Source organism: Stenotrophomonas sp. GD04145, assembly GCF_029835135.1.
Classification (GTDB): Bacteria; Pseudomonadota; Gammaproteobacteria; order Xanthomonadales; family Xanthomonadaceae; genus Stenotrophomonas; species Stenotrophomonas maltophilia_P.
Window position 1 is genome coordinate 1 of record NZ_JAODZG010000030.1, and the last position, 43,145, is coordinate 43,145.

Sequence of the window (43,145 nt, forward strand, 5' to 3'; positions counted from 1 at the left end):
CGAGGGCGCGCATAACGATAAGTTTACGCTTTTGTCGTGCAGGTGCCGTGACTTCCGGCAGGGCACCGGTACCGCCTGCCACGGATCGGCGGCGCTGTCATGCAGCCCCGCAGCGTGCTTCCAGCCCGCAGGTTCCGGTAACCTTGCGGCTTTCGCTTTGCAGGAATGCCTTACAGGATGAGCCACGACGCAGTCGCCCCCATCGCCGGCCAGGGAAAGATGCCGCGCCAGATCCCGTACATCATCGGCAATGAGGCCTGCGAACGGTTCAGCTTCTACGGGATGCGCAACATCCTGGTGCAGTTCCTGATCACCTCGCTTCTGCTGCAGGAAATCACTGCGGAAGGCCGTGCCGGTGAAGCCAAGGACATCATGCACAGCTTCATGATCGGCGTGTACTTCTTCCCGCTGCTGGGCGGCTGGCTGGCCGACAGGTTCTTCGGCAAGTACCACACGATCCTCTGGTTCAGCCTGGTCTACTGCGCCGGCCACCTGTGCCTGGCGCTGTTCGAGAACAGCCGCCAGGGCTTCTTCCTCGGCCTGGGCCTGATCGCGCTGGGTGCCGGTGGCATCAAGCCGCTGGTGGCCTCGTTCATGGGTGACCAGTTCGACCAGAGCAACAAGCACCTGGCCAAGCTGGTGTTCGATGCCTTCTACTGGATCATCAACTTCGGCTCGCTGTTTGCGTCGCTGCTGATTCCGCTGGTGCTGAAGAACTGGGGCCCGCAGTGGGCGTTCGGCATTCCGGGCATCCTGATGTTCGTGGCGACCTTCGTGTTCTGGCTTGGCCGCAAGCGCTACGTACTGGTGCCGCTGCCGCCGAAGGACCCGCATTCGTTCGCCAACGTGGCGCGCACGGCGCTGACCGCGCGGGTGGCGGGCCAGGGCCGTCCGGGCCTGGCGATCGCCGTGGCCGGCCTGGTGCTGGCGGTGGCATCGTTCGGCCTGGTCGGCTCGTTGGGCATCGTGATCTGCCTGTGCCTTGCGCTGGTGGCGATTCTGGCCGGTGTCGGTGGCGGCACATGGCTGCAGCTGGACCGCGCCCGCGCGCACCATCCGGCCGAAGCCGTGGAGGGCGTGCGTTCGGTGCTGCGCGTGCTGGTGATCTTCGCGTTGACCACGCCGTTCTTCTCGCTGTTCGACCAGAAGGCCTCGACCTGGGTGCTGCAGGGACAGCAGATGCAGATGCCGAGCTGGTTCACCGCCTCGCAGATGCAGGCGCTGAACCCGCTGCTGGTGATGATCCTCATCCCGTTCAACAACCTGGTGCTGTACCCGGCCCTGCGCCGCTTCGGCTTCGAGCCGACCGCGCTGCGCCGGATGACCGCCGGCATCGCCTTCAGCGGCTTGGCCTGGATCGTCGTCGGCAGCATCCAGGTGGTGATGGATGGCGGCAATGCCATGTCGATCTTCTGGCAGATCCTGCCGTACGCGCTGCTGACCTTCGGTGAGGTCCTGGTGTCCGCGACCGGCCTGGAGTTCGCCTACAGCCAGGCGCCCCAGGCGATGAAGGGGGTGGTGATGAGCTTCTGGAACCTGACCACCACCATCGGCAACCTGTGGGTGCTGCTGTCCAATGCGGCCGTACGCAACGAAACGGTGACCCACCAGATCGCCGGCACCGGCTTGAGCGAGGCGGCGTTCCTGATGTTCTTCTTCGCCGGCTTCGCCTTCGTCGCGGCGTTGGCCTTCGGTTGGTACGCGAAACGCTATCGTATGGTCGACAACTACCGCGCTGCCTGAGCCTGACATGACCCCCGTCAATCTGCTGTTGATCGCCATCACCGCCATCCTGTCATGGAGGGCGTTCAACCACCGCGCGCTGGCCGACCGCCTGATCCTGTGGCCACCGGCCATCGACCGCCACCGCCAGTACGACCGGCTGGTGACCTATGGATTCATCCACGCGGACTGGTCGCACCTGATCTTCAACATGATCACCCTGTTCTTCTTCGGGGGATTCATCGAGAGCGTGATGGTGCAGCTGACCGGCAGCTACCTGACCTATCCGGCGTTCTACATCGGCGCGCTGGTGGTCTCGATCCTGCCGAGCTACCTGAAGAACCAGAAGAATCCGAACTACCTCAGCCTGGGGGCTTCGGGTGCGGTGTCGGCGGTGCTGTTCGCCTTCATCCTGATCAAGCCGTGGTCGATCATCCTGGTGTTCTTCATCCCCGCACCGGCCATCGTGTACGCCGCGTTCTATGTCGGCTACAGCATCTGGATGGACAAGCGCGGCGGCGACCGCATCAACCACAGCGCGCACCTGGCCGGCGCGGCATTCGGCGTGATCTTCATGCTGGCCATGCAGCCGAGCATCTTCACCCACTTCCTGCGCGAACTGTCCAACCCGACCTTCCGCCTGGGCGGCGGTTGAGGGGTTGGGGTCAGATCCGCTGGATCCGACCCCGGGGCAGGGCCCCCGCTCGTGGTCAGGCCCGGGTCTGCTGGCCGTAGGTGTCCAGCAGGCGGGCAAAGACTTCCTCGCCGATACGCTGGAAGGCCTGCTCGTCGGTCTGGCCTTCCACGGCGAGCTGGAGCAGGCCCTCCAGCAGGGCGCGGTCGGTATCGGAATGGGAATCGCTGGGGTGCATCGGGGGCCTCCACGGCAGTCGCACGGTCTACGGTCGCAAGGGCCGTGCCAGCGTGGCCGGACCCCTCCGCAGGCGATAGCGGCCGCGGGCGCTCCAGCTTTAGGGTCGCAAACTGACGTGGAGGGCCTGGACTTGCCCCTGTTCAGGCTTCACGCGATCATGGCGCCCGGCTGCGCACCATCCACGCAGTCGCCGCAGGAGACAGTCCCATGGCTTCGGTCACGCCCCCCGGTCTGGCCTACGAGGTCGATCACGACCAGGCCAACCATCGCTTCACTGCCCGTGTGCGTGGACAGGTGGCGGTGCTCGATTACCAGATCAAGCGCAGACGCATGGTCATCACCCACACCGAGGTGCCCGAGCCGATCGCCGGCCGGGGCATCGCCGGCGAGTTGACCCGCGTGGCGCTGCGGTTCGCGCGGGAGCAGAAGTACAAGGTCGTGCCGGCGTGTGCCTACGCCGAGGCATTCCTGCAGCGGCATGAGGAGTATCACGACCTTCTGGCGGGATGACGCCAGCGGGCTACGCTTAAGCCAGGGCGGGCGATGATGGATGAACATGAACAGGGGATCCCGATGAAGATTGGAAACAACCGGCTGCTGCGCGGAAGCGTGCTGGCCGGTGTGGCAGGCGTGCTGTTGCTGGCGGGCTGCCAGCGTGAAGCCGAAACCCCGGCACCGGTGGCCGACGCGGCGCCGGCGGTCGATGCCTCCGCCACGGGCGAGGCGCCCGCTGCGGAAGCACCGCTCGACCTGCGCGACGTGATCGAGAACAACGAACGCGAGGTGGTGGGCATCAGCTATCCGGCAGGCATCGACCGTTATCCGGGCCTGGCGCGTGCGCTCCAGGACTACGCCACCACGGCCCGCAGCGAGCTGCAGCAGGCGCTCGATGGGCTGGGCAACGACAAGCCGACCATGCCCTACGAACTCTCGCTGAGCTTCGAGAAGGTGCTGGAGACGCCGCAGCTGGTGGTGGTGAGTGCCGATGGCAGCCGTTACACCGGCGGCGCCCACGGCGAACCCCTGGTGGCACGTTTCGTCTGGCTGCCGGAGCAACAGCAGATGCTCAGCGCCGACAAGCTTGTGACCGACAGCAAGGGCTGGAAGGCGATCAGCGATTTCGTCGCGGACCAGCTGCGCGAGCGCGTGGCGACACGCCTCAGCGGCGAGGACATGGAGCCGGCCGAGCTGCAGGAGTCGCTGCGCAATGCATCGCGCATGATCGCCGATGGCACCGGCCCGCAGCCCGACAATTTCAGCCAGTTCCAGCCGCTGACCGACGACAAGGGGCAGATCACCGCGCTGCGCTTTGTTTTCCCGCCCTACCAGGTGGGTCCATACTCGGATGGAACGCAGACCGCCGATGTGCCGGCGGCGGTGCTGTTGCCGCACGTGGCCAAGGATTACGTGGAGCTGTTCGCACGCGGTTGAGCGCAGACGAGGAGGGGGCGTGGATACAGGGTTGCAGGAGCGGGTCAGCGGCCTGCTCCACGAAGCCGGGGTCCGCATTGGCGGCTCCCGGCCACAGGACATCCAGGTACATGATCCGAGGTTCTTCGCACGGGTCATGGCGCACGGTTCGCTCGGCCTGGGCGAGAGCTACATGGATGGTTGGTGGGACGCCAACGTCCTGGACGAATTCCTGGTCCACCTCATGCAGGCGCATCTGGACGAACGGGTGCACGGCTGGCGGGAAGTGGCCGACGCGCTGAAGGCGCGCCTGTTCAACCTGCAGGCCGGGCAGGGAAGCTACGAAGTCGGCCGTCGCCACTACGATCTGGGCAACGATCTGTACCAGGCGATGCTGGGCCGGCGCCTGGTGTACAGCTGTGGCTACTGGCGGCAGGCCGATGATCTGGACGCCGCACAGGAGGCCAAGCTGGACCTGGTCTGCCGCAAGCTGGGGCTGCGCCCCGGCCAGCGGGTGCTGGATATCGGCTGTGGCTGGGGTGAGGCCCTGAAGTTCGCTGCCGAACGCTATGGAGTCAGCGGGGTCGGTGTAACGATCTCGCAGGAGCAGGCGGAATTCGCGCGCGAGCTGTGCGCCGGTCTGCCGATCGAGATCCGCCTGCAGGACTACCGCGCGCTGGACGAACCCTTCGATGCGATCTTCTCGATCGGCATGTTCGAGCACGTCGGTGACAAGAACTACCGCAGTTTCTTCGAGGTGGCGCGGCGCTGCCTGTCGCCACGTGGCCTGCTGCTGCTGCACAGCATCGGGACCAACGTGTCGCGGCATCGTACCGATCCGTGGATCGCGCGCTACATCTTTCCCAACTCGATGCTGCCCTCGGCGGCGCAGATCAGCAGGGCATTCGAGGGGCGGTTCGTGCTGGAGGACTGGCACAATTTCGGCACCGACTACGACCTGACCCTGCAGGCGTGGCGGCGCAACGTGGAGGCGGCCTGGCCGCGGCTGGATGCGCGCTATGACGAGCATTTCCGGCGGATGTGGCGCTTCTATCTGGCCGGTTCGATGGCGACCTTCCGTTGCCGGCACGCGCAGTTGTGGCAGCTGGTGCTGTCGCCGGAAGGTGTGCCGGGAGGCTATGTGGCGCCGCGATGAAGCCAGAGCGGGATCAGATCCCTTTCGCAGAAAAGGGCTCTGACCCCAACCACAACGAAAAAACCGCCCGGTTTCCCGGGCGGTTCTGTTTTCAGTTCAGCGTACCGGCGATCAGTTGCCGGTGCCGGTCAGGCCACGCTTCTCCAGCAGCGGTTCGATCTGCGGCTCGTGGCCGGCGAAATCGCGGAACAGCTGCATCGCGTCGACGCTGCCGCCACGCGACAGCAAGGTGGCGCGGAAGTGGTCGCCGTTCTTGCGGCTCAGGCCACCGTTCTCGCGGAACCACTTCTGGGTGTTGGCGTCCAGCACTTCCGACCAGATGTAGGCGTAGTAGCCGGCCGAGTAGCCGCCCATGATGTGGCTGAAGTACGGGGTCTTGTAACGCGGCGGAACCGGTGCGTAGTAGATGCCGTCCTTCTCCAGCGCGGCGCGCTCGAAGGCCATCACGTCCTTGGCGGCCGGCACCTGGTCCGGGCCGATCTGGTGCCAGCGCTGGTCCAGCATGGCCGCACCCAGGTACTCGGTGGTGGCGAAGCCCTGGTTGAACTTGGCCGCGGCGATCACCTTGTCCAGCAGTGCCTGCGGCATCGCCGTGCCGTTCTGGTAGTGCTTGGCGTAGTTCTTCAGGATGGCGCTGTCATCGGCCCACATCTCGTTGACCTGCGAGGGGAACTCGACGAAGTCACGCGGCACCGAGGTGCCCGAGAAGTACGGGTACTTCACGTTCGAGAACATGCCGTGCAGGGCGTGGCCGAATTCGTGGAAGGTGGTCGTCACCTCATCCCAGGTCAGCAGGGTCGGCTGGCCGGCCGGCGGCTTGGGGATGTTGAGGTGGTTGGCCACCACCGGCTTGAAGCCGGTCAGCTTCGACTGCGAGACATACGAGTTCATCCATGCGCCGCCGCGCTTGGAGGCACGGGCGTACGGGTCGAACAGGAAAATCGCCAGCTGGCTGCCGTCGGCGTCGAACACGTCGTAGACGGTGACATCATCGTGATAGACCGGCAGGTCGGTGCGCTGCTTGAAGGTGAGGCCGAATTCCTGGTTGGCGGCGAAGAACACGCCGTTCTCCAGCACGTTCTTCAGTTCGAAGTACGGCTTCAGCTGCGACTCGTCGAAGTTGTACTTGGCCTGGCGCACCTTCTCGCTGTAGAAGGCCCAGTCCCACGGCTCCAGCGCGAACGTCGGCTTGCCCGCGGCCTTCTGCTCCTGGTCGATCATTGCCTGCAGGTCGGCCGCTTCGCGCTTGGCGTTGGCCACTGCGGCCGGGGCCAGCTTGCCCAGCATTGCGTTGACCGCCTCAGGGGTCTTGGCGGTCTGGTTGGTCAGGTTGTACGCAGCGAAGTTGGCAAAACCCATCAGCTTGGCCTTGTCGGCACGCAGCTGCATGATGCGCGAGACGATGGCGGTGTTGTCGAACTCGCCGCCGCGGCTGCCACGGCTGACCGATGCTTCGTAGATCTTCTGGCGCAGGGCGCGGTTGGCCAGGTTGGTCAGGGGCGGCTGGCCGGTGGTGTTGAGCAGGGTGATCACATACTTGCCATCCAGGCCACGGGCCTTGGCGGCTTCGGCGGCGGCGGCGATCTGCTCCCTGGACAGACCATCCAGTTCCTTCACGTCATCAACGGTGATCGCCGAAGCGTTCACTTCCGACTGCACGTTCTGGCTGAAGCGGGTACCGAGGTTGGCCAGCTCGGCGTTCATTTCCTTCAGCTTCGCCTTGTCCGCGTCAGACAGCTTGGCGCCGGCGCGCACGTAGTTGTCATAGTACTTCTCGACCAGGCGCACGCCTTCGGCGTCCAGACCCAGCTGCGTGCGGGTGTCATACAGCGCCTGGATGCGCGCGAACAGCTTGCTGTTCAGGGCGATCGCATCGCTGTGCGCGGCGAACCTGGCCGAGTAGTCGGCCTGCAGCTTCTTGCGGGTGTCGTTGGTGTCCGCGCCGACCAGGGCGAAGAACACGGTGGTCGCGCGGTCAAGGATGTCACCGCTCTTTTCCAGGGCGATGATGGTGTTGTCGAAGGTCGGCTTGGCCTTGTTGTTGGCGATGGCCTCGATTTCCTTCAGCTGCTGCGCCATGCCGGCGTCGAAGGCCGGAGCGAAGTCGCTGTCCTTGATCTTGTCGAACTGCGGATAGTGCAGTGCCAGCGGGCTTTCGGCGAAGAACGGGTTGGCCTGCTGTGCGGTGGTGCTGGCAGCCGGGGTGGCGGCGCCGGCGGAATAGGCGGGCAGGGCAAGGCCGAGGGTCATGGCCACGGCAAGGGCAAGGCGGGTGGTCAAGGCGGTACTCCGGTAAGGCAGACAAGTGCCCGAGGTTAACCCGGGGTAATGGGATCGGGCTTGTGTCGAAAGGCATGGGCGGGGATACCATCGGAACCCCCCATTGCGGAGATCTGCCATGACCACTGCGTTCGATTTCGGTTTCACCGACCTGGACGGCCAGCCGCAGGCCCTGGAGCAGTACCGCGGCAAGGCGCTGCTGCTGGTCAACGTGGCCAGCAAGTGCGGTTTCACCCCGCAGTACGAGGGACTGGAGGCGCTGTGGCGCGAGTACGGCCCGAAGGGCCTGGTGGTGATCGGCTTCCCCTGCGACCAGTTCGGCCACCAGGAACCGGGCAATGCCGAGGAGATCCGCAGCTTCTGTGCGCTGACCTATGCAGTGGACTTCCCGCTGTCGGAGAAGATCCAGGTCAACGGCGACGGTGCACACCCGCTGTGGAAGTGGCTGAAGTCCGAGAAGACCGGCCTGCTGGGGCTGAGCGCGATCAAATGGAACTTCAGCAAGTTCCTGGTCGGACGCGACGGGCAGGTGCTGAAACGCTACGCGCCGACCGACAAGCCGGAAAGCCTTCGCGGGGACATCGAGAAAGCGTTGCAGTCCCGGCAGTAAGGGCTGCCGCTTCCCGCAGCAGGGCCGGACGCAGGCCCGGCGCTACGGGTCACTTCTCGACGAAGGCGCGCTCGAACACGTAGTGACCCGGCTGGCCGATGCGCGGGGAGACCTGGAAGCCACGGGCGTCGAGCACCGTGCGCAGGTCGGCCAGCATCTGCGGGCTGCCGCAGATCATCGCGCGGTCATTCTCCGGGCTCAGTTCCGGCAGGCCCAGGGTGCGCTGCATTTCCCCGCTTTCCATCAGCGAGGTCAGGCGCCCCTGGTTGGCGAACGGTTCGCGGGTGACGGCCGGGTAGTACAACAGCTTGTCGCCGATCATCTCGCCGAGGAACTCGTGCTCACGCAGGTCCTTCTCGAAATAGTCGCGGTACGCAAGGTCCTTTTCGTAGCGCACGCCGTGGCACAGGATCACCTTCTCGAAACGCTCGTAGGTCTCCGGGTCCTTGATGATCGACAGCCAGGGCGCCAGGCCGGTGCCCGTGCCCAGCAGGTACAGGTTCCTGCCGGGATGCAGATCGCTGATCAGCAGGGTGCCGGTGGGCTTCTTGCCTACCAGAACCTTGTCGCCGGGCTTGATGTGCTGCAGGCGCGAGGTCAGCGGGCCGTCCTGCACCTTGATGCTGAAGAACTCCAGCTGCTCTTCCCAGTTCGCGCTGGCGATGGAGTAGGCGCGCAGCAGCGGCCGGGCGTCGGTTTCCAGGCCGATCATCACGAACTGGCCGTTCTCGAAGCGGAAACCGCTGTCGCGGGTGAGGGTGAAGCTGAAGTAGGCATCGGTCCAGTGGCGGACCTCAAGCACCGTTTCGGCGCCGAAAGCGGAAGACATGGGCGTATCTGTTGGAAGTCGTCGGGGTAATTCTATCTCAAATGAGACAGGTTCTCATTAGGCGGAACGAGAGGCGTTCTCAGCGGTAGCCGGCGGCCTGCAGCTCGAACAGCTCGGCGTAGCGGCCGCCCTGGGCCATCAGCTGCTCGTGGGTGCCGCTGGCCTCGATCCGGCCATCGGCCAGCACCAGGATGCGGTCGGCCATGCGCACCGACGAGAAGCGATGGGAGATGAGTACGGCAGTGCGATTGTCCGCCAGTTCCCTGAACCGCTGGAATACCTCGAACTCGCTGCGCGCATCCAGCGCTGCGGTCGGCTCGTCCAGGATCATCACCTGCGCATTGCGCATCCACGCGCGGGCGATGGCGATCTTCTGCCACTGCCCGCCGGAGAGGTCCACGCCCTCCTTGAAGCGACGCCCGATCAGCTGGTCGTAGCCGCGTGGCAGCGACTCGATCACTTCCTGGGCCATGCCCCGGCGCGTGGCATCGGCAACCCGTTCCCGGTCCGCCATCGCCTCGACCTGGCCAACGCCGATGTTCTCCCCGGCGCTCAGGTTGTAGCGCACGAAGTCCTGGAAGATCACCCCGAGATTGGCGCGCAGGTCATCCAGGTCATAGTCGCGCAGGTCCCGGCCGTCGAGCAGGATGCGCCCCTCGTCAGGCTCGTACAGCCGTGCCAGCAGTTTGACCAGCGTGGTCTTGCCGGCACCGTTCTCGCCGACCAGTGCCAGCACTTCGCCGGCATGCAGCTGGAAATCGAGGTGGCGGACGGCCCATTGCTCGGCATCGGGATAGCGGAAGCCGACGTTCTCGAACACGAAGCCCTGGCGGATGGGCTGCGGCACGGCTACGGCGCCCTCGCGCGAATGGATCTCCGGCTGGATCTGGAAAAACGAGAACAGATCGTCCAGGTACAGGGCCTGGCTGGCCACCTGCGAGAAGCCGATCAGCAGGCCCTCCAGGAGCTGGCGCAGGCGCAGGAAGCTGCCGGCGAGGAAGGTCAGGTCGCCGATCGAGAAATCGCCGCGCACCGTGCGCCAGGCGATGTAGGCGTAGGCGGTGTAATAACCCAGCGTGCCCAGCGCGGCCAGCAGGGTGCCCCACAAGGCACGGCGCCGGGCCAACGCCCGGTTGGCCTTGAACAGCGCCACCGACAGGCTCCTGTAACGCTCCACCAGGAAGCGGTGCAGGTTGTAGATCTTCACTTCCTTGGCCGTCTCCACGCTGGCGCCGAGCTGGCGCAGGTAGTCGAGCTGGCGGCGCTCGGGCGTCCATTGGAAATTCAGGCTGTAGCCGGCGGCGTTGAAGTGCGATTCGCCGATGAAGGCAGGCACCAGGGCCAGCGCCAGCAGCAGGATCAGCCACGGCGCGTAGACCAGCAGGCCCACCGCCAGGCTGACCACCGTGATGGCGTCCTGCACCTGGCCGAACAGCTGGCTCATCAGGTTCATCCGGCCCATCGTCTGGCGTCGTGCGCGGTCCAGCTTGTCCTGCAGGTCCGGATCCTCGAAGTCCTCCAGATCCAGCGTTGCGGCGTGCTCCATCAGCCGGATGCTGGTGGCGTTGGCGAACAGCTCCGACAGCAGGGCATCGGCGTAGGCCACCATCCGGCCCAGCAGGTCGGAGACGATGGCCAGACCCAGCTCCAGGGCCAGCAACCCGAGCAGCGGATTGAGCAGGCCGCTGGCCAGGGCCTCGCCCAGCGGCGGAAAGCCGGCGTCGTGCCGGCTCAGCTGCAGCGCGCTGTCGATGATCAGCTTGCCCACATACAGCATGGCGACCGGCAGCAGGGCACGGATCAGGCGCAGCCCCAGGCTGACCAGGGTCAGTGCGGGGCTGGTCTTCCACACCAGCCGCAGGAACGGTGGCACGTTGCGCATCGCATTGAAGCGCTGGCGCAGGCTGGGTTTCTTTTCGGCTGAAGGCATGTCGCCATTGTGCGCGCCGGAGCCGTGGCGAAGGCATGAATGCGACGCCCGCAGGGAGCGTGCGCGTCAGCGCGCCACCGGTGCGGAGCCGCGCTGCGCGAGGCCCCGCATTCTTGTGGATCAGGGCAGCGGCGGCAGCAGGCCGGCGCCGAGGCGGTTCCAGGCGTTGATCACCGCGATGCCCATGCTCAGGTCGCTGATGCCCTTCTCATCGAAGTGCGGTGCCAGCGCATCGAACGCTGCCTGCGATGGCGCGGCGTCGGTGAGCCGGGTCAGGGCCTCGGCCCAGCCCAGCGCAGCGCGCTCACGCGCATCGAAGAAGCGGCTTTCGTGCCAGGCGGGCAGGGTGTCCAGCTTGCGCGGCTCGATGCCACTCTTGCGCAGCGCCGTCCCGTGCATGTCCATGCAGTAGCCGCAGCCGTTGAGCTGCGACACGCGCAGGAACACCAGTTCCATCAGGGTCGGATCGATCGAACTGTCATGCACTGCCTGGCTGGTATCGAGCAGGCCCTTGAAAGCCTTGGCGGCCAAGCGGGTATAGGGAACGCGGGGTGAGGCGGGGTTGGACATCGTGGGCTCCACGGCGGCCCCGATGGCCGCCTTCTCTTACCAGGACGCCGCCGCGTCTGCGTGCGTGACAACCGCGGGCAGTTTTTCCGGATTGAGCACGCTGTACAGGCGCGCGATGCGGCCATCGATCACCTCGATGGTGGTGACCGAATGCAGGCGATCGCCGTCGAAGCCCAGGATCGCCGGCTCGCCGTTGACGTAGCCCAGCCGGGCCGGGTGCGTGCCGCCGCGGCGGGCAATGGCCCAGAACAGGCGGCCGATGCGTTCGGCACCCCGCAGCGGGCGCACCGCTGCGGTGACCACGCCGCCTCCATCGGAGACCATCAGCGCGTTGGCATGCAGCAGGGCCTGGATCGCCTCGCTGTCGCCACGCTGCGACGCATCCATGAAGCGTGCCAGCAACTGCCGGTGCTGGCCGGCGTCGGCATTGAAGCGCGGCCGGCCGGCCTGCAGCCGCTGCCGGGCCCGGTGCACCAGTTGCCGGCAGTTGGCCTCGCTATGGCCGATCAGGTCGGCGATCTCGCGATAGTCGTGGTCGAACGCTTCCTTCAGCAGGAACGCGGCGCGCTCCTCCGGGCCGAGCTGTTCAAGCAGGGTCAGGAAGGCCACCGATACATCATCGGCCAGGGCATGCAACTGGGCCGGGCCGGGCGCCGGGTCGGGCTCCAGGGTGACCGCCATCGGTTCAGCCAGCCACGGGCCCACGTAATGCGCGCGCTCGCGCTTGGCCGCACGCAGACGGTCCAGTCCCAGGCGTGTGGTGGTGGTGACCAGCCATGCCTCGGCATCGCGGACGCTGGCCGGGTCGGCGCCGGACCAGCGCAGCCAGGCGTCCTGGACGACGTCCTCGGCGTCGGCGCGGCTGCCCAGCAGGCGGTAGGCGAGGGCCATCAGGCGGGGACGGTGGGTCTGGAAGGCGGTTTCGGCGTTCATGCGGGCAAGGACGCCGCAGCGGGCAGGGGCGTGACAAGGGCTTGGGGTCAGAACCCTTTCCCCGGGAAAGGGTTCTGACCCCACAGACTCTACCCGCAGCTGGGGAGGGGGTAAAATGGGCGGATTACCCCCGCCAGCCTCGAGCAAGCGAGCAAGCCGTGACATCGATCAAGCAGGAAGACCTCATCCAGTCCATCGCCGACGCGCTGCAGTACATCTCGTACTACCACCCGGTCGACTACATCAAGAATCTCGCCGCTGCCTACGAGCGCGAGGAGTCGCCGGCCGCGAAGGAGGCGATGGCCCAGATCCTGATCAATTCGCGGATGTGCGCCGAAGGCCATCGTCCGATCTGCCAGGACACCGGCATCGTCACCGTGTTCCTGGAAATCGGCATGGATGTGCGCTGGGACGACGCCACCATGGGCGTGGAAGACATGGCCAATGAAGGCGTGCGCCGCGCCTATCTGCATCCGGACAACAAGCTGCGTGCTTCGGTGCTGGCGGATCCGGCCGGCAAGCGCATCAACACGAAGGACAACACCCCGGGCGTGGTCAACGTCAAAGTCGTGCCGGGCAACAAGGTGGATGTGATCGTGGCCGCAAAGGGTGGCGGCTCGGAAGCCAAGACCAAGTTCGCCATGCTCAATCCGTCCGACTCCATCGTCGACTGGGTGCTCAAGACCGTGCCGACCATGGGGGCCGGCTGGTGCCCGCCGGGCATGCTGGGCATCGGCATCGGCGGCACTGCGGAGAAGGCCATGCTGCTGGCCAAGGAAGCGCTGATGGAGCCGATCGACATCACCGAGCTGCAGGCCCGTGGAGCGTCCAACCGGATCGAAGAGCTGCGCCTGGAGCTGTACGAGAAGGTCAATGCGCTGGGCATCGGCGCCCAGGGCCTGGGTGGCCTGACCACGGTGCTGGACATCAAGATCAACGATTACCCGACCCACGCGGCCAACCTGCCGGTGGCGATGATCCCGAACTGCGCCGCGACCCGCCACGCGCACTTCACCCTGGATGGCAGCGGTCCGGTGATGCTGGATCCGCCGTCGCTGGAGGACTGGCCGAAGCTGACCTACGACGCCTCCAAGGGCACCCGGGTGGACCTGGATACGATCACCCCGGAAGATGTGGCCAGCTGGAAGCCGGGCCAGACGCTTCTGCTCAACGGCAAGCTGCTGACCGGCCGCGACGCCGCGCACAAGCGCATGGTTGACATGCTCAACAAGGGCGAGGAACTGCCGGTCGATCTGAAGGGACGCTTCATCTACTACGTCGGCCCGGTTGATCCGGTGCGCGATGAAGTGGTCGGTCCGGCCGGGCCGACCACGGCAACGCGCATGGACAAGTTCACCCGCCAGGTGCTGGAACAGACCGGTCTGCTGGGCATGGTCGGCAAGGCCGAGCGCGGCCCGGCTGCGATCGAGGCGATCCGTGACAACAAGTCGGCGTACCTGATGGCGGTCGGTGGCTCGGCCTACCTGGTGTCCAAGGCGATCAAGGCGGCCAAGGTGGTCGGGTTCGCCGATCTCGGCATGGAAGCGATCTACGAGTTCACCGTGCAGGACATGCCGGTGACGGTGGCGGTCGACTCCACCGGTGAATCGGTGCACAAGACCGGCCCGCGCGAATGGCAGGCCCGCATCGGCAAGATTCCGGTCGTGGTGGAGTAAGCGCGGCACACGCTTGGTGGCAAACGGCGCCTGTTGGCGCCGTTTGTCGTTTAACGAGCCGGCACGGAACATCTGCTAGTTTCCATGCGACTCGAACCGGGAACGTTCATGCCGCTGTTACGGAACTTCGCGCTTGCCGGGCTGTTCGCACTGGCCGGCTGCAGCAGCACCTCCTCCTCGTATGAAGGAGCGGATTTCAGCGCATCGGCGCAATGCCGCATGCAGTGCCAGGCCAGCCATCGCAGCTGCATGGCGCAGGCGGACAGCCTGGGCAGTCGGCAGAGCAGCTGCGAACAGCAGATGGCTCCGGCTGCCGACAAGCGCTGCAAGGACATCGCCAATGCCGATCTGCGCCGCTCGTGCGAACTGAAGGCGCATGACTGCACGCTGCGGCAGCCGATGATGAGCTGCGGCGAACGTCGCGACACCTGCATGAGCAGCTGCGGTTGAGCAGTGGCCGCCGGGCGGGCGCATAATCGCCGGCTCCACCCGCAACGGATCCCGCGCATGAGCACCACCCTGTATGGTTCGTCGAGTACCGCTTCGCTGGTCGTGCACTGGCTGCTGATCGAACTGGGCATCGAGCACGAACTGGTGCTGCTGGATTTCGACAGGCGCGAGCACAAGGCGGCGGACTACCTGGCGTTGAATCCGGCCGGGAGGGTGCCGACCCTGAGGATCGATGGCCTGCTGTTGACCGAGGCAGCGGCCATCGCGCTGTACCTGGCCGACCGCCATCCCGAAGCGGGGTTGCTGCCGGCCGTGGGCACGCCCGCGCGGGGCGAGGCCTATCGCTGGATGTTCTGGTGCGCCAACACCCTGCAGCCTGCCTATCGTGCATGGTTCTATCCGCACGAAGCGGCGGGCGAGGCCTGCGTGGAGGCAACGCGTGCGATGGCCCGGCAGCAGCTGGAGGCGGCCTGGCAGCATGTGGCGGCGCACCTGCAGGCGCACGGGCCTTACCTGCTGGGCGACGCGCCCAGCGTGGTCGATTTCATGCTGGTGATGCTGATGCGCTGGTCGCGCAACATGCCCCGGCCCACTGACACCTGGCCGGTGCTGAAGGCGCACGCAACCGCGCTGAAGGCGCGCCCCGCCTTCGCGGAAGTCTATCGACGCGAAGGCATCAGCGACTGGCGGTGATCGCCGGCGTTGAGCCGAGCGCGTGCCGCCGGGCATGGCTCGGCGCTGCCGGGTGGTGCGTCCGGGCTACAGGATCTCCAGCACCGTTTCCGGCGGGCGGCACAGGCGCGTGCCCTTGGCCGTGCGCACCACGGGCCGGTTGATCAGGCGCGGGTGCGTCGCCATCGCCGCCAGCAGGGTCGCCTCATCGGCCCCGGCCAGCGCCAGACCGGCAAACTCCGGTTCCTTGCTGCGCACCAGGTCGGCGGCGGCCAGCCCGGATTCGGCAAGCAGCTGGCGCAGGGTCGCCACGTCGGGCGGTGCCTGCAGGTACTCGATCACCTCCGGCTCGATGCCGGCGTCGCGGATGAGCTTCAGTGCGCCGCGCGAATTGCTGCACGCCGGGTTGTGCCAGATCGTCACGCCCATCAGAACCATTCCAGCAGCGACACGCCCACGCCCACGTAGGTGGCCTTGTGGTTGTAGTCGATCAGGCTTTCGCCGTATCCGTCGAAGACCTGGATGTGGCCGCGCAGCAGGTTGCTGATCGGGAAACCGTAGTCGAGCTGCAGGGCGCCATGCGAACGGTCGCCGGTACGCAGCGAATGGCGCGCCATCAGGGACACTTCGTGGCCATTGCGGTTCCAGATCAGGGTCGCGTCGCCGCGGCCCATGTAATCCTCGATGTCCGGGTTGTTGTCATCGCTGCGCGTTTCGGGAATGCGGTACCAGGGCCGCAGCACCAGCGCCCAGTTCTCGCGGTCCAGCCCAACATTGAGCATCACCCGGTTCCAGCTGCGCGAAAGGGGATCGGCACGGCCATTGGACTGATGGTTGAGGCTGATGCCGGTCATGCGTCCGCGCCAGCCACCAATGGAGTAGCCGTTGCGGAACACCATCATCACTTCCGGCTCGTAATTGGTCTCGCGGAACGGGCGCGAATTCTCGGCGTTGTAGGCCTGCCAGCGCGAGCTCTGGGTATAGCCGGCCCAGATGTCGCCGTTGTCGCCGAACAGATTCTCGGCGATCTTGGTCTTGAAGCTGATCTGGAACTTCAGCTCGGCACTGTCCAGCGCCTGCGGCTCGGTCACGCTGTTGGCCGGATTCGGCGACTGCGGCATCTGGTTCTTGTCGCTGGTCCAGAACGCCGGCAGCAGGTACACCGGCTTGTAGGCCCGCAGCTGGAACGGTCCCAGCTTCGAGTCTTCCGCCAGTTCCCAGCGGCTGTCCAGCAGGGAACCGCGGCCTGCATTGGCCAGGGCGCTGTCGTCGGGGGCGGGGCGCAGCACATCGCCGACCCGCGCCCGCAGGTTCTCTTCGCCCTGGCTCAGGCGGGCGGCGCGACGCTGTTCGCGCAGCGCCTGCGCGGCCTGCTGCGCGGCGGCATCGGCTTCGGCAGTGGCCGGTGCGGTACGGCCGAACAGGCGGTCGTAGCACGACAGTCGGGCGGCGTCGGTTTCAATGGCCGCGCAACCGGCCGGCGTGGTGGTCGTGGCAGGCGCGATTTCCTGCGCGGCCAGCGGCGCGCTGGCCAGGGCAAGCGCCAACGGCGCCAGACGGGGGAGCAACGGCGGGAGGGTCATTGCAGCAGGCCCTTCGGGATGACTACGGGAAGACGCACAGTGTGGCGGCTGCCCGCAGCAACGGCCAGCCCCATGGAGTTATGCCCGGCGCAGGTGTGCGCGTGGCGTGAAGATCGTGCGTTACAGGAACCAGGCGAACGCGAACAGGCCCAGCATCGCGATGACCATCGCCAGTTTCAGCGCCAGGCCCAGCAGGATGCCCAGCCAGGTGGCGAGGCCAACCTTGGTCGAGCGGCCCAGCTCGCGCGTGTGCCAGTACTCGCCCAGCAGAGCGCCGACCAGCGGGCCGGCGAACAGGCCGATGGGCATGAAGAACAGACCGGCGATGCTGCCGATGAAGGTGCCCCACAGCGCCTTGCGGCTGGCCCCGACACGCTGGGCCCCGACCACCGTGGCCAGCACATCGGCCAGCAGTGAAAGCAGGGTCAGCACGCCCAGTACCAGCAGGGTTGGCCAGCCGACATGGGTGAAGCCGTCGGCCCACGCTGCCAGCAGCAGGCCGACGAACACCAGCGGGATGCCGGGAAGTGCCGGCAGGACGATGCCGGCAATACCAACGAGGACAAAAATGACCGCTAGCAGATACAAGATGAATGAGAGGCCCATGCTGTCCCGTATGGTTGTCTTTTTGGGGTTGACAGTGAAAGATTTTGCCAGTTGCTTTTTCGTTTTGGCCGGGTTAAGTTGCAGTCGCTGAGCTTGGCAAGGTCACCGTGGATCGTGGCCTGATGAAGCAAGATCTTCCCGATCCGCTGCATCGATGCACCTCGCTTCCCCCTTGCTTGTCAGCCGCCCACAAGGCGTTTCCAACAACAAGAGAGAGTCATCAGGGAGTTAGTGAGATGTCCGAACGCGAGAACGGTACTGTCAAGTGGTTCAACGATGCAAAGGGCTTCGGCTTCATCAGCCGTGAAAACGGCGAAGACGTGTTCGTGCACTTCCGCGCCATCCAGACCCAGGGCTTCAAGAGCCTGAAGGAAGGCCAGAAGGTCACCTTCACCGTCGTGCAGGGCCAGAAGGGCCTGCAGGCCGACGCCGTGCAGCCGATCTGACCGGTCTGCAGCCGTCACATGAAAAAGGCCCGCGCAAGCGGGCCTTTTTCTTTGTCCGGGGCCGGCAGCGGATCAGCGCAGGATCACCCGGCCGTTGACCACGCGAACGTAGGTGTTTTCGCGGATGCCGCCCAGATCGCGCTGGTTGACGACGATGGTGCGTCCGTCATCCATGCGCACGCTGATGTCATACGTATCGCTGGTCACGTTCTTCTGGATCTGGTTGCCGGCCAGCGCGCCACCCACGGCACCCGCCGCTGCGGCGATGTTCTTGTTGCCGCGGCTGCCGCCGGTGTGGTCGGAGATCTCATGGCCGGCAACCGCACCCACGATGCCGCCGAGGATCGCGCCGGTCGCGCTGGGCGCAGTGCGGCCGGACTGCACGGTGTTGATGCGGGTGACGATGCCGCAGTCGGCGCAACGGCCCTGGTTGTAGCCGGAGTTGTTGCCGTAGCCGCCGTTGTTGTACCCATTGTTGTAGCCGCCGCCGCCGTAACCCGGCGAGGTGGCGCAGCCGGCCAGGGCGAGGGTGGCGATGGCACTGGCGGCGATGAGCTGGATCTTCATGGGGCGTCTCCTGGCCGTGAAGGCGGATGTGTTGGGTGGTACTGCGTCATGCAGCAGGGTGCGCGAATCGTCTCCTTTCCAACGTGAACAAGACGCCAATCAACGCCGCCATGACCGGCTGCGGGATGAACGCTGTTCAACGGAAATCCTGATGGCAGGCGCGGCAGTCCGCCTGCAGCGTCTGCACCACCTGGGCCAGCGCGGTGCAGTCTGCCGGTGGCGTCGCCAGGGCGGCATTGAGGCCGGCGCGGTACTGGCTGGCATGCTGCTGGAACTGCGCGCTGTCCTTCAGGCCGGGGAAGGCCAGGTCCAGGTCGTTGGAGAGCAGGCGCAGCGTCTGCAGGCGCGGCACGCTGTCGGCCAGGCTGCAGCGGTTCTGCTGTTGAGCCTGCTGCAGCAACTGGGATTGCCGCTGCATCACCTGCATCAGGCTGTCCGGGAAGGGGTCACGGCGGGCCTGCAGGGCGCGGCCGACCATCACCGTGGCGATCAGGCCGATCAGCAGACCCAGCGCGAGCACGAACAGGTAGCGATAGGCGGAAGACGGCGGGCGAGGGGGGCTGGCGTTCATGGCGGGCTCTCCGGGTGTGCAACGGTAGGTTCGACCCGGCGTGCTGTGGACGCCGGCCGCTGCACGTTAAAATAGACCGATGAACGAACAGGTCAAACAACGCTTCGCCGGCATCGAACGGCTGTATGGCGTGGGTGCGCTCGAGCGCCTGCAGGGCAGCCGCGTAGCGGTGGTCGGCATGGGCGGGGTCGGCTCGTGGGTGGTCGAGGCGCTGGCGCGCTCGGCGGTCGGCCATCTCACCCTGATCGATGCGGACGACATCTGCGTGTCCAACACCAACCGGCAGCTGCCGGCGATGGAGGGCAATTACGGGCGCAACAAGGCCGAAGCCATGGCCGAGCGCTGCCGGGCGATCAACCCGGAACTCGATGTCGACGCGGTGCAGGCGTTCCTGACCACCGCCAACATGGCGGAACTGCTGGATCGTCGCTTCGATCTGGTGATCGATGCCTGCGACAGCTTCCGGGTCAAGGTGGAGACCATCGCCTGGTGCCGCCGCCGCAAGCTGCCACTGCTGACGGTGGGCGCCGCGGGTGGGCGCACCGATCCGACCCTGGTACGCATCCGCGATGTCTCGCGCACCGAGCACGACGCGATGCTGGCGCTGATCCGCAAGAAGCTGCGCAGCGAGTTCAACTTCCCCAAGAACGCCAAGCGTTACTTCGGCGTGCCGGCGGTGTACTCGCTGGAGAACGTGAAGTATCCGCAGGCCGATGGCAGTGTCTGTGGCCTCCGTCCCAACCTGGGGGCGGACGCTGCGCTCAAGCTTGATTGCGGCGCAGGGCTGGGGGCAGCCACCCATATCACCGGTGCCTTCGCCTTTGCCGCCGTCGGCAAGGCGCTGGAAATGCTGCTGGAGCCGAAGAGGGTCAAGTCCGAATCCGTTGAGGCTTGACCGGTAGCGCCGGGCCATGCCCGGCGAAACGGCGATCAGGCGGCCGGCAGCGCGAACAGCCGCCGCGCGTTGTCGGTCGTGGTCCTCGCTACCGTCTCCAGGTCGGTCTGCCGCAACGCCGCGACGTGGCGCGCGATGATCGAGAGGCGTGCCGGCTCATTGCGCTGCCCACGGATGGCCGCGTCGGGCTGATCGGGCGCGTCCGTTTCCAGCAGCAGCTGCTCCAGCGGCATCTCCCGGACCAGCCGTTGCAGGCGCTGTGCCCGTTCGTAGGTCAGGGGGCCGCCCAGACCCAGCAGGAAGCCCTGCCGATGCAGCTGTGCCGCCTGCTCCGGGCTGCCGGAGAAACTGTGCACCACGCCGCGCAGGCCACCGATGCGGCGGATCGCTGCGATCACCGCATCCACGGCCCGACGCGCATGCACGATCACCGGCAGGTCGAAGTCGCGCGCCAAGCGCAGCTGGCCGGTGAAATAGGTCTGCTGCGCCTCCGCATCCAGGCCTTCCACGAAATAATCCAGGCCGCATTCGCCGATCGCCCGCGGACGCTCACGCTCGATCCATTCCCGCAGCAGCGGAAGGTGCCCGGCGCGATGCTCGGCAAGAAACATCGGATGCAGCCCGTACGCGGGGTACAGGCCGGGTGCCTGCTGGCAGACCTCGCGCAGCTTCGGCCAGCTGGCGGCGGTGACGGCCGGCACGACCTGGAACTGCACCCCGGCCGCGCGCGCGCGCTCGATCACGGCGGCACGGTCGGGGTCGAACTCGCCTGCATCGAGATGGCAATGGCTGTCGACCAGCACGCTCAGCGCTGCTCCAGCGGTGGCGGCGTGCGGGTGCCGCGGCTCTTCCAGTTGGCCAGCAGCAGTGTGCCCAGGCCCAGCACCAGCTCATCGACGAAGGGAAGCGGATCGGGAATGAACAGGGTCAGCGCGAACAGCCCGGCCGTGAGCTTGAACAGCGTGGGGTAGCGCAGCCGGCGCGCCCATTGCAGTACCGGCAGCAGCATCGGGTTGGCCATGGCGGGATCCTCCTGGTGAATATGCAAACGCTACCACGGGCCCAGCATTTCCCGATGCTGAATGGGTTACGGCGACGAGCAGGAAATGTGGAGATTCCGTTCAGGGAGGCCGTGCTGCAATCTGTGCCGAGAACGTTGCGGACGGTCCGCAAGGAGCAGGTCATGAAAAGCACAACTACAACTGTCCTGGTCGCAGCGGGCGCGCTGCTGGTGGGTGGTATCGCCACGGCCGCCTTCATGAAGAGCGGCAACCCGTCGCCGGATTCCATCAGCGCCGGCGCCCCCAACGGCGAATCACGCCTGGCCGATGGCAGCGGCACCGACGATGGTGCGCGTGGCAACCAGCTCGATGCCACCGCGCCGCGCGGCCTGGAGTATGCCGATGTGCTGAAGGTCGACCCGATCACCGAAAAGCAGAAGGCGTACGCCACGGTCATCGGCACCGACGCGGTGCGCGAAACCTCCACCACCCAGACGCCGCACGAGGTCTGCCAGGATGTGGTCGTGCAGGAACGCCTGCCCGAGCGTGATGGCAACGTCGGTGGCACCGTCGCCGGCGCGGTGATCGGTGGCCTGCTGGGTAATCAGGTTGGCGGCGGCAATGGCAGGAAGGCGGCGACCGCAGCCGGTGCCGTGGCCGGCGGCCTGATCGGCAACCAGGTGGACAAGCGCCACGTCGGTGGCCGTGTGGTCAACCGCACCGAGCGCCAGTGCCACACCGAGACCGCCACCTCCGAGTCGAGCCGTGTCACCGGCTACAACGTCACCTATCGCAACGAGGACGGCACCACCGGCACCATGCGCATGGCCAGCAAGCCCGGCAGCCGCATCGCCATGGGCACCAACGACGTGGTCAAGGGTTACAACGTGACCTACCGCTATGATGGTGCCGAGAAGACCGTGCGCATGGACAACAAGCCAGCCAGCGATCGCCTGCCGGTGGTCGATGGCCAGCTGGTCACGCAGACAGCGGCAGCCGGCGCCACGGCACCGACCCGCCAGTAATCCTGCCGCTGCACCGGACAGGCGACAGGCCGGCTTCTGCCGGCCTGTCTGTTTTTGTGGCCGGGTGACATTTGCGATGATGGCGCTCCGTCATCGCCCTGGAGTCGGCATGAGCATCTTCGACCTGCGCCTGGAAACCGAGCGCCTGATCCTGCGCCCACCGCATCGCGAGGATTTCGAGCCCTATCTGGCGTTCTGCGCGGATGAAGAGGTGATGCGCACGCTGGGCGGAGTACAGCCACCGTCAGTGGCATGGCGTGGATTCTGCAGCCTGGCTGGCGCGTGGCAGTTGTTCGGCTTTTCGATGTTCAGCGTGATCGAGAAATCCAGTGGTGAGTGGGTCGGTCGCATGGGGCCCTGGCAGCCACAGGACTGGCCGGGCACCGAGGTCGGCTGGAGCATCCGGCGTGCCAGCTGGGGCAAGGGCTACGCGCCGGAGGCGGCGACCGCTGCGATCGACTGGGCATTCAACGCACTCGGGTGGGAGGAGGTGATCCATACCATTGCCGAGGACAACGAGAATTCCCGTGTCGTGGCCCGCAAGCTGGGCAGTACGCTGCTGCGCATGGGCGAGCTGCCGCCGCCGTACCAGGGCAAACCGATGCAGATCTGGGGGCAGTCGCGCCAGCAGTGGCAGCAGCGCGTGCGCTGAGGGGCCCGACGGGCTGCATCCAGCGGCGGGCTGCGCGGTGGGCATGCTGCACCCGCGCTTGGCATCGGCGGGCGCGCTTGCCAGACTGCGCGCAACCGGTCGTTGGCCGGGTCTCCTGGAGCAGGCAATGGTGGAAGAACGCGTTCCGTTGACGGTGCATGGCATGTCCGTTTCAGGCAATTGCCACAAGGTGCGCATGCTGCTGGAACACCTCGGCAGCCGCTATCGCTGGGTGGAGGTGGACAGCGCCCATGGCCAGACCCACACGCCGGAGTTCCTGGCATTGAATCCCAATGCGAAGGTGCCGTTGATCGTGCGCGAGGACGGCCGCGTGTTGACCGAATCGAACGCGATCCTGTTCTGGCTGGCCGAGGGCACGCCCTACCTGCCCGGCGATGGCTGGGAGCGGGCGCAGGCGTTGAGCTGGATGTTCTTCGAGCAGTACACGCATGAACCCTGCGTGGCGGTGGCCCGTTTCATCCGTGGCTGGACGCCGGCCGACTCCCCGCGGCGCGCCGAACTGCCGCGCCTGCAGGAGCGCGCCAGCACCGCACTGGCGGTGATGGAACAGCACCTGCGGCAGTCGCCCTGGTTCACCGGCCGCAGTTATGGCATCGCCGATATCGCGCTGTTTGCCTACACCGACGTTGCCAGCGATGGTGGCATCCGCCTTGATCCGTTCCCGCAGGTGCAGGCCTGGCTGCAGCGGGTCCGGGCGCAGCCGCGGTTCGTGCCGATGCCGGCCGTGGGCGCGGAGGTGCTGGCGCGATTCAACGCGGTGGCCTGATTCCCGGGGGAGCGTCGGGCAGGCCGGCTGCGAGGAAGCCGGGCGGGCCCCGCGCCACGCTAAGCAACAACGACACGGAGGGTGTTCGATGTTCGCTGTGGTTCCAGATCCCATCCCCGCGCGCATGCGCGGGCTCAACCGCGCCGAAGTGTGCGACGTCAATTTCCTGGAGGCGGTGCGCGGCTGGCGGGGCACGCCACGGCCACGGCCCGCGCCGCACGCGCCGATCCTGCCAGGCAGCACGCTCAGCGCGGCGGCCTTTGCCGACCTGTTCGATTCGCAGCTGGCCAGCCGCCAGCTGGACCTGATGGCACGCGTGCTGCGCGTGCAGAACAAGGTCTTCTACACCATCGGCTCGTCCGGACACGAGGGCAATGCGCTGTTGGCGCGGGCCTGCCGGCACACCGATCCTGCGTTCCTGCACTACCGCTCCGGCGCCTTCATGGCCGAGCGCGCGCGGCAGGTGCCGGGCATGGATCCAGTGCGCGACGCGGCACTGTCGTTCGCCGCCAGCGCCGACGATCCTGCCAGCGGAGGCCGGCACAAGGTGTGGGGCAGCCGGCCGCTGTGGGTGTTGCCACAGACCTCGACGATCGCCTCGCACCTGCCCAAGGCGCTGGGCACTGCGTTGGCCATCGAGAGCGGCAAGCGCCTGGGCCAGCCGTTGCCGATTCCGGCCGACAGCATCGTGGTCTGTTCCTTCGGCGACGCCTCGGCCAATCACGCCACCGCACAGACGGCGTTCAACACCGCCATGTGGTCGGCCTACCAGAAACTGCCGGCGCCCATCCTGTTCGTCTGCGAGGACAATGGCCTGGGCATTTCGGTGAAAACACCAGAAGGATGGATCGCCGAGCGCTTTGGCGGCCAGCCGGGACTGGACTACTTCTTCGCTGATGGGCTGGATCTGGCCAGCGGCCATGCGCAGGTGCAGGCCGCGGTCGAGCATTGCCGGGCAACCCGCAGGCCGACCTTCCTGCACCTGCGTACCACGCGGCTGATGGGGCATGCCGGTACCGATTTCGAGGTGGAGTGGCGCGCGTTGCCGGAGCTGTGTGCGGCGGAGGCGCAGGATCCGCTGCTGCGCTCGGCGCAGATCGCGATGGAGTCGGGCTGGATGGATGCCGCGGCCGTCGAGGCGGCCTATGAAGCGATGCGTGTGCGCTGCATGGCGGCCGCCGCCGACGCCGAGCGCCAGCCGAAGCTGCAGTCCCTTGAGCAGGTGATGGCACCGCTGGCGCCCTATACACCTGCAGCGGTGCACGCCGAGGCCCGGCGCGCGGTCGCGGACGAGGCGCGACTGTCGCTGTATGGCGGCGCCGACGCATTGCCGGAGCGACAACCGCCGCGTCATCTGGCCATCCAGATCAATCACGGACTGCAGGAACTGCTGTGCAAGTATCCGCAAAGCCTGTTGTTCGGCGAGGATGTGGCGCAGAAGGGAGGCGTGTACACCTTGACCCGCGACCTGCTGCGTCGTTTCGGCCCGCGTCGGGTGTTCAACACGCTGCTGGACGAGACCATGATCCTGGGCATGGCGCAGGGGCTGGCCAACATGGGCATGCTGCCGATCCCCGAGATCCAGTACCTGGCCTACCTGCACAATGCCATCGACCAGATACGTGGCGAGGCGTGTTCGCTGCAGTTCTTCTCCAATGACCAGTTCCGCAACCCGATGCTGGTGCGGGTGGCAGGGCTGGGCTACCAGAAGGGATTCGGTGGCCATTTCCACAACGACAATTCGATCACCGCCCTGCGCGACATTCCCGGCCTGGTGGTGGGCTGTCCCTCGCGTGGCGACGACGCCGTGATGATGCTGCGCACGTTGGCGGCGCTGGCCCGGGTGGATGGCCGCGTGGCGGTGTTCCTGGAGCCGATCGCGCTGTACATGAGCAAGGACCTGCACGAGCCGGGTGACGGCCAGTGGCTGTTCGACTACCCGCAACAGGGCCAGGCGCTGCTGCCGGGGGAGGGCCGGGTGTATGCCCCCGAGGCGCAGGATCTGGTGATCTACACCTATGGCAATGGCGTGCCGATGGCGCTGCGTGCCGCGCGGGTGATCGACCAGCAGCTCGGGTGGCAGGTGAGGGTGGTTGACCTGCGCTGGCTGGTGCCGCTGGACGGCGGATTCATTGCCACCCAGGCGGCCACGGCGCGGCGCGTGCTGGTGCTGGACGAGGGGCGTCACAGCGGTGGCGTGGGCGAGGGGGTGGTCACGGCCCTGGTCGAGGCCGGCTTCGGTCACCTGCCGCTGCGTCGGGTCTGCGGCGCCGATACCTATACGCCGCTGGCGGGGGCAGCAATGTTCGGGCTTCCAAGCGACAATGCGGTGATTGGCGCCGCCCTCGACCTGGCGCAGGAACCCTGATGCATGTGTGGATTGGCGGGAATGCTGTTGCCGGCACCGATGGTGCCGGCCGAGGAACTGCAGGCACAGGCCCTGGCCATGGGCCAGGCGCTGCACCATCGCGGGCCGGATGATGGTGGCACCTGGGTCGATGCCGCTGCCGGGATCGCACTGGCGCACCGCCGGCTGAGCATCCTCGATCTGTCCCCGCTGGGCCACCAGCCGATGGCATCGTCCGACGGCCGCTATGTGATGGCCTACAACGGCGAGGTCTACAACTTCGCGGCCCTGCGCGCCGAGCTGGAGCCGCTGGGCCATGCTTTCCGTGGCCACTCCGATACCGAGGTGCTGCTGGCTGCGATCCTGCAGTGGGGCCTGGAAGACACCCTGCAGCGCTGCAACGGCATGTTCGCCATCGCTATGTGGGACCGCAGCGAGCAGTGCCTCTGGCTGGCCCGCGACCGGGTCGGCAAGAAGCCGCTGTACTACGGCTGGGCCGGTGACGCGCTGGTGTTCGGCTCTGAACTGAAGGCACTGTGGCAGCATCCAGCGTTCGACAACGATATCGATCGGGATGCGTTGACGCTGCTGTTGCGGCTGGATTACATCCCGGCGCCGCACAGCATCCATCAGCGCTGCTACAAGCTGATGCCCGGCCGGGTGCTGCGGGTGGATGCGCCGATGGTTGCCGCCGGAGCCGGCGCGCACCGGCCGGAGCAGGCGCAGCGTCCGTACTGGGACGCGCGTGCGCGCATGCAGGCCGCACTGGCTGCACCCTTCCAGGGCCGCATCGAGGAGGCCGAGGAGCAGCTTGATGCCCTGCTGCGCGACGCCGTGGCGTTGCGCATGGTCGCGGACGTGCCCGTCGGCGTGTTCCTGTCCGGGGGGACCGATTCGTCGCTGGTGGCGGCGCTGATGCAGGCGCAGAGCAGGCAGCCGGTGCACAGCTTCAGCATCGGTTTCCAGGATTCAAGCCACGATGAGGCACCGCTGGCCAGGGAACTGGCCGCGCATCTGGGCTGCGACCACACCGAACTCTACGTCAGCGGGGCCGACGCACTGGCGGTGGTGCCGCAGTTGCCGACGATGTTCGACGAGCCTTTTGCCGATGCCTCGCAGGTGCCGACCGCGCTGGTGGCCCGGCTGGCAAGGCAGGGGGTGACCGTGGCCTTGTCCGGCGATGGTGGCGATGAGCTGTTCTTCGGCTACACCCGCTACGTGCGCGCGCTGCGCAACTGGCAGATGCTGGGTCGCGTGCCGGGCCCGCTGCGGCGCTGGATGGGTGCCCGCGCGCAGCAGCAGGGCGAGGCATCGCGCACGGGAGGCCTGGCGGCGCTGCTGGCCGAAACCGGCGCCCGCGGCATCGGCGATGTATACCGCAACCGCATTTCGCGCTGGCGTGACCCGGCGGCGGTGGTGCCCGGTGCGCAGCCGGCTGGCAGCTTCTATGACCTGGCCGATCCGCTGCACGGCGCGGGCACGCCGGCAGACGCGATGATGCTGGCCGATTTCGTGACCTACCTGCCTGATGACCTGCTGTGCAAGGTCGACCGCACTTCGATGGCGGTCAGCCTGGAGGCGCGTGCGCCGTTGCTGGACTGGAGGGTGGCCGAGTTCGCCTGGTCGCTTCCGCTGGGCTTCAAGCGCAGTGAAACGACCAGCAAGGTCCTGCTCAAGCGCGTGCTGGGCCGATACGTCCCGCACGCGATGGTGCACCGGCCCAAGCGTGGTTTCGGTGCGCCTGTCAGCGACTGGCTGAAGGGCGACCTGCGGCCGTGGGCCGACGATCTGCTGCAGCCTTCGCGGCTGGAACGCGAAGGCGTGCTGTCGGCGGCCGCGGTGCAGCCGCTGTGGCAGCAGTTCCTTGGCGGCCAGCGCAAGTGGCACACGCATCTGTGGAACGTGCTGATGTTCCAGGCATGGCAGGCCCACTGGCGCCAGGTCCGGGCCAGCATCAGCGGCTGACCTTCACTGCCTGGAAAGGGGGCGGTGAATAGGATGGGTTTCCCGCACCATGAGGAGTCCGTCCGATGTCCGTTCCCGCCATCGCCGTGTTTGTCGGAAGCCTGCGCCGGGAGTCATGCAACCGCAGGCTGGCCCATGCACTTGAAAAGCTTGCCGGCGACCGGGCCCGGTTCCAGTACGTGCAGATCCGCGACCTTCCCTTGTATGACCAGGATTTCGACGCCGAATACCCGCCATCGTGTGTCCGCCTGAAGGAGCAGGTGCGTGCCGCCGACGCTGTGCTGTTCGTGACACCCGAATACAACCGTTCGGTGCCGGGCGTGCTGAAGAACGCCATCGACATCGGCTCGCGCCCCTATGGCGACAGCGCATTCGCAGGCAAGCCCGCTGCGGTGATCGGTGCGTCCATCGGCCAGATCGGCACCGCGGTGGCCCAGCAGCACCTGCGCAACAGCCTGGCCTTCCTCGACATGCATGTGCTCGGCCAGCCGGAGGCGTTCATTCATTTCAAGGAAGGCCTGATCGACGCCGACGGTACGATCCACAACGACGCCACGCGGGAATTCCTGCAGGGATACGTGGACCGGTTCCTGGCGCTGATCGCCACGCACGGCCGGTAGGCCGCTGCGGGCAGTGGGATCTGCGATAATGGCAGGCTGCGGGCGTCGCACGGGCGCCCGTCGCAGGCAGTGCGACGCCTCCGCGCCATTCTGGCCAGGCTCCGGCGGATATCCCCCGTTCTTCCACGGCTTATCCACAGGCTTGTCCATGGCCGCCAGGGTCGGCGCATGCCTACACTCGTCTGGCCCCACTTTTGCAGGAAACACCGCCGCATGTCCGCCCGTCCCGGCTTCCGTTCCAACCGCAGAGACCGCGGTGATGGCTTCGAACGCGATGATTCGCGCATCGACCAGCTGCGGGTGCCACCGCATTCGGTGGAGGCCGAGCAGGCGGTGCTGGGTGGCCTGATGCTGGCACCCGAAGCGTTCGACCGGGTCAACGACCAGCTGACCGAGACCGACTTCTATCGCCGCGATCATCAGATGATCTACCGCGCGATCCGGGAGCTGTCCGAGCGTGACCGACCCTTCGATGCGGTGACGCTGGGCGAATGGTTCGAATCGCAGGGCAAGCTGGAGCTGGTAGGGGATGGCGCTTATCTGATCGAACTGGCCAGCACCACGCCGTCGGCGGCGAACATCGCGGCCTACGCCGAGATCGTACGTGACAAGGCGGTGCTGCGGCAGCTGATCCAGGTCGGTACCGACATCGTCAACGATGGTTTCCAGCCGGAAGGCCGCGACAGCAGCGAGCTGCTGGCGTCGGCGGAAAAGAGCGTGTTCGCCATTGCCGAGCAGGGCGCACGCGGGCGTACGGATTTCGTCGCCATGCCCGGCGCGCTGAAGGATGCCTTCGAGGAACTGCGCAACCGCTTCGAGAACGGCGGCAACATCACCGGCCTGCCAACCGGCTACAACGATTTCGACGCGATGACGGCCGGCCTGCAGCCGACCGACCTGATCATCCTGGCCGCACGCCCGGCGATGGGCAAGACCACCTTCGCGCTGAACATCGCCGAGTATGCGGCGATCAAGTCGAAGAAGGGCGTGGCGGTGTTCTCGATGGAAATGTCCGCATCACAGCTGGCGATGCGACTGATCTCCTCCAATGGCCGGATCAACGCGCAGCGCCTGCGTACCGGCCAGCTGGAAGACGAGGACTGGAGCCGCGTCACCAGCGCGATCAAGATGCTGAAGGAAACCAAGATCTTCATCGACGACACGCCGGGCGTATCGCCGGAAGTGCTGCGCTCCAAGTGCCGCCGCCTCAAGCGCGAGCACGACCTGGGCCTGATCGTGATTGATTACCTGCAGCTGATGAGCGTGCCCGGCAACAGCGAGAACCGCGCGACAGAAATCTCGGAGATTTCGCGTTCGCTGAAGGGCCTGGCCAAGGAGCTGAACGTGCCGGTGATCGCACTTTCCCAGCTCAACCGCTCGCTGGAAACGCGTACCGACAAGCGCCCGGTGATGGCTGACCTGCGCGAATCGGGCGCCATCGAGCAGGACGCGGACATGATCGTGTTCATCTACCGCGACGACTACTACAACAAGGAAAACTCACCGGACAAGGGCCTGGCCGAAATCATCATCGGCAAGCACCGCGGCGGCCCCACCGGCTCGTGCAAACTGAAGTTCTTCGGCGAGTACACGCGTTTCGACAATCTGGCCCACGATTCGGTCGGTTCGTTCGAGTAGGGCTGCCGGCCGCGGGCCGGCGATCTCCTTCTGTCCTGCAGGAGCCGGGCGCGTGCCCGGCTCTTTGCGTTGGTGCGAGCGCAAGGCGCGTACCTTGCCGGGCGATGGTCACATGACGTGTAACTGACATGTAACTGGGCCTTCCTACCATGCCGCCGCTGTCCTCCCACTTCCGACGCCCGTCGCTGGCGTCCAGCGCGTCCAAGGAATCCGCCTCCCATGCCGTCCCACGCTCCGCTCCGCCGCAATCTGCTGGCTCTGCTGGTCTGTGCCTCGCTGCCGTCGCTGCCGTCGCTGGCGGCCGCTGAAACCGCCCCCACCTCCGATGCACAGTCGGCGACCACCCTCGATTCGATCTCGGTGATCGGCCGCGGCGAAGCGCGCCAGGTGCAGCGTGTCACCGCCGAGGACATGAAGGTGCTGCCGCCCGGCGCGAATCCGCTCAAGCTGCTGGCCAGCAAGCCGGGCGTGCATTTCGAGTCGGGTGACGCCACCGGTGCCTACGAGTGGTCGACCAGCATCAGCCTGCGCGGCTTCAACCAGAACCGGCTTGGCTACACGCTGGATGGCATTCCGCTGGGCAACATGAGCTACGGCAACAGCAACGGCCTGCATGTCAGCCGCGCGGTCATCAGCGAGAACCTGGGCGGTGCGGAAGTCTCCACCGGCATCGGCGCGCTGGGGACGCCGTCCACCAGCAACCTGGGGGGCGTGTTCCAGTTCTATTCGATCGATCCTTCTACCGAGTACGGCGTGGTGCTGGCGCAGGGCTTCGGCAGCGACAACGCGCGGCGCAGCTATGCCCGCCTGGAGACCGGCGAGCACCAAGGGTTTGCGGCGTACCTGTCCGGCGTGTACTCCGAAGGCGACAAGTGGAAGGGCAAGGGCTCGCAGGAGCTCAAGCAGTTCAACGGCAAGGCCGTTTACAACTTCGGCGTGGACAGCAGGATCACCGCGCTGTTCAACGCATCACGCCGGGTCGAGGCGGACTACCAGGATCTGTCGCTGGAGATGATCGACCGCCTGGGCTGGAACTGGGACAACTACGCGCCGGACTGGGACCGCGCGCTGGCCGCGGCACGCGGGCAGTTCAGTGGCGGCGTCAACAGCCCCTGGGATGCGTACTACTCCGGTCATGGCCTGCGCAACGACGATATCTCCAGCGTCGCCGGCGACTTCGGCCTCAACGAAGCGATGCGCCTGAAGGTCAATGTCTACAATCACAGCAACCGCGGGCAGGGCCACTGGTTCAGTCCGTCCAATCCCTCCAATCCGGGCACCGCGCGCGAGATTCCGATCTCGATCCGCACCACCGAGTACGCGATCGACCGTACCGGCGTGACCTCCGCGTTCACCTGGAACGTCGGCGGGCACGAGCTGGAAGCCGGCCTGTGGTACGAGGACAACGGCCACAGCGTGCAGCGCAACTTCTACTACATCGATGGCCCGATCACCGATGACTTCTTCCTGCGCAATCCGGACCAGCGCGTGTGGCGCCAGCTCTACACCACCATCACCCGCCAGTTCTATGTGCAGGACCGCTTCCGCCTGTTCGACGACCGCCTGACGGTGGACATCGGCGCGAAGTCGCCGCACACCCGCACCCGCGTCCGCACGCCGCTGGGCAGCTATGCCAACAACAGCAGCCTGACCTCCAGCAAGGGACTGCTGCCGCAGGCCGGCTTCAATTTCAAGCTCAACGAAGGCAATGAAATCTTCGGTTCGTTCGCCAGGAACATCGCCGCCTATGCGCTGGGCGTGGGCAGTCCGTTCAACGTGCCGCAGCAGGCCTTCGATGCCAGTGCACGCAACCTCAAGCCGGAGCAGTCGCGCACGATCGAACTGGGCTGGCGCGGGTACGGGCAGGGGTATGAGGCGTCGGTCGCGGTGTACGACGTGAAGTTCGACAACCGCCTGCTTGCCATCGCCCAGTGCGTGGGCATCCTCGGCTGCCCTGCGTTGTTCTCCAACGTCGGTTCGGTGACCAGCCGCGGTGCCGAGGCGACCCTGCAGCTGAAGCCGGTGCAGGACGTCACCTGGTCCAACGCGCTGTCGTGGAACGACAGCACCTACGACGACGACTACGTCAACAACGGGGTGGTACCGACCCGCGGCAGGAAGACCGTGGATACGCCGGAATGGATGTTCGCCAGCACCCTGGCCTGGACGCCGGGCCCGTGGGACCTGCGCCTGTCCGCCAACCATGTCGGCAAGCGCTACGTGACCTATACCAATGACCTGTCGGTTCCCAGCTACTGGCTGGTCAACGCCTCGGTGGCTTACGATTTCGGCTCCCTGGGGCCCGCGCAGAACCTGACAGTGGCAGTGAACCTGACCAACCTGGCGGACAAGCGTTACCTGTCTTCGATCAACACCAACGGCACCTATGCCGCAGATCCCACGCGCAGCCTCGCGACCATGCAGGTGGGTGCGCCGCGGCAGGTGATGGCGACGGCGACCGTGCGCTTCTGATGCAGCGGCCCATGGATCCGGAGCACCGTCGTCGCCTGCTGCGCATGGCGTGGCAGGGTACGGGGGCGGCGATCGCACTGGCGGCGATGCCGGGGCTGGCTGCGGCAGGCCCACGGCCGCGTCTGGGCCGCGATCCGTTCACCCTCGGCGTCGCCGCTGGCGATCCGGATCCGCAGGGGGCTGTGCTGTGGACACGGCTCGCCCCCGATCCGCTCAACGGCGGTGGCATGCCGTCGCGGGCGGTGCCGGTGCGCTGGTTCGTGGCTGAAGATCCCGGCATGCGCCGTCCGGTGCAGCGTGGCGTCGCCGCAGCGGTGCCCGAGCTGGCGCATTCGGTGCACGTGGAGATCAATGGCCTTCGTCCCGGCCGTGACTATTACTACCGTTTTGCCTGCGACGGTGATGAGGAAAGCACGGTTGGCCACTTCCGCACCGCGCCGCTGCCGGACGCGCAGCTGCAGCAGCTGCGCCTGGCCCTGTGCACCTGCCAGGCCTGGAACAGCGGCTACTACCCGGTACTGCGTGATATCGCGCGGAGCGATGTCGACCTGGTGCTGCATGCCGGCGACTATCTGTACGAGTACAGTCCACTGCAGAACGCACGCGGCCGCACACTGGATGCGGAGCGATTCAGCGGCGAGACCGTCAGTCTGCAGCGTTATCGCGACCAGTACGCGCTGTACAAGCTCGATCCGGACCTGCAGGCAGCGCACGCGGCGCACGCCTTTGCGGTGATCTGGGATGACCATGAGGTGCAGAACGACTATTCCGGCGTCCATCCTGAAAAGGACAGCGTGCCGGTGGAGGACTTCATCGTCCGGCGGGCCGCTGCCTATCGCGCCTTCTACGAGCACCTGCCCATGCGCAGCACTCCGGCCGGCAATGGTGGCCTGCGGGTGCACCGGCGCCTGCGCTACGGCGACCTCGCGCAGCTGAGCCTGCTCGATTGCCGCCAGTTCCGTCCGGCCAACCCCTGCGGCGTGGGCGAGTCACCGCGCTGCGAGGCGGCACTGGACCCGCGCATGAGCATGCTCGGGTCCGGCCAGGAGGCGTGGTTCGCACAGTCGATGGCGGCCGCGCGGGGCACGCGCTGGAATGTGGTGGTGCAGCAGCTGCTGGTGGCGCAGCTGCGGCTGGACGGCGGCACCCCGCGCGAGCGGTTCTGGAACGATGCCTGGGATGGGTATCCTGCCGCGCGCAACCGGTTGCTGCAGGCGCTGCAGGCGGGCGGGCAGGGCAATGCGATCGTGCTGGGAGGCGACTGGCATTCCACCTTCGTCAACGATCTGAAGCTGGACTTCGATGCGGCTGATGCTCCCGTGGTGGCCACCGAGTTCATCGCCCCCGCCATCAGCAGTGGCGGAGACGACACACCGTATGGCCCTTACTACGGACCGTCGATTCCCCTGAATCCGCACATCCGCTATTTCGACGGCGACCGCCGTGGCTGGTGGAAGCTGCAGCTCAACCGGCAGGCCGTGGATGCGGAACTGCGCTTGGCCGACAGCGTGCTGCGTACCGATGCCGCGGTGCGGACCGCCGCGCGTTTCCAGGTCGCCCACGGCCGCCCGGGGGCGGTGCAGGTATAGCGGCTGCGTTCCGGGTTTCATCGCGCCCTGCCGGGTTTCGTCGCAAACCGTTTGCTCCCTCCGGGGCAGGGCGGCACTGTGGTCGCAGGCGGCAAGGGGCCGCTGCAAGGAGACCGTGATGAAGACCCTGTTCGCGCTGGGCGTGTGGTGCCTGCTGTTCGTGCTGTGCTGGCCGTTGGCGATCCTTGCCCTGATCGCCTGGCCGTTCGTGTGGCTGCTGAGCCTGCCGTTCCGCCTGGTCGGCATCACGTTCTCGGCGCTGTTCGCTTTCCTGCGCGCGCTGTTCATGCTGCCGGCACGCCTGCTGGGTGGCGGCCGCGGTCCGGTGGCTGCGTGATGACGCCGGCCATCGCGGTACTGGTATTGGCGCTCGCGGCGCCGGCCCCTGCCACGCCCGCGACACCGCCCTCCGCCTGGCTGGAACGCCAGCAGACCGCCGCTGCCGACGAAGCGGATGCTGCGGCGGCCAAGCTCGCCAAGCCTGACAGGCCCAAGGAACGCTGCAGGGTGGTGAAGGAATGGAAGGTGGGTGAAACCGTGGTGCAGCATCGCATCTGTGACGATGCACCGGAGCCGCCTGCTGGAAAGGTGTAGCGCCGGGCCCATGCTCGGCTCCACATCAGAAGGCCAAACAAAAAAACCCCGCCGAGGCGGGGTTTTCCTGTCATGCCACCGGGCCGATCAATTGGCCTTGTGGATGGCGCGCTTGCTGACCGCCATCGCCGCGTCGTGGACCACTTCCGACAGCGACGGGTGGGCGTGGCAGATACGGGCCAGATCATCGGCCGAACCGCTGAACTCCATGGTCAGCACGCCTTCGTGCACCAGCTCGGACACGTTGGCGCCGACCAGGTGCATGCCGAGGATGCGATCAGTCTCGGCATGGGCCAGGATCTTCACGAAACCTGCCGGCTCGATCATTGCCACGGCACGGCCGTTGGCGGCGAACGGGAAGCTACCGGCCTTGTACGGGATGCCTTCGGCCTTCAGCTGTGCTTCGGTCTTGCCCACCCAGGCCAGTTCCGGCTCGGTGTAGATGACCCACGGAATCGTGTCGAAGTTGACGTGACCCGGCAGGCCGGCGATCAGTTCGGCCACGGCGATGCCTTCCTCGAAGCCCTTGTGCGCCAGCATCGGGCCGCGCACGCAGTCGCCCACCGCCCAGACGCCATCGACGCCGGTGTGGCAATGCGCATCGACTTCGATCTGGCCACGCTCGTTGACCTTCACGCCGGTGCCTTCGGCCAGCAGGCCCTTGGTGGCAGCGCGACGGCCGACGGCCACCAGCAGCTTGTCCACGGTCAGGGTCTTCTCGCCTTCGCTGTCGGTGTAGGTGACAACGACTTCCTTCTTCTTGCCCTTGCCGGTGATCTCGGTCTTGGAGACCTTGGCGCCCAGGCGGATGTCCAGGCCCTGCTTCTTGAATTCCTTGGCCGCGGTCTTGGCGACTTCGGCGTCGGCGACGGCCAGGAACTCCGGCAGCGCCTCGAGGATGGTGACTTCAGCGCCCAGGCGCTTCCACACGCTGCCCAGCTCCAGACCGATCACGCCGGCGCCGATCACCGCCAGGCGGTTCGGCACTTCGGTGAAGTCCAGGCCGCCGACGTTGTCGACGATGGTCTCGCCGTCGAACTTGGCGAACGGCAGTTCGATCGAATCCGAACCGGCGGCGATGATGACGTTGGTGCCCTTCAGCTCGACTTCCGAGCCGTCGTGCTGCTTCACCTTGACCACGTTGCCCGGCTGCAGTTCGCCGAAGCCGTAGTAGGTGGCGACCTTGTTGGCCTTGAACAGCATGGCGATGCCGCCGGTGAACTGCTTGACGATCTTGTCCTTGCGGCCAACCATCGCCTCGACGTCCATCTTGGCGTCCTTGAAGCTGATGCCGTGGTCGCCAAAGATGTGGCTCATGTTCCAGAACTGGCGCGAGGAATCCAGCAGCGCCTTGGACGGGATGCAGCCCACGCGCAGGCAGGTGCCGCCCAGCGCCGGCTTGCCATCCTTGCCCAGCGCTGCGTCGATGCAGGCGGTCTTCAGGCCCAGCTGGGCCGCGCGGATGGCAGCGTGGTAACCGGCCGGGCCCGCACCGATGACGACGACGTCGAATTGTTCAGCCATTGAATTAGTCCTTGATGCTTTACCGGAACCCCCTTCCGCGCGGGCGCGGAAGAGGGCGGGAGGTCTTACAGGCCGAACAGCATGCGGCCCGGGTTTTCCAGCTGGTTCTTGATGTCCACCAGGAACTGCACCGAGTCCTTGCCGTCGATGATGCGGTGGTCGTAGGACAGCGCCAGGTACATCATCGGCGCGATCACGACCTGGCCGTTCTGGGCGATCGGACGCTCCTTGATGGCGTGCATGCCCAGGATGGCGCTCTGCGGCGGGTTGATGATCGGCGTGGACAGCAGCGAGCCGAAGGTGCCGCCGTTGGTCACGGTGAAGGTGCCGCCCTGCAGTTCTTCCAGGCTCAGCTTGCCGTCACGGGCCTTCTTGGCGTAGTCGGCGATGGTCTTCTCGATGTCGGCGAACGACATGCGCTCGACGTTGCGCAGCACCGGGGTCACGAGGCCCTTCTCGGTCGACACGGCGATGGAGATGTCCGAGTAGCCGTGGTAGATGATGTCGTCACCATCGATCGACGCGTTGACCAGCGGGAAGCGCTGCAGCGCGTTGGCGGCGGCCTTCACGAAGAAGCTCATGAAGCCCAGCTTGATGCCGTGGGCCTTGACGAACTCGTCCTGCAGTTCCTTGCGCGCGGCCGACACCTTGGACAGGTCGACTTCGTTGAAGGTGGTCAGCATGGCGGTGGAGTTCTTGGACTCCATCAGGCGTTCGGCGATGCGCTTGCGGATGCGGGTCATCGGCACGCGTTCTTCCGGACGTGCGCCACCGGCCTTGCCGGCGCCGCCATTGCGGGCGAAGTTGACGATGTCTTCCTTGGTCACCGCGCCGCGACGGCCGGTGCCGTCCACGTCGGCCGGGTTCACGCCCTCGGTGATGGCGGTGAAGCGGGCACCCGGCGGCAGCGCATCGGCGGCCGACTTGGCTGCCGGGGCCGGAGCCGCGGCGGGAGCCGGAGCAGCGGCTGCGGCCGGAGCCGGGGCATCGGCCTTCTTCTCTTCAGCGGCCGGAGCCGGGGCAGCCGCCACGGCGCCTTCCTCGATGATCGCCACGACCTGGCTGGAGGTCACGGTGGCGCCCACGTCGAACTTGATCTCCTTCAGCACGCCATCGACCGGCGACGGCACTTCCAGGACGACCTTGTCGGTTTCCAGGTCAAGCAGGTTTTCGTCGCGCTTGACGGCGTCGCCCACCTTCTTGTGCCAGGTGGCGATGGTGCCGTCGGCGACGGATTCGGGCAGTACCGGGGCTTTGACTTCGGTGGCCATGCGGGAGCTTCCTGGTTTGTCTTCTAAATAAGGGGGAGGAGAGTTATTCAGCGACCTGGTCGTTGAACGGGTTGACCAATGCGTCGGCAATCAGCTGCTGCTGCTCGCGGACATGGTCAGCCATGTGACCGGCAGCCGGCGACGCCGAACGTGCGCGACCGGCGTAATGCAGGTTCTGGCCCTCGGCCAGGCAGAACTGCAGGTGGTGGCGGATCTGGTACCACGCGCCCTGGTTCTGCGGTTCTTCCTGCGTCCACACCACGTCGGTGGCCTTGCCGTACTTCTTCAGTTCGGCAGCCAGCAGCGCACGCGGGAACGGATACAGCTGCTCCACGCGGATGATCGCAACGTCGTCCTGGCCACGCTTGGTCTGGTCTTCCAGCAGGTCGTAGTAGACCTTGCCCGAGCACAGCACCACGCGCTTGACCTTCTTGGCGTCGGCATTGGAATCGCCGATCAGGTGCTGGAACTCGCCGTTGGCCAGCTCGTCCAGGGTCGACACCGCCAGCTTGTGGCGCAGCAGCGACTTCGGCGACATCACCACCAGCGGCTTGCGGGTGGTCATGTGCAGCTGGCGACGCAGCATGTGGAAGGCCTGGGCCGGGGTCGACGGCACGACCACCAGCATGTTCTCCAGCGCGCACAGCTGCAGGAAGCGCTCCAGGCGCGCCGAGCTGTGTTCCGGGCCTTGCCCTTCATAGCCATGCGGCAGCAGCAGGGTCAGGCCGGAAATGCGGCCCCACTTGGCTTCACCGGCGGCGATGAACTGATCGATCACCACCTGGGCGCCGTTGGCGAAGTCGCCGAACTGGCCTTCCCAGATGCACAGCGTGTTCGGATCGGTGGTGGAGAAGCCGTACTCGTAGGCCATCACCGCTTCTTCGCTCAGCAGCGAATCGATGACGGTGGCCTTCTCCGGCGAATCCACCAGCTGCCGCAGCGGCATGTAGTAGTTGTCGGTCTTCTGGTCGTGCAGGATCGCATGGCGGTGCGTGAACGTACCGCGGCCGACGTCCTGGCCGACCAGGCGCAGTGCATGGCCTTCGTCCAGCAGGGTGGCGTAGGCCAGGTTTTCGGCAAAGCCCCAGTCGCCCGGAATCTCGCCAGCGGCCATCTTGCGGCGGTCGTCGTAGACCTTGGCCACGCGCGAGTGCAGCTGCACTTCGTCCGGGATGGTGTTGATCAGCTTGGCCAGCTCGACCAGCTTGTTCTTCTCGACCTTGGTCGAGACCGGGTCGGACAGCTTGCCTTCCAGCAGCTTCGGCCAATCAACGAACAGCGGGCTGCTCGGCGGAGTCTTCTCGACCTTGGCCAGTTCGGTGGTCACTTCGCCGGCGTCCAGCTTCTCGCGGTAGGCATCGACCATCGCCTTGCCGGCGCCGGCGGCGATCACGCCCGCCTTTTCCAGCTGCTCGGCATACATCTCGCGGGTGGTCGGGTGCTTGCGGATCACCTGGTACATCAGCGGCTGGGTGATCGCCGGCTCGTCGGCCTCGTTGTGGCCCCAACGGCGGTAGCACATCAGGTCGATGACCACGTCCTTGGCAAACTTCTGGCGGAACTCGAACGCCAGCTGCGCGGCGAACACCACCGCTTCCGGGTCATCTCCGTTCACGTGCAGCACCGGTGCGGCAATCATCTTCGCCACGTCGGTGGCATAGCGCGTGGAGCGCGTATCCAGCGGATTGGAGGTGGTGAAGCCGACCTGGTTGTTGACCACGATGTGCACGGTGCCGCCGACGGCGAAGCCGCGGGCCTGCGACATCTGGAACAGTTCCATGACCACGCCCTGGCCGGAGAAGGCCGCGTCGCCGTGGATCAGGATCGGCATGACCTGCTTGCGGGCGGTGTCCTTGCGGCGCTCCTGGCGCGAACGCACGGAACCGGCCACGACCGGGTCGGCGATTTCAAGGTGCGACGGGTTGAACGCCAGCGCCAGGTGGACCGGGCCACCCTCGGTGGCCACGTCGGCGGAGAAGCCCATGTGGTACTTCACGTCGCCGGCCGAGGCGTGCTCGTCGTGCTCGAACTTGCCTTCGAACTCGTCGAACAGCTTGCGCGGGTTCTTGCCCAGGGTGTTGACCAGCACGTTCAGGCGGCCGCGGTGGGCCATGCCGATCACCACGTCCTTGACGCCGTCCTTGCCGGCGCTGCGGATGATGGTGTCCATCATCGGGATCAGCGCATCGCCGCCTTCCAGCGAGAAGCGCTTCTGGCCGACGTACTTGGTGTGCAGGTAGCGCTCCAGGCCTTCGGCCGCGGTCAGGCGCTCCAGGGTGCGGCGCTGGGTGTCAGCGTCCAGCTGGTAGTTGCCGCCGGCCAGTTCCAGCTTCTTGTAGATCCACTGGCGCTGCTCGACCTCGGCGATGTGCATGAACTCCGCACCGATCGAACCGGTGTAGGTCGCCTTAAGGCGCGCCAGCAGATCGCGCAGCTTCATGCGCGGCTGGCCGCCGACGCCACCGGTGCTGAACTCGCTGTTGAGGTCGGCATCGGACAGGCTGTGGAACGGCAGGCCCAGGTCCGGCGTATTGACCGGCGCAGCCAGGCCCAGCGGGTCCAGGCGGGCGTCCAGGTGGCCGCGCGAACGGTAGGCGGTGATCAGACGACCGACATTGCGCTCACGCTCGTCGCCCGCACCTGCGCCGGTGCCGGCCTTCAGCGCATCCTTGGCCGCGTCCGCGATGTGGGAAATGACGGCCGAGTGCGGAATGTCACCTGCTTCGCGGCCCTTGAAGCCGTCGAAGTAGGTCTTCCATTTGGGATCGACACTGTCCGGGGAGACGAGGTACTGCTCGTACAGGTCCTCGACATAGGAGGCGTTGCCGCCGGCGAGTTGCGAAGATTGCGCAAACTGCTTCAGTAGATTGTCCACGATGGAGGGTGTTGATTCGCTTTGTGGGGTATGGCTTAAGAAGGACCCGGCAGGAAGATGAATAGCCCTGCGCAGGCGCGTTCAAACAGCCAAATTGTACCCCCATCCGGACACGAAGGGGCATCGCGGAGGCCATCGTGCGTCCCCCGGTGCCGCTTCCAGACAGGTTGAACCCGACCGTCGCGCTCAGAGGCCGAGCGCGCGGAGTTCGCTGCAATCGCGCGAACGGTCCCAGACGCGCTGCAATTGCTGCTCGAACTGCCGCGAACGTGCCGGCAGCGCGGTGCCGGCCTCGCCGTCGAGGCGATGGCCGATCAGACGAAAGTAGAAGTCGCCCCTGTCATTGATCAGGCAGGCGGACGCCAGTGCCCGGTCGACCGGATCGGCCACCTCGCGGAACAGGATCACGCTGGGCAGCCGCTGTGCCATCGCCAGCAGCGGCGCGCCGGCACGGCCAATGGCTGCCGCGTCATGCACGATCACCCGCAGCTGCTTGTCGTGGCGGCCGCTGGCGAAGCGGCGCAGGGCGGCCTGTACCGGGCCGGCAGCGAGCAGGCCCGGGTCCAGCAGGTGGCTGTGCAGCCACACCTGGCGACGGGCACGGTGGAGGATGGCGGTGGTGGCGGCGACGGCCTCGGCGTGGCTGTTGATCGCGCTGGCCGCGTCCAGCCGGCGGCGCATCTGCTGGTGCCCCAGGCCGGCCTCCTCGAAGACCTCGCCCTCAGGCAGGAAGCCCTGCCGCGCGTAGAAGTCGCGGGCGGGCAGCTGTGCGTGCAGATGCAGCTCGGCCAGGCCGAGGCCATGGCCGGCCTCGACCAGGGCCTCGAGCAGGGCTTCACCGATGCCCTGGCTGCGGTGGCTCGCCAGCACTGCCATGCGGCCGACGCGACCATCAGGTGTGAGCCGACCAGTGCCGACCGGCGTGCCGTCGGCATCCAGCGCCAGTACATGGGCGCTGACCGGGTCCATCGCGTCGCGCTCCAGTTCGCTGGCAATGCCCTGTTCCTGCACGAACACCTGCTGGCGCACAGCGTGGATGGCGCCATGCGCATCGGCATGACCGACCTGATGGACGCGGATCGAGGGCATGACTCAGGCGCGACCGGCGTCGCTGTCGTCTTCTTCGTCGTCTTCGAAGTTGACGATGACCTCGATGCCATCGTCATGCACGGTCACCACGTGGACATCGTCGGACACTGCGTCGTCATCGATCACCTCCACCTGGTCGCGGCCTTCGACCACCTCACCGAGGACGCCTTCATCCTCGCCCTCGTCGTCGGCGCCATACAGCTCGCTGGGGTCGATCAGCTGGAACACGCCGCCGACCAGCAGCTGCTGGACCACCGCGCGGCCCTTGTCCGACAGTCCGCGATAGGCGGCCGCGTCGAGCTGCTCGGCACCGGCCAGGCGCTGCGCATCCTTCACCGGCAGCGCGAAGTCCTGGCCGCTGACGTACAGGCTGGCGCCCCGCTTGGCCCGCCGCCAGGCCAGGCGGGCCCAGGGGTGGCGTTGCAGCAGAAGGCCGGACTGCAGGGCGGCGACCACCTCTTCCTGTTCCGGCGCGGCCTGGTGGGCCATCACTTCGCCGGCGGCGCGGTAGGTGGTGATGAAGCGGCCGAACCAGTCGCCCAGCTTGTCCGGGTCGTTCATGCGGATGGCGTTGAGGGCGGTGATCACCCGCGCCATCGCCACCGTGTCGATCTCGTTCGGATCGGCCGGCAGCTTCAGGTCGGGGTCCTGGTAGCGGATGTTCTCGTCGGCATCGGCGATCAGGGTGTCCAGGTAGTCACTGATGAGTTCGGCCGAGGACGGCGCGCGCATGCCGAAGGAGAACGTCAGGCAGGGGTCTTCGGCGACGCCGTGGTGTGGCACGTTCGGCGGCAGATAGAGCATGTCGCCGGGCGCCAGCACCCAGTCGTGGGTGGGCTTGAACACCTCCAGCAGCTTCAGTTCCACGTCCGGACGGAACCCCAGCGGTGGGCGCCGGCCCTTGATCGACTCGCTGGCGTCGATCTGCCAGCGACGATGGCCCTGGGCCTGCAGCAGGAACACGTCGTACTGGTCGACGTGGGCACCGACCGAGCCGCCGGTGGCGGCGAAGCTGATCATGACGTCGTCCATGCGCCAGCGCGGCAGGAAGCGGAATTGCTCGATCAGCGCGCGTACGTCCGGGTCCCACTTGTCCACGTCCTGCACCAGCAGGGTCCAGTCGTGGTCGGGCAGGGCGGGGAACACGTCTTCCTGGAACGGGCCGGTACGTACGCGCCAGCCGTCCTGGCGCTTGTCGTGCTCGATCAGGCGTGCCAGCACGCCTTCTTCGCAGGCCAGCCCGGCCAGGTCTTCCGGCTGCACCGGAGACTGGAAATCAGCGAAGGCGTTGCGGATCAGCAGCGGACGCTTCTGCCAGAAATCGCGCAGGAACACGGCCGGGGACATGCCCAGCGGCTGGCCGGGACGGGCGGTGACTTCGATGAGCGGGGCGGAGGACTTGCGGGCGGCCATGGGGGAATCCTTGCAGCGGAAAGCGGGAGGGCGGCGCGGCGTGCCGCCAAGGCGTCCATTGTCCGACGTTCGTTGGGATTGCGCACGTGCGGTGGTTTGTCGCGGGGTGTCCGGCCAACGGCGGAGCCCCTCGTGGTGGGGTCCGGGTTGGTCGCTGAAAGCCAACGCCGTGCTTGGCCGGGCGGGTGGGCTGCGCGGGGGACGCTGCAAGTACGTCCCTGTAAGCTTGGCCGCCGCATCCATGCGGCGGACACCCCCGCGCAGCCCACCCGCCCGGCCCCTGACAGTTTCCTGCGGGGTCCGCCACGGAATGGAAGAAGAAAATCAAAGGCAACAGCGGCTCGCGCGCTGCGCTTGCCCGGCCCTGCAGAATCCAAAAAACCAAAGAGGGACGCGGCAAAGCCGCGTCCCTCCTTCACATTCCGTCCCGACAACAAATGCTCTTCGATCCGTCACCGGGATGCTGTCAGAGGTGGGGCGGATTGGGTTCGCGGGGGTGTCCG

The 43,145-nt window shown here is 66.6% G+C and carries 40 protein-coding genes; 22 read left to right on the top strand and 18 right to left on the bottom strand.

The window, feature by feature from the left end:
• The first annotated feature begins 177 nt into the window (after positions 1-177).
• Positions 178-1,743 carry an oligopeptide:H+ symporter gene (locus N7367_RS13915; protein ID WP_279942605.1) on the top strand — a complete coding sequence of 522 codons (1,566 nt, stop codon included), beginning with the start codon at positions 178-180 and terminating at the stop codon, positions 1,741-1,743.
• Between the two features lie 7 nt (positions 1,744-1,750).
• Positions 1,751-2,377 (top strand): rhomboid family intramembrane serine protease, encoded by a 627-nt coding sequence (locus N7367_RS13920; protein ID WP_053516907.1) that lies wholly within the window; start codon positions 1,751-1,753, stop codon positions 2,375-2,377.
• A 55-nt stretch (positions 2,378-2,432) separates the two neighbouring features.
• Here the strand turns inward: N7367_RS13920 and N7367_RS13925 are convergent, their stop codons facing one another.
• Positions 2,433-2,594 (bottom strand): hypothetical protein, encoded by a 162-nt coding sequence (locus N7367_RS13925; RefSeq protein ID WP_164972342.1) that lies wholly within the window; start codon positions 2,592-2,594, stop codon positions 2,433-2,435.
• Between the two features lie 209 nt (positions 2,595-2,803).
• On the opposite strand from N7367_RS13925, the gene N7367_RS13930 reads away from it, so the two are divergent.
• The 3 genes from N7367_RS13930 to cfa all read left to right on the top strand — a co-directional run bounded on the left by N7367_RS13930 (position 2,804) and on the right by cfa (position 5,162).
• Complete coding sequence (locus N7367_RS13930; RefSeq protein WP_053516908.1) at positions 2,804-3,106, top strand: GNAT family N-acetyltransferase; 303 nt, start codon at positions 2,804-2,806, stop codon at positions 3,104-3,106.
• Between the two features lie 63 nt (positions 3,107-3,169).
• A complete protein-coding gene (locus N7367_RS13935; protein WP_193396153.1) occupies positions 3,170-4,027 on the top strand; it encodes a DUF3298 and DUF4163 domain-containing protein in 858 nt (285 codons plus the stop codon).
• 19 nt (positions 4,028-4,046) lie between these two features.
• Positions 4,047-5,162 carry a cyclopropane fatty acyl phospholipid synthase gene (gene cfa / locus N7367_RS13940; protein WP_065175474.1) on the top strand — a complete coding sequence of 372 codons (1,116 nt, stop codon included), beginning with the start codon at positions 4,047-4,049 and terminating at the stop codon, positions 5,160-5,162.
• Positions 5,163-5,273: 111 nt separating this feature from the next.
• On the opposite strand, the gene N7367_RS13945 is transcribed toward cfa, so the two are convergent.
• A complete protein-coding gene (locus tag N7367_RS13945; protein ID WP_053516910.1) occupies positions 5,274-7,442 on the bottom strand; it encodes a M3 family metallopeptidase in 2,169 nt (722 codons plus the stop codon).
• A gap of 118 nt (positions 7,443-7,560) precedes the next feature.
• On the opposite strand from N7367_RS13945, the gene N7367_RS13950 reads away from it, so the two are divergent.
• Positions 7,561-8,052 carry a glutathione peroxidase gene (locus N7367_RS13950; RefSeq protein ID WP_065181959.1) on the top strand — a complete coding sequence of 164 codons (492 nt, stop codon included), beginning with the start codon at positions 7,561-7,563 and terminating at the stop codon, positions 8,050-8,052.
• Between the two features lie 49 nt (positions 8,053-8,101).
• Here N7367_RS13950 and N7367_RS13955 read toward each other — a convergent pair whose 3' ends face one another.
• The 4 genes from N7367_RS13955 to N7367_RS13970 form a co-directional block, all read right to left on the bottom strand.
• Complete coding sequence (locus N7367_RS13955; protein WP_053516913.1) at positions 8,102-8,881, bottom strand: ferredoxin--NADP reductase; 780 nt, start codon at positions 8,879-8,881, stop codon at positions 8,102-8,104.
• A 79-nt stretch (positions 8,882-8,960) separates the two neighbouring features.
• Complete coding sequence (locus tag N7367_RS13960; RefSeq protein WP_279942607.1) at positions 8,961-10,811, bottom strand: ABC transporter ATP-binding protein; 1,851 nt, start codon at positions 10,809-10,811, stop codon at positions 8,961-8,963.
• 120 nt (positions 10,812-10,931) lie between these two features.
• Positions 10,932-11,381: a carboxymuconolactone decarboxylase family protein gene (locus N7367_RS13965; RefSeq protein ID WP_065181961.1), complete on the bottom strand. Its 450-nt coding sequence runs from the start codon at positions 11,379-11,381 to the stop codon at positions 10,932-10,934.
• Between the two features lie 36 nt (positions 11,382-11,417).
• Positions 11,418-12,314, bottom strand: coding sequence for an RNA polymerase sigma-70 factor (locus tag N7367_RS13970; RefSeq protein WP_053516916.1), 897 nt, complete (start codon positions 12,312-12,314; stop codon positions 11,418-11,420).
• Positions 12,315-12,472: 158 nt separating this feature from the next.
• Between N7367_RS13970 and N7367_RS13975 the strand changes: the two genes are divergently transcribed.
• From N7367_RS13975 to N7367_RS13985, 3 genes are all read left to right on the top strand, one after another.
• Positions 12,473-13,990, top strand: coding sequence for a fumarate hydratase (locus N7367_RS13975; protein ID WP_053516917.1), 1,518 nt, complete (start codon positions 12,473-12,475; stop codon positions 13,988-13,990).
• A gap of 108 nt (positions 13,991-14,098) precedes the next feature.
• Positions 14,099-14,440: a hypothetical protein gene (locus tag N7367_RS13980; RefSeq protein ID WP_053516936.1), complete on the top strand. Its 342-nt coding sequence runs from the start codon at positions 14,099-14,101 to the stop codon at positions 14,438-14,440.
• Positions 14,441-14,497: 57 nt separating this feature from the next.
• Positions 14,498-15,133: a glutathione S-transferase family protein gene (locus tag N7367_RS13985; RefSeq protein WP_065181963.1), complete on the top strand. Its 636-nt coding sequence runs from the start codon at positions 14,498-14,500 to the stop codon at positions 15,131-15,133.
• A gap of 66 nt (positions 15,134-15,199) precedes the next feature.
• Here N7367_RS13985 and arsC read toward each other — a convergent pair whose 3' ends face one another.
• The 3 genes from arsC to N7367_RS14000 all read right to left on the bottom strand — a co-directional run bounded on the left by arsC (position 15,200) and on the right by N7367_RS14000 (position 17,301).
• Positions 15,200-15,541: an arsenate reductase (glutaredoxin) gene (arsC, locus tag N7367_RS13990; protein WP_111187118.1), complete on the bottom strand. Its 342-nt coding sequence runs from the start codon at positions 15,539-15,541 to the stop codon at positions 15,200-15,202.
• On the bottom strand, positions 15,541-16,695 hold the full coding sequence (locus N7367_RS13995; protein WP_053516921.1) for a phospholipase A: 1,155 nt from the start codon (positions 16,693-16,695) through the stop codon (positions 15,541-15,543). Before N7367_RS13995 ends, arsC begins: the two co-directional genes overlap by 1 nt.
• A 120-nt stretch (positions 16,696-16,815) precedes the next feature.
• Positions 16,816-17,301: a DUF456 domain-containing protein gene (locus N7367_RS14000; protein ID WP_053516922.1), complete on the bottom strand. Its 486-nt coding sequence runs from the start codon at positions 17,299-17,301 to the stop codon at positions 16,816-16,818.
• 236 nt (positions 17,302-17,537) lie between these two features.
• Here N7367_RS14000 and N7367_RS14005 point away from each other — a divergent pair, with 236 nt between their 5' ends.
• Positions 17,538-17,747 (top strand): cold-shock protein, encoded by a 210-nt coding sequence (locus N7367_RS14005; RefSeq protein WP_053516923.1) that lies wholly within the window; start codon positions 17,538-17,540, stop codon positions 17,745-17,747.
• Between the two features lie 72 nt (positions 17,748-17,819).
• On the opposite strand, the gene N7367_RS14010 is transcribed toward N7367_RS14005, so the two are convergent.
• Together N7367_RS14010 and N7367_RS14015 are read right to left on the bottom strand one after the other, a co-directional pair.
• Positions 17,820-18,314 carry a glycine zipper 2TM domain-containing protein gene (locus N7367_RS14010; RefSeq protein ID WP_053516924.1) on the bottom strand — a complete coding sequence of 165 codons (495 nt, stop codon included), beginning with the start codon at positions 18,312-18,314 and terminating at the stop codon, positions 17,820-17,822.
• Between the two features lie 136 nt (positions 18,315-18,450).
• Positions 18,451-18,885, bottom strand: a complete 435-nt coding sequence (locus tag N7367_RS14015; protein ID WP_065175471.1) for a hypothetical protein — start codon at positions 18,883-18,885, stop codon at positions 18,451-18,453.
• A 79-nt stretch (positions 18,886-18,964) separates the two neighbouring features.
• Here N7367_RS14015 and N7367_RS14020 point away from each other — a divergent pair, with 79 nt between their 5' ends.
• A complete protein-coding gene (locus tag N7367_RS14020; protein ID WP_262100339.1) occupies positions 18,965-19,780 on the top strand; it encodes a tRNA threonylcarbamoyladenosine dehydratase in 816 nt (271 codons plus the stop codon).
• Between the two features lie 35 nt (positions 19,781-19,815).
• Here N7367_RS14020 and N7367_RS14025 read toward each other — a convergent pair whose 3' ends face one another.
• Complete coding sequence (locus N7367_RS14025; protein WP_065175469.1) at positions 19,816-20,589, bottom strand: TatD family hydrolase; 774 nt, start codon at positions 20,587-20,589, stop codon at positions 19,816-19,818.
• Positions 20,586-20,801, bottom strand: a complete 216-nt coding sequence (locus N7367_RS14030; RefSeq protein WP_053515346.1) for a DUF6116 family protein — start codon at positions 20,799-20,801, stop codon at positions 20,586-20,588. The genes N7367_RS14025 and N7367_RS14030 overlap by 4 nt, the downstream gene beginning before the upstream one ends.
• A 162-nt stretch (positions 20,802-20,963) precedes the next feature.
• Between N7367_RS14030 and N7367_RS14035 the strand changes: the two genes are divergently transcribed.
• From N7367_RS14035 to N7367_RS14085, 11 genes are all read left to right on the top strand, one after another.
• On the top strand, positions 20,964-21,806 hold the full coding sequence (locus tag N7367_RS14035) for a glycine zipper 2TM domain-containing protein (RefSeq protein WP_279942608.1): 843 nt from the start codon (positions 20,964-20,966) through the stop codon (positions 21,804-21,806).
• A gap of 109 nt (positions 21,807-21,915) precedes the next feature.
• Complete coding sequence (locus N7367_RS14040; protein ID WP_053515349.1) at positions 21,916-22,458, top strand: GNAT family N-acetyltransferase; 543 nt, start codon at positions 21,916-21,918, stop codon at positions 22,456-22,458.
• 127 nt (positions 22,459-22,585) lie between these two features.
• A complete protein-coding gene (locus N7367_RS14045; RefSeq protein WP_053515351.1) occupies positions 22,586-23,245 on the top strand; it encodes a glutathione S-transferase family protein in 660 nt (219 codons plus the stop codon).
• An 88-nt stretch (positions 23,246-23,333) separates the two neighbouring features.
• On the top strand, positions 23,334-25,613 hold the full coding sequence (locus N7367_RS14050; protein ID WP_065181969.1) for a thiamine pyrophosphate-dependent enzyme: 2,280 nt from the start codon (positions 23,334-23,336) through the stop codon (positions 25,611-25,613).
• A gap of 3 nt (positions 25,614-25,616) precedes the next feature.
• The gene (gene asnB / locus N7367_RS14055) at positions 25,617-27,557 is read left to right on the top strand and encodes an asparagine synthase (glutamine-hydrolyzing) (RefSeq protein ID WP_279942609.1); all 1,941 of its coding nucleotides are present in this window, start codon (positions 25,617-25,619) and stop codon (positions 27,555-27,557) included.
• A gap of 65 nt (positions 27,558-27,622) precedes the next feature.
• On the top strand, positions 27,623-28,177 hold the full coding sequence (locus tag N7367_RS14060; RefSeq protein WP_279942610.1) for an NAD(P)H-dependent oxidoreductase: 555 nt from the start codon (positions 27,623-27,625) through the stop codon (positions 28,175-28,177).
• Between the two features lie 213 nt (positions 28,178-28,390).
• On the top strand, positions 28,391-29,815 hold the full coding sequence (locus N7367_RS14065; protein WP_053515359.1) for a replicative DNA helicase: 1,425 nt from the start codon (positions 28,391-28,393) through the stop codon (positions 29,813-29,815).
• Between the two features lie 219 nt (positions 29,816-30,034).
• Positions 30,035-32,287 carry a TonB-dependent receptor gene (locus N7367_RS14070; RefSeq protein WP_279942611.1) on the top strand — a complete coding sequence of 751 codons (2,253 nt, stop codon included), beginning with the start codon at positions 30,035-30,037 and terminating at the stop codon, positions 32,285-32,287.
• A complete protein-coding gene (locus tag N7367_RS14075; RefSeq protein WP_345781899.1) occupies positions 32,287-33,876 on the top strand; it encodes an alkaline phosphatase D family protein in 1,590 nt (529 codons plus the stop codon). The genes N7367_RS14070 and N7367_RS14075 overlap by 1 nt, the downstream gene beginning before the upstream one ends.
• Positions 33,877-33,994: 118 nt before the next feature.
• On the top strand, positions 33,995-34,213 hold the full coding sequence (locus tag N7367_RS14080; RefSeq protein WP_053515365.1) for a hypothetical protein: 219 nt from the start codon (positions 33,995-33,997) through the stop codon (positions 34,211-34,213).
• Positions 34,213-34,470: a hypothetical protein gene (locus tag N7367_RS14085; RefSeq protein WP_065175461.1), complete on the top strand. Its 258-nt coding sequence runs from the start codon at positions 34,213-34,215 to the stop codon at positions 34,468-34,470. Before N7367_RS14080 ends, N7367_RS14085 begins: the two co-directional genes overlap by 1 nt.
• 87 nt (positions 34,471-34,557) lie before the next feature.
• Here N7367_RS14085 and lpdA read toward each other — a convergent pair whose 3' ends face one another.
• The 5 genes from lpdA to N7367_RS14110 all read right to left on the bottom strand — a co-directional run bounded on the left by lpdA (position 34,558) and on the right by N7367_RS14110 (position 42,642).
• On the bottom strand, positions 34,558-35,994 hold the full coding sequence (gene lpdA, locus N7367_RS14090; RefSeq protein ID WP_053515369.1) for a dihydrolipoyl dehydrogenase: 1,437 nt from the start codon (positions 35,992-35,994) through the stop codon (positions 34,558-34,560).
• A gap of 65 nt (positions 35,995-36,059) precedes the next feature.
• Positions 36,060-37,265: a dihydrolipoyllysine-residue succinyltransferase gene (gene sucB / locus N7367_RS14095; RefSeq protein ID WP_065175459.1), complete on the bottom strand. Its 1,206-nt coding sequence runs from the start codon at positions 37,263-37,265 to the stop codon at positions 36,060-36,062.
• A gap of 43 nt (positions 37,266-37,308) precedes the next feature.
• Positions 37,309-40,140: a 2-oxoglutarate dehydrogenase E1 component gene (locus N7367_RS14100; RefSeq protein ID WP_279942613.1), complete on the bottom strand. Its 2,832-nt coding sequence runs from the start codon at positions 40,138-40,140 to the stop codon at positions 37,309-37,311.
• Between the two features lie 186 nt (positions 40,141-40,326).
• Positions 40,327-41,229 (bottom strand): GNAT family N-acetyltransferase, encoded by a 903-nt coding sequence (locus N7367_RS14105; RefSeq protein ID WP_279942614.1) that lies wholly within the window; start codon positions 41,227-41,229, stop codon positions 40,327-40,329.
• Positions 41,230-41,232: 3 nt separating this feature from the next.
• Complete coding sequence (locus N7367_RS14110; protein WP_279942615.1) at positions 41,233-42,642, bottom strand: cupin domain-containing protein; 1,410 nt, start codon at positions 42,640-42,642, stop codon at positions 41,233-41,235.
• Positions 42,643-43,145: the final 503 nt, after the last annotated feature.

Excerpts from the sequence above, each read along its gene's own strand:
- N7367_RS13915 (WP_279942605.1), top strand. The coding sequence starts at position 178 with ATGAGCCACGACGCAGTCGCCCCCATCGCCGGCCAGGGAAAGATGCCG.
- N7367_RS13920 (WP_053516907.1), top strand. The coding sequence starts at position 1,751 with ATGACCCCCGTCAATCTGCTGTTGATCGCCATCACCGCCATCCTGTCA.
- N7367_RS13925 (WP_164972342.1), bottom strand. The coding sequence starts at position 2,594 with ATGCACCCCAGCGATTCCCATTCCGATACCGACCGCGCCCTGCTGGAG.
- N7367_RS13930 (WP_053516908.1), top strand. The coding sequence starts at position 2,804 with ATGGCTTCGGTCACGCCCCCCGGTCTGGCCTACGAGGTCGATCACGAC.
- N7367_RS13935 (WP_193396153.1), top strand. The coding sequence starts at position 3,170 with ATGAAGATTGGAAACAACCGGCTGCTGCGCGGAAGCGTGCTGGCCGGT.
- N7367_RS13950 (WP_065181959.1), top strand. The coding sequence starts at position 7,561 with ATGACCACTGCGTTCGATTTCGGTTTCACCGACCTGGACGGCCAGCCG.
- N7367_RS13955 (WP_053516913.1), bottom strand. The coding sequence starts at position 8,881 with ATGTCTTCCGCTTTCGGCGCCGAAACGGTGCTTGAGGTCCGCCACTGG.
- N7367_RS13960 (WP_279942607.1), bottom strand. The coding sequence starts at position 10,811 with ATGCCTTCAGCCGAAAAGAAACCCAGCCTGCGCCAGCGCTTCAATGCG.
- N7367_RS13965 (WP_065181961.1), bottom strand. The coding sequence starts at position 11,381 with ATGTCCAACCCCGCCTCACCCCGCGTTCCCTATACCCGCTTGGCCGCC.
- N7367_RS13970 (WP_053516916.1), bottom strand. The coding sequence starts at position 12,314 with ATGAACGCCGAAACCGCCTTCCAGACCCACCGTCCCCGCCTGATGGCC.
- N7367_RS13980 (WP_053516936.1), top strand. The coding sequence starts at position 14,099 with ATGCCGCTGTTACGGAACTTCGCGCTTGCCGGGCTGTTCGCACTGGCC.
- N7367_RS13985 (WP_065181963.1), top strand. The coding sequence starts at position 14,498 with ATGAGCACCACCCTGTATGGTTCGTCGAGTACCGCTTCGCTGGTCGTG.
- arsC (WP_111187118.1), bottom strand. The coding sequence starts at position 15,541 with ATGGGCGTGACGATCTGGCACAACCCGGCGTGCAGCAATTCGCGCGGC.
- N7367_RS13995 (WP_053516921.1), bottom strand. The coding sequence starts at position 16,695 with ATGACCCTCCCGCCGTTGCTCCCCCGTCTGGCGCCGTTGGCGCTTGCC.
- N7367_RS14000 (WP_053516922.1), bottom strand. The coding sequence starts at position 17,301 with ATGGGCCTCTCATTCATCTTGTATCTGCTAGCGGTCATTTTTGTCCTC.
- N7367_RS14005 (WP_053516923.1), top strand. The coding sequence starts at position 17,538 with ATGTCCGAACGCGAGAACGGTACTGTCAAGTGGTTCAACGATGCAAAG.
- N7367_RS14010 (WP_053516924.1), bottom strand. The coding sequence starts at position 18,314 with ATGAAGATCCAGCTCATCGCCGCCAGTGCCATCGCCACCCTCGCCCTG.
- N7367_RS14015 (WP_065175471.1), bottom strand. The coding sequence starts at position 18,885 with ATGAACGCCAGCCCCCCTCGCCCGCCGTCTTCCGCCTATCGCTACCTG.
- N7367_RS14020 (WP_262100339.1), top strand. The coding sequence starts at position 18,965 with ATGAACGAACAGGTCAAACAACGCTTCGCCGGCATCGAACGGCTGTAT.
- N7367_RS14030 (WP_053515346.1), bottom strand. The coding sequence starts at position 20,801 with ATGGCCAACCCGATGCTGCTGCCGGTACTGCAATGGGCGCGCCGGCTG.
- N7367_RS14035 (WP_279942608.1), top strand. The coding sequence starts at position 20,964 with ATGAAAAGCACAACTACAACTGTCCTGGTCGCAGCGGGCGCGCTGCTG.
- N7367_RS14040 (WP_053515349.1), top strand. The coding sequence starts at position 21,916 with ATGAGCATCTTCGACCTGCGCCTGGAAACCGAGCGCCTGATCCTGCGC.
- N7367_RS14045 (WP_053515351.1), top strand. The coding sequence starts at position 22,586 with ATGGTGGAAGAACGCGTTCCGTTGACGGTGCATGGCATGTCCGTTTCA.
- N7367_RS14050 (WP_065181969.1), top strand. The coding sequence starts at position 23,334 with ATGTTCGCTGTGGTTCCAGATCCCATCCCCGCGCGCATGCGCGGGCTC.
- asnB (WP_279942609.1), top strand. The coding sequence starts at position 25,617 with ATGTGTGGATTGGCGGGAATGCTGTTGCCGGCACCGATGGTGCCGGCC.
- N7367_RS14060 (WP_279942610.1), top strand. The coding sequence starts at position 27,623 with ATGTCCGTTCCCGCCATCGCCGTGTTTGTCGGAAGCCTGCGCCGGGAG.
- N7367_RS14065 (WP_053515359.1), top strand. The coding sequence starts at position 28,391 with ATGTCCGCCCGTCCCGGCTTCCGTTCCAACCGCAGAGACCGCGGTGAT.
- N7367_RS14070 (WP_279942611.1), top strand. The coding sequence starts at position 30,035 with ATGCCGTCCCACGCTCCGCTCCGCCGCAATCTGCTGGCTCTGCTGGTC.
- N7367_RS14075 (WP_345781899.1), top strand. The coding sequence starts at position 32,287 with ATGCAGCGGCCCATGGATCCGGAGCACCGTCGTCGCCTGCTGCGCATG.
- N7367_RS14080 (WP_053515365.1), top strand. The coding sequence starts at position 33,995 with ATGAAGACCCTGTTCGCGCTGGGCGTGTGGTGCCTGCTGTTCGTGCTG.
- N7367_RS14085 (WP_065175461.1), top strand. The coding sequence starts at position 34,213 with ATGACGCCGGCCATCGCGGTACTGGTATTGGCGCTCGCGGCGCCGGCC.
- lpdA (WP_053515369.1), bottom strand. The coding sequence starts at position 35,994 with ATGGCTGAACAATTCGACGTCGTCGTCATCGGTGCGGGCCCGGCCGGT.
- sucB (WP_065175459.1), bottom strand. The coding sequence starts at position 37,265 with ATGGCCACCGAAGTCAAAGCCCCGGTACTGCCCGAATCCGTCGCCGAC.
- N7367_RS14105 (WP_279942614.1), bottom strand. The coding sequence starts at position 41,229 with ATGCCCTCGATCCGCGTCCATCAGGTCGGTCATGCCGATGCGCATGGC.
- N7367_RS14110 (WP_279942615.1), bottom strand. The coding sequence starts at position 42,642 with ATGGCCGCCCGCAAGTCCTCCGCCCCGCTCATCGAAGTCACCGCCCGT.